51 protein-coding genes (2 of these 51 cut by a window edge) are annotated in these 57,671 nt (G+C 37.9%); 29 read left to right on the top strand and 22 right to left on the bottom strand.

The features are described from left to right. The 7 genes from AC1DDK_RS14265 to AC1DDK_RS14235 form a co-directional block, all read left to right on the top strand. Positions 1-986 carry the 3' portion of a branched-chain amino acid aminotransferase gene (locus AC1DDK_RS14265; RefSeq protein WP_477633954.1) on the top strand. It extends 79 nt beyond the left edge of the window, so 986 of the gene's 1,065 nt are visible here — the last part of the coding sequence; its start codon lies beyond the left edge, outside the window; its stop codon occupies positions 984-986. A 239-nt stretch (positions 987-1,225) separates the two neighbouring features. Continuing rightward, positions 1,226-3,343 (top strand): S9 family peptidase, encoded by a 2,118-nt coding sequence (locus AC1DDK_RS14260; protein ID WP_172661762.1) that lies wholly within the window; start codon positions 1,226-1,228, stop codon positions 3,341-3,343. Positions 3,344-3,368: 25 nt separating this feature from the next. Next, positions 3,369-4,175 (top strand): glycoside hydrolase family 16 protein, encoded by an 807-nt coding sequence (locus tag AC1DDK_RS14255; RefSeq protein ID WP_172661764.1) that lies wholly within the window; start codon positions 3,369-3,371, stop codon positions 4,173-4,175. 69 nt (positions 4,176-4,244) lie between these two features. Then, positions 4,245-5,840, top strand: coding sequence for a tetratricopeptide repeat protein (locus tag AC1DDK_RS14250; RefSeq protein WP_477612044.1), 1,596 nt, complete (start codon positions 4,245-4,247; stop codon positions 5,838-5,840). A gap of 259 nt (positions 5,841-6,099) precedes the next feature. Then, a complete protein-coding gene (locus AC1DDK_RS14245) occupies positions 6,100-8,865 on the top strand; it encodes a TonB-dependent receptor (RefSeq protein ID WP_477633953.1) in 2,766 nt (921 codons plus the stop codon). A 30-nt stretch (positions 8,866-8,895) separates the two neighbouring features. After that, positions 8,896-10,149 carry a right-handed parallel beta-helix repeat-containing protein gene (locus AC1DDK_RS14240; RefSeq protein WP_172661768.1) on the top strand — a complete coding sequence of 418 codons (1,254 nt, stop codon included), beginning with the start codon at positions 8,896-8,898 and terminating at the stop codon, positions 10,147-10,149. Between the two features lie 53 nt (positions 10,150-10,202). Then, positions 10,203-11,270 carry a phytase gene (locus AC1DDK_RS14235; RefSeq protein ID WP_216854416.1) on the top strand — a complete coding sequence of 356 codons (1,068 nt, stop codon included), beginning with the start codon at positions 10,203-10,205 and terminating at the stop codon, positions 11,268-11,270. 10 nt (positions 11,271-11,280) lie between these two features. Here the strand turns inward: AC1DDK_RS14235 and AC1DDK_RS14230 are convergent, their stop codons facing one another. After that, the gene (locus AC1DDK_RS14230; RefSeq protein WP_477633952.1) at positions 11,281-13,083 is read right to left on the bottom strand and encodes a hypothetical protein; all 1,803 of its coding nucleotides are present in this window, start codon (positions 13,081-13,083) and stop codon (positions 11,281-11,283) included. A gap of 45 nt (positions 13,084-13,128) precedes the next feature. Further along, on the bottom strand, positions 13,129-15,015 hold the full coding sequence (locus tag AC1DDK_RS14225) for an AsmA family protein (protein ID WP_337717306.1): 1,887 nt from the start codon (positions 15,013-15,015) through the stop codon (positions 13,129-13,131). 66 nt (positions 15,016-15,081) lie between these two features. Between AC1DDK_RS14225 and miaB the strand changes: the two genes are divergently transcribed. The 9 genes from miaB (at position 15,082) to AC1DDK_RS14180 (ending at position 24,269) form a co-directional block, all read left to right on the top strand. Next, on the top strand, positions 15,082-16,530 hold the full coding sequence (gene miaB, locus AC1DDK_RS14220; RefSeq protein ID WP_172661772.1) for a tRNA (N6-isopentenyl adenosine(37)-C2)-methylthiotransferase MiaB: 1,449 nt from the start codon (positions 15,082-15,084) through the stop codon (positions 16,528-16,530). A gap of 16 nt (positions 16,531-16,546) precedes the next feature. Next, on the top strand, positions 16,547-17,782 hold the full coding sequence (locus AC1DDK_RS14215) for a sigma-54 interaction domain-containing protein (RefSeq protein WP_172661775.1): 1,236 nt from the start codon (positions 16,547-16,549) through the stop codon (positions 17,780-17,782). Positions 17,783-17,784: 2 nt separating this feature from the next. Beyond that, complete coding sequence (locus tag AC1DDK_RS14210) at positions 17,785-18,282, top strand: LptE family protein (protein WP_172661776.1); 498 nt, start codon at positions 17,785-17,787, stop codon at positions 18,280-18,282. 45 nt (positions 18,283-18,327) lie between these two features. Beyond that, entirely contained in the window at positions 18,328-19,464 is a 1,137-nt protein-coding gene (locus AC1DDK_RS14205; protein ID WP_216854417.1) for a hypothetical protein, read from the top strand. Between the two features lie 14 nt (positions 19,465-19,478). Continuing rightward, complete coding sequence (gene secG, locus AC1DDK_RS14200; RefSeq protein ID WP_048907793.1) at positions 19,479-19,838, top strand: preprotein translocase subunit SecG; 360 nt, start codon at positions 19,479-19,481, stop codon at positions 19,836-19,838. 226 nt (positions 19,839-20,064) lie between these two features. Beyond that, on the top strand, positions 20,065-20,358 hold the full coding sequence (gene groES / locus AC1DDK_RS14195) for a co-chaperone GroES (protein WP_048907794.1): 294 nt from the start codon (positions 20,065-20,067) through the stop codon (positions 20,356-20,358). Positions 20,359-20,434: 76 nt separating this feature from the next. After that, a complete protein-coding gene (gene groL / locus AC1DDK_RS14190) occupies positions 20,435-22,075 on the top strand; it encodes a chaperonin GroEL (protein ID WP_048907795.1) in 1,641 nt (546 codons plus the stop codon). Positions 22,076-22,165: 90 nt separating this feature from the next. After that, entirely contained in the window at positions 22,166-22,825 is a 660-nt protein-coding gene (locus tag AC1DDK_RS14185; protein WP_246269625.1) for an MgtC/SapB family protein, read from the top strand. A gap of 16 nt (positions 22,826-22,841) precedes the next feature. Further along, on the top strand, positions 22,842-24,269 hold the full coding sequence (locus tag AC1DDK_RS14180) for an L-serine ammonia-lyase (protein ID WP_172661780.1): 1,428 nt from the start codon (positions 22,842-22,844) through the stop codon (positions 24,267-24,269). A 7-nt stretch (positions 24,270-24,276) separates the two neighbouring features. Here AC1DDK_RS14180 and AC1DDK_RS14175 read toward each other — a convergent pair whose 3' ends face one another. From AC1DDK_RS14175 to AC1DDK_RS14150, 6 genes are read right to left on the bottom strand one after another with little or no spacing between them, the layout of a single operon-like run. Continuing rightward, on the bottom strand, positions 24,277-25,623 hold the full coding sequence (locus AC1DDK_RS14175; RefSeq protein ID WP_288883779.1) for a DUF58 domain-containing protein: 1,347 nt from the start codon (positions 25,621-25,623) through the stop codon (positions 24,277-24,279). 11 nt (positions 25,624-25,634) lie between these two features. Then, entirely contained in the window at positions 25,635-26,612 is a 978-nt protein-coding gene (locus AC1DDK_RS14170) for an AAA family ATPase (protein WP_172661784.1), read from the bottom strand. A gap of 3 nt (positions 26,613-26,615) precedes the next feature. Beyond that, positions 26,616-27,797: a DUF4350 domain-containing protein gene (locus AC1DDK_RS14165; RefSeq protein ID WP_288883778.1), complete on the bottom strand. Its 1,182-nt coding sequence runs from the start codon at positions 27,795-27,797 to the stop codon at positions 26,616-26,618. Then, entirely contained in the window at positions 27,794-28,516 is a 723-nt protein-coding gene (locus AC1DDK_RS14160) for a DUF4129 domain-containing protein (protein WP_477633951.1), read from the bottom strand. The genes AC1DDK_RS14165 and AC1DDK_RS14160 overlap by 4 nt, the downstream gene beginning before the upstream one ends. A gap of 1 nt (position 28,517) precedes the next feature. After that, positions 28,518-29,408, bottom strand: a complete 891-nt coding sequence (locus AC1DDK_RS14155; protein ID WP_172661788.1) for a hypothetical protein — start codon at positions 29,406-29,408, stop codon at positions 28,518-28,520. After that, entirely contained in the window at positions 29,401-30,387 is a 987-nt protein-coding gene (locus AC1DDK_RS14150) for a stage II sporulation protein M (protein ID WP_337717302.1), read from the bottom strand. Before AC1DDK_RS14150 ends, AC1DDK_RS14155 begins: the two co-directional genes overlap by 8 nt. Positions 30,388-30,490: 103 nt before the next feature. Between AC1DDK_RS14150 and AC1DDK_RS14145 the strand changes: the two genes are divergently transcribed. Continuing rightward, positions 30,491-31,222 (top strand): RDD family protein, encoded by a 732-nt coding sequence (locus AC1DDK_RS14145; protein ID WP_288883775.1) that lies wholly within the window; start codon positions 30,491-30,493, stop codon positions 31,220-31,222. A gap of 7 nt (positions 31,223-31,229) precedes the next feature. Here AC1DDK_RS14145 and AC1DDK_RS14140 read toward each other — a convergent pair whose 3' ends face one another. The 5 genes from AC1DDK_RS14140 to AC1DDK_RS14120 all read right to left on the bottom strand — a co-directional run bounded on the left by AC1DDK_RS14140 (position 31,230) and on the right by AC1DDK_RS14120 (position 34,240). Further along, entirely contained in the window at positions 31,230-31,943 is a 714-nt protein-coding gene (locus tag AC1DDK_RS14140) for a GDSL-type esterase/lipase family protein (RefSeq protein ID WP_172661791.1), read from the bottom strand. Positions 31,944-31,990: 47 nt separating this feature from the next. Next, positions 31,991-32,326 carry a DUF2752 domain-containing protein gene (locus tag AC1DDK_RS14135; RefSeq protein WP_172661792.1) on the bottom strand — a complete coding sequence of 112 codons (336 nt, stop codon included), beginning with the start codon at positions 32,324-32,326 and terminating at the stop codon, positions 31,991-31,993. A 6-nt stretch (positions 32,327-32,332) separates the two neighbouring features. After that, positions 32,333-32,812, bottom strand: a complete 480-nt coding sequence (locus AC1DDK_RS14130; RefSeq protein WP_048907804.1) for a DUF5684 domain-containing protein — start codon at positions 32,810-32,812, stop codon at positions 32,333-32,335. A 79-nt stretch (positions 32,813-32,891) separates the two neighbouring features. Next, positions 32,892-33,587, bottom strand: coding sequence for a lipoyl(octanoyl) transferase LipB (gene lipB, locus AC1DDK_RS14125; RefSeq protein WP_172661793.1), 696 nt, complete (start codon positions 33,585-33,587; stop codon positions 32,892-32,894). 11 nt (positions 33,588-33,598) lie between these two features. Beyond that, a complete protein-coding gene (locus AC1DDK_RS14120) occupies positions 33,599-34,240 on the bottom strand; it encodes a 4'-phosphopantetheinyl transferase family protein (RefSeq protein WP_172661794.1) in 642 nt (213 codons plus the stop codon). Between the two features lie 67 nt (positions 34,241-34,307). Here AC1DDK_RS14120 and dcd point away from each other — a divergent pair, with 67 nt between their 5' ends. The 4 genes from dcd to AC1DDK_RS14100 are packed head-to-tail and all read left to right on the top strand — an operon-like array spanning position 34,308 to position 39,223. Next, the gene (gene dcd / locus AC1DDK_RS14115) at positions 34,308-34,844 is read left to right on the top strand and encodes a dCTP deaminase (RefSeq protein ID WP_048907807.1); all 537 of its coding nucleotides are present in this window, start codon (positions 34,308-34,310) and stop codon (positions 34,842-34,844) included. A 47-nt stretch (positions 34,845-34,891) separates the two neighbouring features. Then, a complete protein-coding gene (locus AC1DDK_RS14110; RefSeq protein ID WP_288883773.1) occupies positions 34,892-37,576 on the top strand; it encodes a carboxypeptidase-like regulatory domain-containing protein in 2,685 nt (894 codons plus the stop codon). A gap of 6 nt (positions 37,577-37,582) precedes the next feature. Further along, a complete protein-coding gene (locus AC1DDK_RS14105) occupies positions 37,583-38,344 on the top strand; it encodes an enoyl-CoA hydratase/isomerase family protein (protein ID WP_477633950.1) in 762 nt (253 codons plus the stop codon). A 3-nt stretch (positions 38,345-38,347) separates the two neighbouring features. After that, a complete protein-coding gene (locus AC1DDK_RS14100) occupies positions 38,348-39,223 on the top strand; it encodes an SDR family oxidoreductase (protein WP_477633949.1) in 876 nt (291 codons plus the stop codon). A 12-nt stretch (positions 39,224-39,235) separates the two neighbouring features. Here the strand turns inward: AC1DDK_RS14100 and AC1DDK_RS14095 are convergent, their stop codons facing one another. After that, positions 39,236-40,282, bottom strand: coding sequence for a 3-oxoacyl-ACP synthase III family protein (locus AC1DDK_RS14095; RefSeq protein ID WP_172661798.1), 1,047 nt, complete (start codon positions 40,280-40,282; stop codon positions 39,236-39,238). A gap of 80 nt (positions 40,283-40,362) precedes the next feature. Between AC1DDK_RS14095 and AC1DDK_RS14090 the strand changes: the two genes are divergently transcribed. Next, a complete protein-coding gene (locus tag AC1DDK_RS14090; RefSeq protein WP_048907811.1) occupies positions 40,363-40,644 on the top strand; it encodes an ATP-dependent Clp protease adaptor ClpS in 282 nt (93 codons plus the stop codon). On the opposite strand, the gene AC1DDK_RS14085 is transcribed toward AC1DDK_RS14090, so the two are convergent. Beyond that, positions 40,641-41,240 (bottom strand): thioredoxin family protein, encoded by a 600-nt coding sequence (locus tag AC1DDK_RS14085; protein ID WP_288883770.1) that lies wholly within the window; start codon positions 41,238-41,240, stop codon positions 40,641-40,643. The two genes, AC1DDK_RS14090 and AC1DDK_RS14085, sit on opposite strands and share 4 nt — an antisense overlap. A 96-nt stretch (positions 41,241-41,336) precedes the next feature. Between AC1DDK_RS14085 and AC1DDK_RS14080 the strand changes: the two genes are divergently transcribed. Genes AC1DDK_RS14080 through AC1DDK_RS14070 form a run of 3 tightly spaced genes read left to right on the top strand, consistent with a single transcriptional unit; the run spans position 41,337 to position 45,188 of the window. After that, positions 41,337-43,826 carry a TonB-dependent receptor gene (locus AC1DDK_RS14080; RefSeq protein ID WP_288883769.1) on the top strand — a complete coding sequence of 830 codons (2,490 nt, stop codon included), beginning with the start codon at positions 41,337-41,339 and terminating at the stop codon, positions 43,824-43,826. A gap of 20 nt (positions 43,827-43,846) precedes the next feature. Beyond that, a complete protein-coding gene (locus AC1DDK_RS14075; RefSeq protein ID WP_172661801.1) occupies positions 43,847-44,401 on the top strand; it encodes an NUDIX domain-containing protein in 555 nt (184 codons plus the stop codon). 40 nt (positions 44,402-44,441) lie between these two features. Continuing rightward, entirely contained in the window at positions 44,442-45,188 is a 747-nt protein-coding gene (locus tag AC1DDK_RS14070) for a lysophospholipid acyltransferase family protein (RefSeq protein ID WP_288883768.1), read from the top strand. A 13-nt stretch (positions 45,189-45,201) separates the two neighbouring features. Here AC1DDK_RS14070 and AC1DDK_RS14065 read toward each other — a convergent pair whose 3' ends face one another. Next, positions 45,202-45,951 carry a LytR/AlgR family response regulator transcription factor gene (locus tag AC1DDK_RS14065; protein ID WP_172661803.1) on the bottom strand — a complete coding sequence of 250 codons (750 nt, stop codon included), beginning with the start codon at positions 45,949-45,951 and terminating at the stop codon, positions 45,202-45,204. After that, a complete protein-coding gene (locus AC1DDK_RS14060) occupies positions 45,948-46,979 on the bottom strand; it encodes a sensor histidine kinase (RefSeq protein ID WP_172661804.1) in 1,032 nt (343 codons plus the stop codon). The genes AC1DDK_RS14065 and AC1DDK_RS14060 overlap by 4 nt, the downstream gene beginning before the upstream one ends. Before the next feature lie 229 nt (positions 46,980-47,208). Here AC1DDK_RS14060 and AC1DDK_RS14055 point away from each other — a divergent pair, with 229 nt between their 5' ends. Beyond that, on the top strand, positions 47,209-47,385 hold the full coding sequence (locus AC1DDK_RS14055) for a hypothetical protein (RefSeq protein ID WP_161662359.1): 177 nt from the start codon (positions 47,209-47,211) through the stop codon (positions 47,383-47,385). A gap of 108 nt (positions 47,386-47,493) precedes the next feature. Here AC1DDK_RS14055 and AC1DDK_RS14050 read toward each other — a convergent pair whose 3' ends face one another. Beyond that, positions 47,494-48,852 (bottom strand): M20/M25/M40 family metallo-hydrolase, encoded by a 1,359-nt coding sequence (locus AC1DDK_RS14050; protein ID WP_288883767.1) that lies wholly within the window; start codon positions 48,850-48,852, stop codon positions 47,494-47,496. Between the two features lie 168 nt (positions 48,853-49,020). Between AC1DDK_RS14050 and AC1DDK_RS14045 the strand changes: the two genes are divergently transcribed. Together AC1DDK_RS14045 and AC1DDK_RS14040 are read left to right on the top strand one after the other, a co-directional pair. Next, positions 49,021-49,398, top strand: coding sequence for a BlaI/MecI/CopY family transcriptional regulator (locus tag AC1DDK_RS14045; RefSeq protein WP_048907820.1), 378 nt, complete (start codon positions 49,021-49,023; stop codon positions 49,396-49,398). Next, positions 49,395-51,695, top strand: coding sequence for a TonB family protein (locus AC1DDK_RS14040; protein WP_337717299.1), 2,301 nt, complete (start codon positions 49,395-49,397; stop codon positions 51,693-51,695). The genes AC1DDK_RS14045 and AC1DDK_RS14040 overlap by 4 nt, the downstream gene beginning before the upstream one ends. Positions 51,696-51,772: 77 nt before the next feature. On the opposite strand, the gene AC1DDK_RS14035 is transcribed toward AC1DDK_RS14040, so the two are convergent. From AC1DDK_RS14035 to AC1DDK_RS14020, 4 genes are all read right to left on the bottom strand, one after another. Then, complete coding sequence (locus AC1DDK_RS14035; protein WP_172661807.1) at positions 51,773-52,543, bottom strand: succinate dehydrogenase/fumarate reductase iron-sulfur subunit; 771 nt, start codon at positions 52,541-52,543, stop codon at positions 51,773-51,775. 23 nt (positions 52,544-52,566) lie between these two features. Beyond that, the gene (locus AC1DDK_RS14030; RefSeq protein WP_288884288.1) at positions 52,567-54,546 is read right to left on the bottom strand and encodes a fumarate reductase/succinate dehydrogenase flavoprotein subunit; all 1,980 of its coding nucleotides are present in this window, start codon (positions 54,544-54,546) and stop codon (positions 52,567-52,569) included. A 24-nt stretch (positions 54,547-54,570) separates the two neighbouring features. Next, on the bottom strand, positions 54,571-55,251 hold the full coding sequence (locus AC1DDK_RS14025) for a succinate dehydrogenase cytochrome b subunit (RefSeq protein WP_172661809.1): 681 nt from the start codon (positions 55,249-55,251) through the stop codon (positions 54,571-54,573). 170 nt (positions 55,252-55,421) lie between these two features. Beyond that, positions 55,422-56,945, bottom strand: coding sequence for a Do family serine endopeptidase (locus AC1DDK_RS14020; protein WP_288884287.1), 1,524 nt, complete (start codon positions 56,943-56,945; stop codon positions 55,422-55,424). Positions 56,946-57,119: 174 nt separating this feature from the next. Here AC1DDK_RS14020 and dapF point away from each other — a divergent pair, with 174 nt between their 5' ends. After that, a protein-coding gene (gene dapF / locus AC1DDK_RS14015; RefSeq protein WP_288884290.1) for a diaminopimelate epimerase crosses the window boundary here: on the top strand, positions 57,120-57,671 show its 5' portion. Its footprint extends 234 nt past the window's final position; only the first 552 of its 786 coding nucleotides appear in the window; it begins with the start codon at positions 57,120-57,122; the stop codon falls past the right edge of the window.

Raw genomic sequence — 57,671 nt, 5'->3', positions numbered from 1 at the left:
TCGGAAAGGTGTTTTCCGATCACATGTTTATTGCAGAATACGAAAATGGTGAGTGGACGAACCTACAGGTATTACCTTACGGTCCGATTCTTATGAGCCCTGCAATTTCTGCCCTTCACTACGGACAGGCAATTTTTGAAGGTATGAAAGCTTATCGTTTAGCTGACGGAAAAGTCAGCGTTTTCAGAGCAGAAAAAAACTTTGAGCGTTTCAACAAATCAGCAACACGTATGGCTATGCCAAGCATTCCTGAGGATATTTTTATGCAGGGAATTGCAGCGCTGATTGAGATTGATAATAAATGGGTCCCTAATCAGGATGGTTATTCTTTATACATTCGTCCGGTGATGTTTGCTACAGATCCTTATTTAGGTGTTAAAGCATCTGACAAGTATACTTTTGCTTTATTAACTACACCAACAGGTCCGTATTACAGCAAAGCCTTAAAAGTTAAAATTGAAACTGAATATACGCGTGCAGATGAAGGTGGTGTTGGTTACGCCAAAACCGCTGGAAATTATGCTCGTTCTTTATATCCATTTGCAGAAGCTCAAAAAGAAGGCTTTGATCAGTTAATCTGGACAGATGCTGTTTCTCATGAGTTTATTGAAGAAGCAGGGACAGCTAATTTGATCTTCGTAATTGATGGCAAATTGGTAACACCTTCTGTAAGAAGCACTGTTTTAGATGGTGTAACACGTGATACAATTATCAAACTTGCAAAAAAAGCAGGCATTGAAGTTGAAGAAAGACGCGTTAGTGTAAAAGAAGTAATAGAAGGAATTGAAAACGGCAGATTTACTGATGCTTTTGCAGCGGGAACTGCAGCAACGGTAACTCCAATTGGAGAAATCGGATACCAAGGCCAGGTTTATAAGTTAACTGACCCTTCAACACGTACAGTTTCAGCAGGTATTGCTAAAACATTGAATGATATTCGTTACGGATTAGCTCCTGATGAATTCGGTTGGAACTGGATTGTATAATTGAAGATTAGTACTTGTTTAAAATTATATAGCGCCCTTTTTAAGGGCGCTTTTTTTATACCAACGCCGTCATCTCCTTTGGTTAATCAAAGGAGATGACGGCTGCTTTAGCAGAGCCTTAAAACATTCCAAATTGGGATAGGATACAACTTTAAATAGAAGATTTTTCGTAAAGTACTTATACTTTAGTAATTTCCGCGGCGCTAAGGCGCAATTCAATATCAACAGGATCTTATAGCATGAAAAAAATACTACTTATTTGTTTAGCGATGTCATTATTTATTATCAAATCAGAGGCTCAGCTCAAAAAACTTTCACAACAACAAATCTTTGGTGGCCAGCCCTCGCTTACTAAATCTATAAATATAGTCAACGGATGGAGTGATGATAACCATTACATTGAGATGGACACCAAGGATCATAACTTATATGCAGTAGATGTTAAATCGGGCCAAAGAACGCCGTATACTCCACCGCCAAAAAGTAATGTAAATCTATCTGTTAAAAACAATGATGTTTACATACAATACGGGCAGGATGAACCAAAACGCTTAACAAATGATAAAGACGAGGAGAAGAACCCTACCCTATCTCCTGATGGAAAGCATGTAGCATTTACCCGAAATAACGATCTGTATTCAGTTGATGTTGAAACAGGAAAAGAGATCAGATATACAAATGATGGAACTGATGTAATTTATAATGGTTGGTCGTCGTGGGTGTATTACGAAGAAATTCTTGGCAGATCTACCAATTACAAAGCCTTCTGGTGGTCGCCGGATAGTAAGAACATTGCATTTATGCGTTTTGACGATACCAAGGTTCCCATGTTTCCAATTAATGGATCAACCGGGCAACATGGGTATACAGAAAAAACACGCTATCCAAAAGCTGGCGACCCTAATCCGGAAGTAAAAGTAGGATTTGTCCCTGTAAACGGAGGTTCTATTGTATGGGCCGACTTTAACGAAAAAGATGATCAATACTTTGGCACTCCTTACTGGAGTTTTGATGGCAGTAATTTAATGGTACAATGGATGAACCGCGGACAGGATAACTTAAAATTTTATTCAGTAAACCCTACCAATGGTTCTAAAAAAGAAATCTACGACGAGAAACAGTCTTCTTGGGTAGATTTAGATTACGATGGGCGCATAGAATATCTTCAAGATAAAAAACACTATATCCTTAAAAGTGATAAAACAGGATGGGCACATTTTTATTTATACACGTTAGATGGGAAACTGGTAAATCCACTAACCAGCGGCAAATGGCAGGTTACTGATCTTGTTCATGTAGATGAGAAAAATAAGGTTGTTTACTTTATGGCTCGTAAAGAAGCATCTACGAGAACAGATTTTTATAGTGTAGGCTACAATGGCAAGAACTTAAAACGATTGTCATTTGGGGATTATTCTCATCAGGTAATGATGTCGCCCAATGGTTCTTATTTCATTAGCACTTATTCCAATGTTTCTACCCCTACTAAAAGAACATTATTAAACAATAAAGGGAAGATCATTAAAGAACTTGGCGACACTAAATCTGATGATTTTGCACAGTTCAACTATGGTAAAACAGAAATGATTACTATCCCTACTGATGATGGCTATAATTTACCAGCTGTAATAACCTACCCTACTGATTTTGATCAGAATAAAAAGTATCCGGTAGTGATGAGTATTTATGGCGGGCCAAATGCAGGCAACGTAAGCAATACCTGGAAAGGAATTGGCGGACAATGGTGGGCAAATGAAGGGATCGTACAGATTTCTGTAGATCACCGCGCATCAGGACAATTTGGTAAGGAAGGCGTTGCTTTAATGCACCGCAACCTGGGTAAGTGGGAAATGCAGGATTATACTACTGCTGCAAGATGGTTAAAAGCCAAATCATGGGTTGACAATAAGAAACTACTGATTACAGGTCATAGCTACGGCGGTTATATGACTTGCCTTGCCCTTACTAAAGGAGCCGACGATTTTGATTTCGGATACGCGGGAGCACCCGTTACCAGCTGGGAGCTTTACGATTCTCATTATACAGAGCGTTTTATGGATACGCCTAAAGAAAACCCTGAGGGTTACAAAGATGGTTCTGTTTTAACCTATGTAAACAATTATAAAGGATTATTGAGGATTATGCATGGTGATATGGATGACAATGTGCATATGCAGAATACGATACAACTTATAGATAAGCTTCAAAATGCGAATAAACATTTTGAGTTGATGATCTATCCGGGTGGAAGACATGGATGGGGAGGTGTAAAATCTGCTCATGATAAAGCTGAGCGTTTCCGCTTTTACTATCAAAACCTATTGAACAAGCCTGTACCAGAAGAGTTACTTAAATAGCGCTAAATATTTATCACCTTTAGTTATGAAAGCATTTAACTGTTTAATTGGAGCATTGCTAATGTCTGCCCTTTCTGGTATGGCTCAAACTAAATCTATGCCTATGGAAAAAGGCAAGACGTTGATATGGAGTGATGAATTCAACTATAAAGGCCTTCCCGATTCTACAAAATGGGACTACGAGGAAGGCTTTGTAAGAAACCGTGAGAAACAGTTCTATACACGTGCCAGATTAAAAAATTGCTATGTTAAGCGTGGCAAGCTTGTGATTAAATCACTAAAGGAAAAATATAAGGATGCCGATTATACTTCGGCAAGTATTAACACACTTGGAAAACAGCACTTTGACGGAAACATCCGTGTTGAAATAAGAGCAAAGATCCCATCGGGAAAGGGCATATGGCCTGCCCTTTGGATGATGGGATCAAATATAAAGCAGGTGGGCTGGCCTAAATGTGTAGAATTTGATATTATGGAGTTTGTAGGTCATACGCCTTCAACTATTCACGGAACCCTCCATTGGGCTGATAGTGGGTTGAAAGATCCTAATGGCCATAAAAGCAGCGGCGCCAATGTAAAGATGGATGATGTGCATAAAAAATACCATGTTTATGGTTTGGAGCGCAAGGGTGATAGTGTAAAGGTTTTTATAGACGACAAGTATTATTTCAGCATGTCGGCCCCGGCTACAGCGTACAAAGATTCGTTTACCTCTCCGCTATATCTTTTGATGAATACCGCGATTGGCGGCGAATGGGGCGGAGATATTGATGATTCTATATTTGCTCAAAAGTTCTATGTTGATTATGTGCGCGTTTACAAATTAGATTAAGATTATGCCTTAAGATGGCGCCTCTTTAATTTAACATTAGCTTAATACTGTATGTTTTACTTTTAAAGGGTGAAGAAACTTACCTTAAATAGTATAACAATAGGTTTAATTCTGTTTTGTTTTTCATTACCTGTTTTTGCGGTTTACAATCAGGCTCAGGGAAAAAATGATATAGGCACACTGATTAAGAAAGACCCCAACTCTGCGTTTATAAAAATAAAGGGGTTGTTAAATACAGCATTAAAACAGAATGACCTGATCTCTGCTGCAAAATATTATCAATATTTTGGCGAGATCTTTTATCATCAGGCAGCCTATTCGCAGGCAGTAAATTATTTTTACAAGGCAGACCGCATATTTAGAAACCATAATGATCAGGCTAACCTGGCTGAAAACCTGAATAAAATTGGGGATGCTTATTACTACAGCAGGCAATATAAAACAGCGCTGACTAAATTTCAGGAGGCCTTAAATATTTATATAAAGATAGGCAACAGGTCAGGCATGGCGGAATGTTATGGACTTATTGGTCAGACCTATGAGAAAAGCAGTAAGTACGAAAGTGCAATGAAATATCAGCAGCTGGCACTTACGGCCTATAAAAAGGAAAAGAATCAAACCGGCATTGCAAAGATCTATGAGAACCTTGGTAGTATTTATGAAGACAAACTGCATCTTGATTCGGCCCTCAAGTACTATTCATTGTCTCTAAAACTAAACAAGGCCGCGGCAAATGATCTTGCCCAAATAGAGATTGTAAACAACATTGGCGACGTTTACAGAAAAAAAGGCAGGTACCCTGAAGCAATGCGTTATACGCGCAAAGCGGAACATATGGCCTTAATCATGAATGATCAATATCAGCTTAGCAGTGCCTACAGGGACCTATCGAAAACATTTGATCTTATTAAAAAGTATGATAGCGCCTATCACTACAGTGAACTAAGCCGCAATATCTTCCTGAAGATCTATACGGCTGACAATACCAAGCAGCTGGCCCTATTACAAACCTTATTTGAAATACAACAAAAGGACGATGCAATTGTAAGGTTTGAAAATGAGAGAAAGGCAAATCAGTATATCATTGTTGCAGTGATCCTGATCATCCTCTTACTGATTTTACTGGGTATAAGTACTATTAGCCGTCAACGTTTGAAACTTCGAAACGAACAGAAGCTTAACGAGCAGAACAACATGCTTTATGAAATCCAGAAGAATGCCATTAAAGCTGAGCTGGAACTTAAAAGCAAGGAACTGACCAGCAATACGCTCCATGTAATTCAAAGCAATCAGTTTCTGGAAGAACTAAAGGAAGAGATCTCTGATATGATAAAGGATGAAAAAAGAGATCAGAAGAGACAGTTACAGCAAGTGATGCAGAAAATAAATCAAAACATTAATCATGACAGGCATTGGAAAGAATTCTCTACTTTATTTGAACAAATTCACCAGGCTTTTTTTGACAATCTGAAAAGACATAGTGATGATTTAACAGCAAATGACATCCGTTTAGTAGCCCTTATTAAGATGAATTTAAGCTCAAAAGATATGGCTGTTATTTTTGGTATTTCCCAGGATAGTTTGCGTGTTGCACGTTACCGTTTACGTAAAAAACTGAATATTCCGCAAGGAGAAAACCTGAGTTCTTTTATACAGACACTATAACAAAAATCACGATTTCCGGAGGCTTAACAAACTGTTAACATAACGCTAACTAAATGATAATGGCGATTTCGGTTACAATCAAATACTTGACAATCAATATTTTAACAAAATACTGTTCACGCTGTATCCGTTCTGTATACATCATTTGTAACGCTGTATACATTTTGTACACGCCTCAATCATTAAACTCCATCACCTGGTTTGCACATTTGCCTCACGGTTTAAAAAACACTACCACCACAAACAAATTTTCAGGAAAATGAAGTCAATTTTACAAGTTCTTTTTTGCTTATTAATTGGTGCTGCCACGGCCAGTGCAACCAGTTTAAAAGGTTACGTTTTTGATCAGAAAACAGGTGAAGCTTTAGTAGGCGCATCAGTATATCTGGAAAATACTGACAAGGCAGTATTAACGGGATTAGATGGCTCGTTTGAGATCAAACATCCACCAGCAGGAAACTTCACATTAAAAGTATCTTATGTGATGTATAAGGTTTTATCTAAACAGATTACAATACTTAAAGAGGATAATCCAACGATCAGGATTTATCTGTCTGAAACGAAAGAGAAAGAATTAAGTGAGGTAGTTATTTCGGCAAAAAATGATGGCTCGGCTGAAAAAACTGCAAGACGCATCGAGCAAAAATCTGCGCAGCTAATTAATGTCGTATCGGGCAAGGCGATGGAGATTTCTCCGGATCTGACAGTCGCAAATGTTATTCAACGTGTTTCAGGTGTATCAGTTGAAAGGAGCAATAGTGGAGACGGACAATATGCTATTCTAAGAGGAATGGACAAAAGATACAATTATACCCTGGTTAATGGGATAAAAATACCGAGCCCTGATAATAAATACCGTTACGTTCCTTTGGACATTTTCCCTTCGGAACTTTTGGACAGGCTTGAAGTATATAAAACCTTGACTCCAAACCTTGAAGGCGACGCCATAGGTGGGGTGGTAAATATGGTAATGAAAGATGCACCGCAAAAGCTACAGATCAATGCAAACCTTGCAGGCGGTTATAGTCAGCTATTTATAGATCGGGGCTTTAGTTCATTTGATGCCTCTTCAGTTCATCGTAAATCACCATATGAGCTTAACGGGAAGGATTACAAAGCCACGCAAGCAGACTTTCCAAGAGGTACTGCAGATTACAAGTCGAGCCACCCTGCTCCTAACCTAGTAGGTGGTTTATCTATAGGGCAACGTTTTCTTGACAATAAGCTTGGGTTAATTATTGCAGGAAGCTATCAGAACACCTATCGTGGTAGCAACGGCACTTTCTATCGCTCGTCGGCAGCCAATGCATCAAATAAGTTTGCAACAATCACAAGCATKAACGAACGCCAGTATTCGGAACAACAGAAACGCTATGGTTTTCATGGTAAGCTGGATTACGCATTCAACGAAAACAATAAGCTAAGTCTTTATAATGCCTACGTGGATCTGAATAACATTCAGGTTAGAGATGAAAAATCTACAGATTTCTCTACCGGCTATGAACCAGCCGCAGGAAAAGCACAGTTGGAATACGCTACACGATCGAGGGTAACGGAACAACAGATCTATAACAGCACGCTTCATGGAGATCATCAGATTATTCCGGACAAGTTGAAGATTTCGTGGTCGGCAGTCTATTCGTCTGCCAAAAATGAAGTGCCAGATAACACAACCATTACCTTAAGTGGAAAACGCGAGAATTTTATTGACACTCGCACTGTTGCAAAAACAAATGGCACAACGCATCGCTGGGAACGTAACACGGATGAAGACAAAGCCGGATATCTTGACATTAGCTATAAAGTTCCTGTTGGCCAACTCAAAGTAGAATTTTCTGCAGGAGGATTATACCGCGACAAGCAGCGCAGCAGTTTCTTTAACAATTACACTTTAACTCCGGTAAATACCGCAGCTAAATATGGGGTTGATTTTAATAATTATACTGAGATAGACTGGACAGTTCAAACACCGGGTGGAGCCGTAAACAATCCCCTTACTTATGATGCCTCGGAAAAACTTGCTGCTGGTTATGGGATGTTTAACATAAGTAAGGATGCAGTTGAGGTAGTTGGGGGGTTACGCGTTGAACACACAAACCAGGGTTACGCAATGCTGTTCCCTGCCGGAGAACTTCGCCCGAAGGGTAATCAGGTTTATACTGATTTTCTTCCATCTGTAAATGTGAAGTATAAACTGAGTGGAAAGCAGCAGTTAAGGGCATCGTACTTCCGCTCTTTAAACCGTCCCGGGTTTTATGAACTTATTCCGGGAGGTGTGGTTCAGGATGACTACAAGGAAAAAGGAGATCCAGATCTTAAGCGCGCTATTGCGGATAACTTTGATTTGCGCTACGAGCTATTTCCAAATAGTAATGATCAACTATTGGTTGGAACGTTTTATAAAGCGATTAAAAACCCGATTGAATATAGCTTTCAGGCAGACCCTATCCGCCCTCAGGACACCTATTATCTGCCAGGTAATTTCGGAACTGCAAGGAACTACGGCTTGGAAATTGACTACATAAAATTCATTAATCAGTTTGGAATAAAGGCAAACTATACCTATACCCATTCCAGAATTACAACACCAAAGGATTTATTGACAATAGACCCCGAAACCAACGATTCTAAAAAAATCACTGTGTTGCAATCGCGTCCGCTTTACGGACAGTCGGAACATATCGCCAACCTATCCCTTATCTATAAAAACACCAAAAGTGGATGGGATGCCCAGGTTGCCGGCTCCTATACAGGTCCGCGCATTAATACCGTATCACAATTCCTTGATAATGACCTTTGGCAAAAGGGCTTTATCCAGATGGATGCCTCTGCTGAGAAAAAATTCAAGAAAAACCTTAGTGTGTTCATAAAAGCGGGAAACCTGTTAAACACACCTTCGAAGTTATTTATTAAAGGTATTAATCCGGCAAATGCAGATACCGGGAATCAGTTTGATGGTAAAACATTAATCCGCAACGACTATTACGAGCAAACGTACCTGTTAGGCTTGCGCTATAAATTATAAATCAATCTTATTTATTATAAAAGAGAAAAAATGAAAGCAAAACATTTGTTTATCTATCTGGCCATTTTAACATCAGTTATTGCAGGATGCAAAAAGGCCAATATTGATGTGGATCCTGATACGGGAAACGGGACTGTTACCGGTGAGGTTTCGGGAATCTGGCTAAAAGGAAGTACACAATTTATTAAAGGCGATATCATTATTCCAGAGGGCAAATCCTTAACCATTGAAGAGGGCGTTACAATTGTAATGGATACTGTTGCAAAGCCGGAGATTATTGTAAAAGGAAATTTATATGCGCAGGGTACTGCAGATTTTCCAATAAAATTTACAGTTGCAGAGGAATTTAGAACTGAAGCAAAAAAGTTTGGAAGGCTTTGGGGAGGAATTCTTGCTGCACCAAGCTGCGAGGAGTTATTGCTTGACCATACGATAATAGAATATGCAGGTGCAACAACTTCTGATGCTTCAACTTCTGTGAAGCAACACTTGTACAAGGCAGTAGCTGGTGAAAACTTGCCAGCACTTTGGTTTTCGAATGTAAATGGCAAACTAGTAGTAACAAATAGCATTTTCAGAAATCTGCAGGAAGACTGTACTTACATAGATGGTGGTAAAGTAATTTTCGCAAACAATTCCTTTTACACTACTGGAGTTACTGGTGGCGAGGCCATCAATTTGAAATCTGGCTGTGTGGCTGATGTTGCTTACAATTTAGTTTACAGTACAAACACCAATGCATTAAAGTTATCAAACAGTGGCGACCGCACACCGCAGGCTTACATTGTTGTTTATAACAATACTATGGTAAATACAGGATGGCGACGTCCTACAGCAAAGGGAGGATCTATCTGGGTAGAGGCAACGGTACGCGTAAGTGTTTATAACAATATGTTTGCAAATACTCGTTTTGGAATTAAAAGAGATACAAAAAAACCAGAGGACGATAGGTCTGTATTCGGGAATAATTACTATTATGGATTTAATCAGGTTACTGTAGATCAGTTCCAACCAACAAAAGAGATCATTGCAGGGACAAATGATATCATCAGCAAAACAGCCGGGGATAATGATCCTATGTTCATAAATTACCCATTGAACATTCCGGTTGATAATGCAACTTTTAATACCGCATGGGATTTCCATTTAAAACCAGGCTCTCCGGCGCTTGGAAAAGGTACAACAAACTTTACCAGACATTATGCTTCGGGACTGGTTTTAAATGGGGTGACCTATAAATCACCTGACCCATCTGGCTACATTGGTGCATATGGCACAAACTAGCTTAATTAAGAAGTTACCACTTTAAAGAATAAGAAATATTAAATTAATACCTAATGAATAAATACACCCAGATATTTATATTCCCGGCGATGCTTATATCGATAAACATGGCCTGCACCCAACAAAAAACAGATACCAATGACGCGGTAAAGCCTTTATACACTACAGAACCAGTGCAATTTGACTCTGATGATCCGGCAATATGGATTAACCCGGTAGATTCTTCAAAATCATTGATCATTGGAACTGACAAAGACGAAAATGGCGGTTTATATGTGTTTGATCTGAAAGGCAAGATCATTAAGGACAAGACTATAAAAGGATTAAAACGACCTAATAACGTTGATATCGCATATGGTCTGCTGCTTGGAAGTAAAAAGACGGATATAGCAGTTACAACAGAGAGAATGACACATAAACTCCGCATCTATTCTCTACCTGATATGAAGCCCCTCGATAATGGTGGTGTTCCCGTTTATGAAGGTGAGAAAGGTGAAATGTACAGAGACCTGATGGGCATTGCAATGTACACCAGTCCTAAGGGTGAAATCTATGCCATTGCCGGTAGAAAAACAGGGCCTAAAGACGGTTCTTATTTATGGCAATATTTGCTTGAAGACGATGGTACAGGACACATCAAGGCAACCCTGAAGCGCAAATTTGGAAACTACAGCGGCAAAAAAGAAATAGAGTCGATTGCAGTAGACAACGAGATGGGCTATATCTATTACTCAGATGAGCAGTTTGGCGTTCGCAAATATTATGCTGATCCGGCTAAAGGGAATAAAGAGCTGGCCTTATTTGCCAAAGAGGGTTTTACTGAGGATAATGAGGGCATTAGTATCTATAAAACTACGGACACAACAGGTTACATCCTGGTATCAGATCAAAGTGCAAACCACTTTAAAGTCTATAGCAGAGAAGGTGTAAAAAATAAGAACGACCACCAACTCATTACAAGTATTAAGGTATCAACCAACCAGAGTGATGGCTCAGACATTTACTCGAAACCACTTAATGCCGATTTTAAGCATGGAATTTTTGTTGCGATGAGTGACAACAAAACATTTCAGTATTACAGATGGGAAGACCTGGCAGGTAAATTATTAAAAGTAAACTAAAACTGACGGATTAAAAGCTACTCTTTTCTCGGGTAGCTTTTCTTTTTTGTCTGATAAGTCTGCGTTTTTCTCTGTCAGCTTTTATTTTTTCGAATTTCGCTATTTGTTCCTTTATCTTTTTTTCCTTTTGTGGAGTTACACCGACACTGTACTTTATCCCCTGAAAAAGTGTTTTCCAGATAAAACTAAAAAAGGAAGCTGTTTTTTCCCGTTCAAATTTTATTGATGCCGCTATAAGTACACCGTCTGTTTTAGGATTATCTGAATTAATAATCATTGCATTCGCCAAAAAAGACATTAGCCCCTGTTTAACTAAATGATCACGCCCTTCTTCTTTTTTAAGCAGTGCTACAGAAAGGTCGTTAAAAGCAAATTTGACTTTACCAGTTGCAAGGGTTTCATTTGCATCGATATTAAACTCAAGTTTTTTAACGTGCCCGCTTTTCACTTCAACCATTCCTAACGGCTTGGTAATTCTATTAAGCACCCTTCCATCCATCTGGCCCAAAGTTCCTGAGTAAGAAAAAGCGCCATCATTTGCGGCAAGATTAAACTTAAAATTCACATCCAGTTTACCCTGTCCCATCATGTAGCTCGTTAATTTAGCAAACATATAGGGGTTTTTATTTTTGATTTTTTCTGAATTGGTTATGTTGGTTATGCTTCCTGAGGTTTTTTCAAAGGTGATTCTCCCCTTCTGCTTACTATCCTTATCGAATTCCGCATAGGTCAAATCTATATTACTTAAATTAAGCTGTTTAACTGTAAGCAATCCCTTAACCTTTTGCAATAGTTGATGAGGATATTTCCCTATTTTAATCTCGGTTCTTTTAGGAAGTTCATTATTATTAAAAACGGATACGGAGCCATTGTTTACATTCATCTCGGTAGCGTAAAGCTCCTGTTTACGAACATACAAAGGCAGATTAATGCCTTCTAAACTAATGTCACTCATCTGAATATCAAACCTGTCTTTTGAAAAACCTACTGTTTTTCCAAACTTCATTTCATCGTACCGTGGAACAACACTAAAACTCTTTATATTGAGCTTACCTGATGATGCTCTAAAATCTAACTGATTAAGATTGATATGATACAAACTATCGGGCGTGGCGAAAGTGTAATTATTTAAATTTATGACTACGTCTTTAAGCAAATAAAACCTACTGGTATCCCTAACTGAGTTTTTATCGATMAACMAGTTTTTTAGTGTGACATTTAGATTCTTAATGGAATCAATCTCTGGTTTGGCTAGGTTTTTATTAACGTATTTAAAGGAAATGTTTTTAAGGTCGATGGTTTTTACTTTAAGCTCCTTTACAAATTTAGAAATGTAGTCATAAGGCGATTTATCAGAAAATGGCTTTTTGAGTTCATTAAACTCTAACTGTTTATTTACCATTATAATTTCCGGATTATCAAACAATAGGAGGTCGATTTTTACCTTTTTATATCGCAGCAGATCAATAGGATGAAAGTTTTTTATAACCAGCTCTTTTAGCTGTATGTAATAGATGTTATTTGGTGCGTGTTTTAGACGAACCATCTTTTTCAGAATATTAGTATCGGGGGTAATTTTAACGTCTGACAATGAGGCTCTCCCCGTAATAAAATTTGTACCGACGTCAGAAAATTCTATGCTATACAAGCTGTCCGTGGCATTTAAAACGAGGTCTCTGACTTGTGCCTTAATTATTGGTTGAAACCTGACGCTTAGGTGTCTGGATGCCGCAACCAACAGTAAAATAAAGAAAAGCATGATCCCGGAAACCCATTTAAGCGTACTATAACTCTTTCGGACTTTTTTGATCATAGGCCTTAGTGGTTTAACCTAATATACGAATTTATTCATCAGGCGTTAGGTATCAGTCTTTTTTTTCTCGGCCTTTCTTTCGGCGCGTTTCTTCTTTCTTTCTTCTCTTTTTTCGCGCCGTTCCTGTTTTTTATCCTTTACTTTTTCCATTGCTTGTTCGGGTGTTTTCACGGGAACAATGCCTAATCCAACGGTCTCCCTCATACCTATAAAAATACCTTTCCAAAGTAAATTAAAAAACGAGGCAGCAGGTGTTCTTTCAAAAGTAACCCTGGCTGTTCTTAGTGCCGCTCCTTTGCCCGGATTTGCATCTTCAATTAAAAGACTATTTGCAAGAAAAGATAAAAATCCTTTCTTCTTACCTATTCCCCCATTTTCACCTTCTTTAAGCAATTTTATTTTAAGGTCTTTATAATAGAAATGAACAATGCCCGAAGCACCTTTCATATTGGCTTGAATATCGAAATCAGTTCCCTGCATCTGTCCGCTTTCTATTTCAACTAAGCCCATGTTCTTTGCCATTGGGTTTAAAACAAGCATGTTCATTGCTCCTACATTCCCTTTGTAGGTAAAAGAAGCATCTCTAGCTGTTAGGTTAAAATTTATAGTAACCTTAATACGGCTGGTTTTCATTACCAGTGCTGTTAAATTTGCAATAGCATGGTTGTTCTTTGCAAGTCTAACTGAGTCATTAGTTAAATTGAGAATATTCCCAGTCAGGTTCTGGAAATACACTGTTCCTCTTTTTTGAGTGATCGGATTGTACTCTGTATAGGCAACATCGATATTGGATAACTTAACGGTATCGATAATTGTTTCAATAGGTAATCTTTTAAGTGCAATATGAGGGAAGTTATGAGCCTTATCAAAATTAGGGGGAGGAGGCAATTCTCTATTCACAAAAATGCCCGCATTTGCAGGGCCTACCTTTAGGGCTCTTGCATATAAACTGCCTTCAGCACTTAGTTTATTAAAATCTACTCCTGTAAAGGTTATTTCATTAAATTTTAAATCGTACCGATCTTTACCATATTTATATTTTCTGGTAAATGCTAAGTCTGGATGAAGTGGGATCATTTGCAGACCTTTTATACGAATATTTTTATTACTAACCGAACCAGCAACTGTATCTATTTTTGTAGTATACATCCCATCTTTACCCGTAGCTCTATATCCTGTTAATTCAAAACTGATGTCTTTTGTATAATAAAAACGTGTGGTATCAGACTTAGAAAGAGAATCGATAAGCAGATCTTTAACAGTGATATTTAGATGTTTTATTGAATTTAAGGGTTTAGAAGTAGCTCCGTTAATATAATCAAAGTCGGCATCTATTATTTTAATGGCCTTTACATGGATGGATTTTAGTGTTTTAGATATCTGATCATACAAACTGCGCTTATCTGCAGCGGTATCTGTTTTTTTGACAACTTTATAATGAATCATATTAATGGAGGGTTGCTCCATAATGATGGAATTCATGTTTATCCGTTTCTTAAAGTAGGCAGTAAGTACACCAATTCTGCTTAACTGTAGACGCGCCAGTTTTATTTGGAACAAGTTAGCAGGAGCAAGCTGAAGTTCTTTTAGCTGATTAAAAACTGTAGTATCAGGCGTTAAAGTAACACTATCGAGTACTGCACTTCCGGTGATCAGATTAAGGCGAATGTCTTTAAAATTAATCCTATAAAGTTTCTGAGAACCGTTGTAAACCCCATCTTTTATTTTTTCGGTAAGTAGTGGCTTCCATTTTGCACTAAAATATAGAGCAACACCCCCTACTAGGAGGATCAAGGCTGTAAGAATACCCACAAGCCACTTTATTACTTTGTATTTTCCTGATTTATTGGACGTCATATTTGTGTAGCCTGCAATATCAAGGCCATAATGAGAAATAAGGCTGGCTATTGTCACAAAATATTCATTTAGCATTCTGCCAATTTGTCATTTGTAAATTAAATTACGTATTTTTGAAGCCCATAAAACAATTGACCATTTATGATTGATTTACAGCTTACAGATAAGACACATGATGAAGAGCGCCAGGGCGAGGCTTTAATTGTTGATGCACCTTTGGTGCGCAATGGCCGCAAACTGTATATTGAAAGTTATGGTTGCCAAATGAATTTTGCGGATAGCGAAATTGTTGCATCTATATTATTAGATCAGGGATTTGAAACTACTGGTGATTACAAGGAGGCTGATGTAGTATTTATAAATACTTGCTCTATCCGTGAAAACGCAGAACAAAGAGTACGTAACCGCCTATCGCAATTTGGTGCCGAAAAGCGCAGAAACCCTAAACTTATTGTAGGTGTTCTGGGCTGTATGGCTGAACGTTTGAAATCAAAATTTCTTGAAGAAGAGAAATTGGTTGATGTAGTTGTTGGACCGGATGCATACCGTGAATTGCCACAACTGCTAAGTGAAGTAGAAAGTGGTCATAAAGCTATAAATGTGCTATTATCCCGTGAGGAAACTTATGCAGACATTAGTCCTGTTAGGTTAAACGGGAATGGCATTACCGCATTTATTTCTATTATGCGCGGTTGTGATAACATGTGTTCTTTTTGCGTAGTTCCTTTTACAAGAGGTAGAGAGCGTAGCAGAGACCCACATTCGATTATGGCGGAAGCTCAGGACCTATTTGACCGGGGCTATAAAGAAGTTACTTTACTTGGTCAGAATGTAGATTCATACAAATGGAAGGGTAATGATGCTGATGATAGTACTGAAATTGAAGTTAACTTTGCTCAATTGCTTGAAAAAGTAGCTTTGATTAGTCCTGACTTAAGAATTCGTTTCTCTACTTCTCACCCTAAAGACATTACCGACGAAGTTTTATACACCATCGCTAAATACGATAATATATGCAACTATATACACTTGCCTATTCAATCAGGAAGTAGCAGGGTATTAGAATTAATGAACCGTACTTACACCAGAGAGTGGTACATTAACAGGATTGATGCGATCAGGAATATCATTCCTGACTGCGCAATTTCATCTGATATTATTGCAGGTTTTTGTACAGAAACAGAAGAAGAACATCAGGAAACGCTTAGCATTATGGACTATGTGAAATATGATTTCGCATTTACCTTTAGTTATTCTGAGCGACCAGGAACCCTTGCTGCACGTAAGTTTGAAGATGATATTCCGGAAGATGTTAAAAAACGCAGGTTAAGTGAGATCCTGATTAAACAACAGGAAACTTCTTTATATCGTTTACAACAATTTGTTGGAAAAACTGTTAGGATTTTAGTGGAAGGGACTTCAAAAAAATCAGATAAAGATTTCTGCGGCAGAAATGATCAGAATGCAATGGTGGTTTTCCCGGCAACAGAAGGTGTTAGCGCAGGGCAATATGTATATGTGCACATAGACCGTTGTACCTCGGCAACCTTATTAGGAACTGTTGTAGTTGAAGAGCCTGAAATTGTTTAATTAAACACAGATTACATTGGACGTACAAGACATAAAAAATCGTTTTGGGATAATTGGTGGTTCTCCGCTATTAAACCGGGCTATAGATATTGCCAGGCAGGTTGCGCCAACCGACATGTCTGTTTTAATTACGGGTGAAAGTGGTAGTGGTAAAGAGGTTTTCTCTCATATTATCCACCAGATGAGCACCCGCAAACACGGGGCCTTTATTGCTGTAAACTGCGGGGCCATTCCGGAAGGAACCATTGACTCTGAATTATTTGGCCACGAAAAAGGATCTTTTACCGGAGCCCATGAAGCCCGCAAAGGTTATTTTGAGGTAGCAAACGGAGGCACCATTTTTCTTGATGAGGTTGCAGAATTGCCTTTAGGTACTCAGGCACGTTTGTTACGTATCCTTGAAAGCGGTGAGTACCTTAGAGTCGGCTCATCCAAAGTGCAAAAAACAGATGTACGAATTATTGCAGCAACCAATGTTGATGTTTATAACCGTGTAAAATCTGGTAAATTCCGTGAAGATTTATATTATAGATTAAATACTGTTCCATTGCGCATTCCTGCCTTGCACGAACGCAAAGAAGACATTTATTTATTATTCAGAAAATTCTCTGCAGACTTTAGTGATAAATACCGCAGCCCGGGCATACAGCTTGAGCCTGAAGCAATACAGATTTTGAGCAATTACAGTTGGCCGGGAAATGTACGTCAGTTAAAAAATATTGCCGAACAGATCTGTGTTCTGGAGAAAGACCGGAATGTTACAGCAGCAGCTTTGCTGAACTACATCCCTAATGAAAGCGCCACAAATCTACCTGTAGCAATTAACGGGAATACGAAAGAAGATTATACAGAAAGAGATATCCTTTACAAGGTTCTTTTTGATATGAAAAAAGATATGATGGAATTGAAAAAGCTGGTAGCAGAAATCATTCAGAGTGGAGGAAATACTTCGCACATCATGGCAGACAACCCTCATTATATCAATCAGCTTTATCAGGAGGTGGATCAGACTTATGGCAATGAGCAAGCCACCCTTACTATTAAAAAGCCTGTTCAAAATGCTCCTGTGGATTACAACTATACCCATGAAGCAGAAGAAGTTGAGGAATCTCTATCTTTAATAGATAAGGAATCTGATCTGATCAAAAAAGCATTGAAAAAACACAAAGGAAAGCGCAAATTTGCTGCTCAGGAATTAGGCATCTCCGAACGTACGTTATATAGAAAAATTAAAGAATTGAATTTAAACTAAGGATGAAAAATCTATCTATAATCATATTACTATTCTTTTTTAGTAGCTGTACAGTAGGGCTAAAAGGAACTTCCATTCCTCCTGAAATGAAAACAATCAGCGTTAAGGTTTTTGAAAACAATGCCCCTTTAGTAGTAGCTTCCTTAAGCTCACAATTTACAGAGGAATTGAAAACACGTATCAGGAACCAAACCAACTTAAGTATTACACAGAATGATGCTCAAGGTGTTTTTTCTGGAAATATTACCGGATATAGCATCACCCCTGTAGCCATAACAGACAACAAGCAACCTACAGCAGGTGCAAACAGGCTATCGATAACGGTTAATGTAAAATACGTAAACAATCTTGATCCCAAACAAAGCTTTGAGCAATCTTTTGAGCGTTATAAAGATTTTAAACTGGCGGGAAACCTGCAAGCACAAGAACCTGCTTTAATTAAAGATGTTACTGCTCAGCTTATTGAGGATATTTTTAACAGGGCTTTTGCACAATGGTAGGTCAAAATAGAGATCAATTATTAACTTAGCATCGTGGAGCAGGATATGAATATTAAAGAACAGCTAACAAGATTAATTGCTGTACCTGAGAAAACATCTCAGGATGACACAGTTATGCTTCAAGATCTCGTTAAGCAGTATCCTTATTTTCAACCCGTTCATCTGCTGCTGGCAAAAGCCACTTTGAATACAGATGAGGGCAATGCCAATCTTGCTACTGCTGCCCTGTACACGAATGGACAGCTACTCCATAATTTTATTCATGAAACAGAACGCTTAGAGCCGGTAGGTTTCAACGTTGTCAGCTATTCACCTTCAGAATCTTTCGGTAATAACCCTGAAACCTTAGACGAATTTGTAATTGATGAAGTTCCTTCTGAATTGGAAGAACAAAAGATAAGCGATGACCAGGAAGTATTTGATGAAATTGGCGAAGTAAACATAAGTGATTATCATTACGCTGATACACCTCCGATTACTCTTGAAGAAAACAGAGAGAACCCAGAGGATGACCTTGTTTTAGAGAACATTGTAGCTACAGATTTTTTCGCCTTTCAGGAAAATTTCAAAGTTGAACCAGTAACAGAAACTTCGGAAGTTACTGAGAATCAAATTGAGGAATATAAAGAAGAAGAGCCTGTTGAAGAAGATGATACGATTGTGATCAGTAAATATGATGATGATCAGCTTCCTTACACATTTTTATGGTGGCTTGCTAAAACAAGAAAAGAGCATCAGCAAATATTTCAACCTTACGCTTCGCCCAAGCATGTTAAGCAAGAGCAGGAGCAAAAACCGGATAGAAATAAAAAAGCAAATGAGCTTCAGCAGCAATATGTGGAGAATATATTTCACATGCAGAGCCCATTTGATGAAGAAGAAAGTGAATATTCGCCAAATGAGTTTAAACAACGCTCAAAGGGAGCTGAAATTATTGAAAGCTTTATAAAGAACGAGCCTCAGATAAGTCCACCTAAACCAGAGCAAATAAATAACGAGAATAAAGCCAAAAAAAGTGCGGAGGACCATAATGACCTGGTATCTGAAACGCTGGCAAACATCTATATTGAGCAGATGCTTTATGACAAGGCCATAGAGACTTATGAAAAATTAAGTTTGATGTTTCCAGAAAAAAGCCGTTACTTTGCCGACCTTATTCAATCGATAGAAAAAAAAATTTAACAACCTAACATAATATGCTTTTCTTAATTATTTTATTAATCATCGTTTGTATTGCCTTAGCGCTATTTGTTTTGATACAAAATCCTAAAGGTGGTGGTCTGGCAACAGGCGGATCTGGCAGTAATATGTTTGGCGTTCAACGTACAGGTGACGTTTTAGAAAAAGGAACCTGGGTTTTATTAGCGCTTGTTGTAGTGCTTACTTTATCAATTACAACTATTGGTAAATCAGGCGGCTCATCAGCAACTGGAGCTGGTTCTAAAATTCAGGAACAACTTGACAAGACTCCTACTCCATCTCCAATTGGTGGCGGCAATACTGCTCCTGCTCCGGCAAATACGCCACCAGCAGCAACAGACACTACAAAAAAATAAGTTCTTATATTCTATAAGAATGCAAAAGCCCGGAAGTAATACCACTTCCGGGCTTTTTTTTACCCCTGCCACTCTGACACAAAAATAGTTTGCCTTAATCCATTAGCTGACAAGGCTGTGTAAATTTGTCAAGCTTAAGCCCCTTGGCACAAAAACTGATATGTACTTCGTGCGTAATTAAATTACTTTTACATTTATAAATCTAAAAACAAAACAATAATAAGTTATGGCTTTAAACTTTAAACCTAATGCAGATAGAGTAGTTGTTGAAGCTGCTGCTGCAGAAGAAAAAACAGCTTCTGGTATTTATATCCCTGATACCGCTAAAGAAAAACCTCAACAAGGAATAGTAGTAGCTGTAGGACCTGGTAAATATGCTGATCAAACTGGAAATCTAATCCCATTAAGTGTTAAGGTTGGTGATCAGGTTTTATACAGTAAATATGGTGGCACTGAAGTTACTATTGAAGGTACTGAGTATTTAATTATGAGAGATTCTGATATCTTAGGAACTCTTTAATCCAAGTATAATTATTGAAATGAAATTGGTTAATGCTTAATTCATTTCAGCTTAAACAAGAATCAAAAAAAATAAAATGGCAAAACAAGTAAAATATAATGTAGAAGCCCGCGACTCTCTGAAAAGAGGTGTTGACATTTTGGCTAATGCTGTAAAAGTAACTTTAGGCCCAAAAGGTCGTAACGTAATCATTGACAAAAAATTTGGCTCACCTGCTATCACTAAAGATGGTGTTACAGTAGCTAAAGAAATTGAATTGAAAGACCCAATTGAAAATATGGGTGCTCAAATGGTTAAAGAAGTAGCTTCTAAAACTGCTGATATTGCGGGTGACGGAACGACAACTGCAACTGTGTTAGCTCAGGCAATTGTAACTGCAGGTATTAAAAACGTAGCTGCTGGTGCAAATCCAATGGACTTAAAACGTGGTATCGATAAAGCAGTTACTGCAATTGTTGAGAACTTAAAAGCTCAATCGCAAACTGTAGGTGAAGACAACAACAAAATCAAACAAGTTGCGTCTATCTCTGCTAACAATGACGAAGTAATTGGTGCATTGATCGCTGAGGCTATGGGCAAAGTTGGTAAAGATGGCGTTATTACTGTTGAAGAAGCAAAAGGTACTGAAACTGAAGTAAAAACAGTTGAAGGTATGCAATTTGACCGTGGTTACTTATCTCCATATTTTGTAACTAATGCTGACAAAATGGAAGCGGAATTAGAAAACCCTTACATTTTGATCTACGACAAAAAAATCAGCAACATGAAAGAATTGTTGCCTGTATTAGAAAAACAAGTTCAAACTGGTAAACCGCTATTGATCATCGCTGAAGATTTAGACGGTGAAGCTTTAGCTACTTTAGTAGTTAACAAAATCCGTGGATCTCTGAAAGTTGTTGCTGTTAAAGCCCCAGGTTTTGGCGACAGAAGAAAAGCAATGTTAGAAGACATCGCTATTTTAACTGGCGGTACTGTTATCTCTGAAGAAAGAGGTTATAAATTAGAGAATGCTGACCTTACTTATTTGGGTACTGCTGAGAAAGTTGTTGTTGACAAAGACAACACTACAATCATCAATGGTGCTGGTCAGTCTGAAGACATCAAAGCTCGTGTTAACCAGATCAAAGCTCAAATTGAGACTACTACATCTGATTATGACAAAGAGAAATTACAAGAGCGTTTGGCTAAATTAGCTGGCGGTGTTGCAGTTCTTTACGTAGGTGCAGCTTCTGAAGTTGAAATGAAAGAGAAAAAAGACCGTGTTGATGATGCTTTACATGCAACCCGCGCAGCGGTTGAAGAAGGTATCGTGGCTGGCGGTGGTGTTGCTTTCATCCGTGCTATCGAGGCGTTAGAAGGCATGAAAGGTTCAAATGATGACGAAACTACTGGTATCCAGATCATTCGTCGTGCCATTGAAGAGCCTTTACGTCAGATTTGCCAGAATGCTGGTATCGAAGGTTCTATCGTTGTACAAAAAGTTAAAGAAGGTAAAGCTGACTTCGGTTACAATGCCCGTACTGATGTATATGAGAACCTAATTGCAGCTGGTGTTATCGATCCAACTAAAGTTGGTCGTGTAGCATTAGAAAATGCAGCTTCTATTGCGGCTATGTTATTAACAACTGAGGTTGTTTTAGCTGATGATCCGGAAGAAGCTCCTGCAGGTGGTGCTATGCCTCCTATGGGTGGTGGTGGTATGGGTGGAATGATGTAATCATTATTTGCCTACACATATAAAAAAAGACCCGCTGTTATCAGCGGGTCTTTTTGTTTTAAATCTTTGTTATATTTAGGTAGTTAAAACATGATGGAGAATTTTTTAGAGAACGGTCATTTCCTTACGCTTAGTGAAGTGAACAAATTTTTACTGGCAACACTACTATGTGGTTTAATTGGTGCGGAGCGAGAGTTCAGAAGCAAACAGGCTGGACTAAAAACCATGATCATGATTGGTCTTGGTTCTACATTATTCACCATTCTGTCTATAAAAATTGGTTTAAGTAGCCATGATCGTATTGCCTCCAATATTGTTACTGGCATAGGCTTTTTGGGTGCAGGTGTTATTTTTAAAGAAGACAATCAGGTTAAAGGCTTAACTACAGCTTGTGTAATATGGATTGTAGCCGCAATTGGAATGGCTATTGGTTCTGGATATTATGAACAGGCAATAGGTGTAACACTGGTTGTTCTATTGGCCTTACTTACTTTTCCCTTTTTAGAAGATATGGTAGAACGCCGCTTTACTAAAAGAGTTTACAGAATCGTAAAAAGATTTGAAAATGAAAGTCTGGAGAAATATGAAGAAGACATCAAGACCTCTAAATTAAAGCTTACCCGGGGCAAGCAGGAACTCGCTAATGGCATCATCAGTGGAACATGGATAGCCATAGGGAGCCCCAAAAACCACAAAAGATTTGTAGACCGTATGCTTCAGGATAGAAATATCATAGCATTTGATTTTTAAGTTTTAGCTTTGCATTATGCAAAGAGAACAGATCTCAGTATTTGATATTTTTAAGATAGGAATTGGACCTTCAAGTTCACACACCCTTGGTCCGTGGCGAGCAGCACAGCAATTCACAGCTTCGTTAAAACAGCAAAATTTATTAGGTGAGGTTGAGCAAATAAAGATTTTGCTTTACGGATCCTTAGCAAAAACTGGTAAAGGACATGGAACTGATGTTGCCATATTATTGGGACTGGCAGGTGCAGATCCAGTAACATTTGATGTAAACTCGATTGAGTGTACTATTGAATCTATCAAAAAAGAGCAGTCACTAATTCTGGCAGGAGAAAAACCAATTGAATTCAACTATGATGAGGATCTGATATTTCTCCTTTTTGAAAGCCTTCCATTTCACCCAAATGCGGTTACTTTTCAAGCGTTTCTAAAAACGGAAAAAGCAATATCCGAGACCTATTACTCTATTGGCGGTGGTTTTGTAGTTAAAGAAGGAGAGGATGGTAAAGAAAGAGAGCAGGTTGATTTACCTTTCCCTATTGAAAAAGCTGGAGATCTGTTACACTGGTGCCTTACTACAGGACTTAAAGTTTCTGAGGTAGTAATGGAAAATGAACTGGCCTGGCGGACAGAAGCTGCAACAAAAACAGGAATTTTGCAGCACTTCAATGTAATGAAGGATTGCATTTACAGAGGGTGTCATACCTCAGGTTTTTTGCCGGGAGGGCTAAACGTGGCCAGAAGGGCCGCAGCGCTTAATAAAAAGCTGATGGGCAATAGTGTGTACACTAACTATGAAAGTTGGATAATGGCCATTAGAGCAGGCGGAAATGGATTTAATTACACGCTTGACTGGGTGAGCTGTTTTGCCCTGGCTGTTAATGAAGAAAATGCTTCATTTGGCAGGGTGGTAACGGCCCCAACCAATGGCGCGGCTGGAGTTATACCAGCGGTATTACAATACTTTATAACATTTTGTGATGGATTTGATGAAGAAAAAATTACACAGTTCATTGCCTGTGCGTCTGAAGTAGGCAGTATCTTCAAAAAGGGAGCTACAATATCTGCTGCTATGGGCGGATGCCAGGCCGAAATCGGAGTGTCTTCAGCAATGGCAGCAGCTGCGCTCACTGAGTGTTTAGGAGGCTCTCAGAGACAGGTTTTAATGGCTGCTGAAATAGCCATGGAGCATCACTTAGGCCTTACCTGTGACCCTATTGGTGGTTTAGTTCAAATACCTTGTATAGAAAGGAATACTATGGGCGCTATTAAAGCAATTACAGCAAGTCARCTTGCATTGCAAAGTAACCCGGACAAAGCCAAGGTAAGTTTAGACGCCGTAGTTAATACGATGTGGGAAACTGCTTTAGATATGAATTCGAAATATAAAGAGACATCTGATGGCGGTTTGGCTACCAATATTCCAATAAGTTTGCCTGAGTGCTAAAGTCTTATTAGATTTTCTGTTGGGCTTTAATAGAAAGATATCTGTTGATTACATTTATGGTCAGTTTTTCTGGTGGGGTAAGAATGCTTAAGATTCCATGTTTGGCAAGTTCCTTTACGACTAGCTTTTTCTCATAAGCAAATTTGCTGGCAATGGTTTTAATGTAAATCCCTTCTACGTCTTTTACTTCCTGTTCGGTAAGAGATTTCAGTTCGGTGTTTTCAAAAAACACAATAAGCAGCAAATGGAATTTAGCAATACGCTTTAAAAATGGCAGCTGTCTGTTTAATGCCGACATGCTTTCGAAATTTGTAAAGAAAACTAACAAACTACGCTGCTTTAAAACGCTTCGGATGCTTGTATAAAGGGCCTCCATGTTGGTTTCGAGATATCTTGTTTTTTCTTTATACAAAACGCTCATAATCTTACCAAGCTGAGCAGGTTTTCTATCTGCTGGCACAATACTTCCGGTCTTTTCAGCTATGGTTATTAAGCCCGCTTTATCTTCCTTTAACAAAGCCACGTTAGAAAGAATTAAACTTGCATTAATTGCATAATCCAATAAGCTCAATCCCTCAAAAGGCATTTTCATGATTCTCGATTTATCAATCACACAATAGACATGTTGAGCTTTTTCATCTGTAAAGGAATTCACCATCAACTCTCCTTTCCGGGCTGTCGCTTTCCAGTTAACAGTTCTATAATCATCGCCCTGCACATAACTCTTTACCTGATCAAACTCCAGGCTATGACCTATTCTTCTTATTTTTTTAATCCCAATTTCATTCAGTCTGTTTGATATCGCCATTAATTCGTATCTTCTTAATTGCAAAAAGGAAGGATAAACTGGCACTGTTGTTTCTTGTCCAAAGTTAAACCTCCTTACTATTAAGCTTAGCGGCGAACTAACATACAACCGAACCAATCCAAATACATATTCGCCCCTTTTGGTAGGCCTTAAAGTATAATTAATTGTTTTGTGTTCACGGGGTTTTAAATTACTGGTAAACCAGATGTCTCTCTTCTGAAATTGTAAAGGAATTTCATCAATAATACCAACTTTAGTTGCAAAAGGATAAAAGCTCTCGATATAAATATTGATTTCATTTTCATCGCCGTTACTTAATCTTTCGGGAAGATCCCGTCTTAAAAAGAAGCTCCTATCCTGTCGATAAAGCATGAGCATATCAATAATAACCAATGCTATCAGCGTCCAAAAAGCAATAAATGGGATATCCCCAAGCCATGGCAAAAAGAAAGAAAACAGGAACAAAGTAGCACAAAGCCCAATTCCTGCAAACAGCCTTTTACCTAAAAACAGGTCTTTATAATATGTCTTAAAAAAGTTCTTCAACAGCTTTGGTATTACCTTGGAATTTCTAATTTTTGAATAATTTGACCAACTATATCAGCAGGAGTAAGTCCTTCCATTTCCTTATCTGGTGTTAGCATAATTCTGTGTGCAAGAACAGGTACCGCCACTTTTATGATATCCTCTGGCGTAACAAAATCACGACCCTGCATTGCTGCAATGGCTTTAGCGCTATTGATCATTGCTAAAGATGCCCGGGGTGAAGCGCCCAGGTAAAGTGATTTATTATTCCTTGTTTCATGAGTTATCCTTGCTGCATATTCTATTAGTTTAGGTTCAACATGCAAGGCCTTAATTATTGCCCTGCATTTCTTAATCTTATCGATACTTAGAACCGCTTTAACTGCATTTATCTCTACCTCAAGCTTTTGCTGATGTTGATTTTGAAGGATAATTATCTCTTCTTCCAGTGTAGGGTATTTAACTTCGATCTTAAATAAGAATCTATCTAGCTGGGCTTCGGGCAATCTATAAGTCCCTTCCTGTTCTATTGGATTTTGGGTAGCCAGCACCATAAAAGGCTCATCCATTTGATAGGTATGTCCATCTACAGTTATTTGTCGTTCTTCCATCACTTCAAACAAAGCTGACTGAGTTTTTGCAGGAGCGCGATTAATTTCATCAACCAATATGATATGTCCAAATATAGGCCCTTTTCTATATTCAAACGACGAAGATCTGGGGTCAAATACAGATGTCCCCAATACATCGGAAGGCATTAAATCAGGAGTGAACTGAATTCGTGAAAATGAAGCATCAATGCTTTTGGCAACAAGTTTAGCACTTAATGTTTTAGCCACACCAGGGACACCTTCGAGCAAAATATGGCCATCGGCAAGTAGGGCTGCAATTAGAAAATCTATTGTTTCCTTTTGCCCAATAATAATACTGCTCAGTGTTTGTCTTATCTGATCAACAGCCTGATTAAGTTCAGTTAAGTCGGTTCTTTCATTAAAAATTTCCGGTTCCATAGTTTATTGAGCTTGTTTATAAAATCTTTCAATTAGTTTATTAAGGTTGATCAGTGAGTTATCATCAACAAACTGATTGTTATTTATCACATTTACAATGCTAAACAGTTGGCTAATCGTTTCTTGGGGCACTCCTGATCTGATATTTAAAGCTTCTTCCAATTCTTTATTCAGTGATGTTGTTTTAAGGTTATAGGTACTTCGAATATGCTCAAGAAAATAGCTTACCTTTTTTCTTGCAATATCTCCATTGTCCCGTTGCTGATAGTATACTTTTCCAACAACCTTAACAAAATCTAAGGATGAGTTTTTTAAGGGTTCTATTACAGGAATTATCCGCTGTCTGCGCTTCATTTCAAACAAAACAAAGATGATCAATCCTACCAATGCAATATAGTATGCCCATCGCAGTGATTCATTTCTAAAAATCACTCTTAAAACGGCTGAATCATCGATATTACCTCGTGTATTGTGTTCGTCCCACATTAAACTTGCAGAGCTGGGAAGGTATGATAGGGCCTTTGCTGCATAATCCGCGCCTAAAGGATTTATCAGGCTGTAATTGGTAAATAGTTGAGGATTTGGTAAAATGTATATATTTCCTTTACCAAAACTGTATTTAATAAAGTTTGGCTTCCCATTAGCATTTTTACCCAATACCGTTACCCTGGAAGTATCGATTTTACTAAAATACTGTTCGGCAATTTGCTTTCCGAAGGCATAATTGTATTTCGTTTTCAACTTTGGATTGGTGAAATTAATTCCGGTAGATTTTTCTGTCGAATAGTTATACGACGATCCTATATCAAACTTAAGTGTATCACTTAAAATTTTACCAAAATCAAAGGCGGCAAAAAAAGCATTGTTTCCCTCATTTACAAAGCTGATAAGTTCTTTAAAATCCAGCTTATCAAGTTCCATAGAATGAGAAATAAAAAGGTAGTTGGTATTATTAAACTTTTTATCCTTTAAAATATTATATATTGGATCTCGGATTATTCTCACATCTCTTTTGGGAAATAAATCATGTATTTCATGAAACAGAATGTACGTGCCATAGGGGATCTTATCTTCTTTTAAATAGCTGGGGGTCCAGTTTGTTGGCTTGGGTTTATAATACTGGGCAACCAGATAACCAACCAAAAGCACGGCACTCACAATAAGATATCTTCTTAATCCCTTCATGAGCTATGTAAATTAAACCGTTCAAAAGTGTCTTTAATGGCATTGAAATTCTCTTTGTCAATAAAAAACTCGCCGTACCAAACATATTCAAATTGATGAGTAAGCTTGCTGAATTCTTTCTTCTTATCGGAATCATTAATCTCGCTGATATACGTTTGATTTGTTTTTTCAGGGAGCCAGTGAATCAGGTCTTTATCGCTCAGTTTTTTAAGTGTCCGCAAATACAAAAGTCTGACAGCCAATCTATAATTAGCATTCACTATAGCCTTTTCTATCTCCTCATTAAAATTAATTTCATGGATGTTATCATCAGACTCATTATAGGGCACCTCCACTATTTGAGACTTACGGGAAAATATTTTCAGATCTGCACCAATTATTTTTAAGACAATGAAAACTACCAATCCAACCAGTGCAATAATTGCTAAGTATTTTATTAAACCACCAGACACCTTGTTACTTAGTGCTTGGCCTATCAAGCGCCAAAACCATCGMCAAAACCTGTCCCAAAAGCTAAGATTTGGCGCAGGGACATCATCATAAATGAAGTCTGTTTCTTTACTATGTGCTTCCAGTTTACTTTTATCGAACCCACGCAGATCAACCTTAGTCGTATCCAGTCTGACGACTGTTTTTTGTGCAACAGAATCCTGCTTTTCTACATTAGCCTGAACCTGTAGCATTCCAAAAAAAAGAAAAATGAAGAGCAGTAAACGCATGCTAATAATCCTCAGGGGTAGAATTTAAATTCGTTTCGGACTTTCCAAGTTGATTTATCCTTTCCAATAATCCGGTATTATCCAAACGTTCTACCAGATTAAAATAACAGAGTGTAACACCTATAACAGGCAAGATCATAAACACCTGACATACATATTGAATAACTGTAGAAATAACAATGATAAAAGTACTCATACCACCGGATGCTTTGGTAAATGCAGAAACCATAGTAAGTATTATAGCTGGCATAGAGGCCATAGACATGCATGCATAGGTAATTATCCATATAACAAATATTGCTCCTGCGGTTACCCACCATTGATCTTTTAAGAGTTTGAAAGATCTGCTAAATGAATATTCAAAGCTTCCATTCTCTACCACCATTATGGAATAAAAAAGAGACATCGCCGGAAACACATAAAAAAACGGCAAGCCACAGAATAGAAGGCAAATAATAAGAAAAATACACACAGCAATACTACTCCCAAATACCCTAAGGAAATAATATTTGAAATATGACCAAACTTCTTCCACAGTTGGCGCCTGGTTTCCTTTTTGAACGTATAATGCAATAAAGCTTAAGGTTGAAACAGTTATTGCAGTATAATTGAGTAATGAAAATATGATCACAACGAAATAATTGAATGAGAACAACTGACCAAACCTGTTGAAAGGGTTGGCGTTTGCCTGATTGCCACCGTAGCCGAAATTAATCTTTTGTAAGCCAACCTGATACATTATTGCCGCTAACATTCCGGCAAGTACAAAGAAGCCGCATAAATAAATATAGGTTTTCATTAATGGCTTAAAGTTCTGTTTTATGAACTGGAACATATCATTAATGATCTCACCAAACTCTCTGAGCTTTCTAAATTCTAATTTATCAGACATTGTTTATATTTTGAGTGCGTTTAATAAGTTGGGCAGGATACAATACTACATACCAAACCATAAATAAAAATGAGCCTCCAAGAATGGAAACACTTAACCAAATCGGCATATCGGTATGCCTGGTAACAAAACTTTCAAATATTGCTGCCACCACAATTATAGGTAATATTCCCAAAGCTATTTTAGTTCCGTCTTTTGCACTTTTTATAAATGCCTGAAGGCGTGTATATGTTTTAGGAAACAATAAGCCATGCCCTAAAACCAAACCTGCACCACCGGCAATTATGATGGCAGATATTTCCAAAGTCCCATGAATCCATATTACCAATATAGATTCCAGTCCCAAACCTTTACTAAAGAAATAATATTCGAATGAGCCAAGCATTATTCCATTTCTTAAGATAAAGAATACAGGCCCAATCGAGAAGAATATTCCACTTACAAACATCAATAAAGACACATAGATATTGTTGGCAGCAATCATAAAAAACATGCTGAACTCACCTTGCTTTTTATAAACGCCAAATGGATCTCCCTTAGCAATGTTCTCATTGGTCATATTTACATACCCATCTCCAAGTATTAACCTTAAGAAAGAATCATCATATTTTGCAGACAGAATTCCTATTAAGCTTGAGATTACAAAAAATATTAGTGCATACAGCAACTGCCTGCGATAGGTATAAAAAAGGATAGGTAACTCAAATTTCCAGAATTCAATGAACGTATTGGTGTCCTCTTTTTTATTCTTATAAATAGATTGATGCAGCAATGCAGCAATTCCGTTTAAATATTCTGTTGTTTTTGATTTTGGATAAAATGTTTTGGCGTAAGCCAGATCATTGGTAATGTCAACAAACCTATCAGCCAGCTCATCTGGTGTGGCTGCACTCATTTGTTCATAGGATTTCCATTTACTGGAATTCTGCTTAACAAACAACGATTCTCTCATAGGTTTTGTGAGGGCTCTAATTTTCATGTAAAATAGCATAAAAAAGATTTTTACAAGAAAAATTCACTATCATTATTTTAATTCTCCTGAACATTTCTTTGTTTTAAATTTTATCTAAGTTTGAGTTTATATGGAAACAATACAGGTAAACACAAGTCAGCATGTGGCTATAGACTATCCGGTTGCAGGATTGGGAGAACGGGTGGCTGCAAGGTTGATTGATTTGGGCGCTTTTATCGTCGTAGCAATTCTGCTTATGGTATTAACTGCACTTACAGGCTCTGCACAGTCAAAAATCCTTGTCATTTCCATATGGTCAATTTATGGTGCTTGCTTTGTTTTTTATGACCTTATTTCTGAGATCTTTATGAACGGACAAAGTATCGGCAAAAAGTTACTAAAGATAAAAGTGATTAGCTTAAACGGAGGCCAGGCAAGTTTAGGTCAGTATTTTATCCGCTGGTTGTTTAGACTCGTAGATTTTACACTAACCGCTCAGGTAGGCGGATTAATTTGTGTGGCTATAACAGAAAACAAGCAAAGAATTGGCGATATAGTAGCCGGCACCACACTCATAAAAACAGTTGCCCGTACTGGCTTTAACCACATTGCTTTTCATCCGGTAGAAGAAGAATATACCCCCGTTTTTGCCTATGCTGATCAGCTTACAGATAGAGATGCAGAGCTAATCCATGAAGTTATCAGTACTTTTTACAGAACAAATAATGCTGATTTAATTTATGCAATGTCAGCAAGAATCTCAACACATCTTGCCATTAAAGTGCCAGTGGGAATGAACGAATTAGAATTCTTAAAAACGGTAATTAAAGACTACAGACATATTACTTCAAAGAGAGATTAGGTAATAATTATTTCAAATTCGTCAATACTAACGGAGCAACATTCGCAACCCATCCGGCATACATCTTTCCTGAGGGATGCAGGCCATCTCCGGCAACCAAGGTTTTGTCTGACAGTGCTAATCTGGAAAATGGTGTAATGTTGGAATAATTCAAACCCGCGGCCAATGTCTCTTCTTTGTTTATTACATTAAAAGCATCTATTTCCTTAGCAATGACTTGTGGATCACGTCCGCTTTGCTGGCCATGCGGTGTAGCTCCCCAATCGGGAATTGATATCACAAAAACATGCGATTTTTTGTCTTTTGTGAAATTAATAGCGATTTGCAGGAGCTCTTTAAATTCCTTACGGTAAACATCTTTTGATTCACCTCTATATTGATTATTTACACCTATTAGTAAAGTAACAATATCAAATTTATGCTCAGGTACCCCAGAGTCTTTGATTCCAGATTTCAATTCGCTGGTTGTCCATCCCGTCCTCGCAACTATGATCGGGGAGTTTATTATAAGGCCCTTTTTTGTAAGGTCATTTGCAAGCTGGTTTGGGAAATTCTCATAACGTTCTACTGACTCTCCTATGGTATAGGAATCGCCAAGCGCAAGATAATTTAACGGGTTCACAACCGTGTTTGTAGTGCTATCATTAACCATCGACTTTACCTCTCCTTTCTTACAGGCTAATATCAGTAATAATGATAGAATTACCATCGAATATCTCATATTCGACATTTACGGAATAACAAGAGATACGGATTTGAGAAATTTTACTAGTGCGGATGAGGTATCCACATTTTATAAACGTAACTGACTAATATAATTGACCCCGTAATAAGATATAGTGTTTTAATGAGCTTATCACTTCTTTTGCCGAACCAGTAGTTTGCCGATAACCCTACAATAAAAGTAATGAGAAGAGGAACCGTTGGTGGATACATATCAAAACTCTTTTCCCAATCCCCTTTTAGGAGAAATATTAGTGAGCGTTGAAATCCACATCCCGGACAGTCGATTTTAAAGAGATACTTAAACGGACATGGCAGCAAAAAAATATCCGCCTTGTCTAAGAAAGAAGACCAGGCGGATAAGATATATGTTATAAACACTAACAATTAAATTCCAGGGGTGGTAGGTGGTTTGTTAAATGGATCGTTGAACGGATTATTATTACCAAAAGGGTTGTTTGGATTATTAAAACCATTTTGTGCTTCTGCAGCAGATGGGCCTAAATACTTAGCATCACCAAAGCCTAATATAGGATAGAACACAATTGGCAAAATAATAAGTCCGACGGTAAAGCCTTCTGTTTTTCCGAAACTTTTACTTAGCAGATTCATTAGCCAAACACTAAATACAATATTTACACATGGTATTAATAACCAAAGTATCCATATTGTCGGTTTACCAACAATTTCGATAAGGACAATTAAATTGTAAATTGGTATTATAGCCGCCCATCCTGGTTTTCCGGCTTTAACGAAGGTTTTCCATAATCCGGCATAGACAATAACTAGCACGATTAAACAAAAGAAAACGGTTCCGGCGCCCAATCCGGCGGCGGCTGCTGAAGAGTACTCTGAATTGTAGTCCATAGGTTTTTGAGTTTTAATTTATATAAAGATAATCTTTATGTCAAAAAATCAAAATTTCAAATCCCTTTTTCAAGATGAATCAGATCAGCTGCATGCCAAACAGACTGGCAATATGATTTTTCAGCTTACCTTTAACCTCTTCCATATCTAGCGGATAGCCTAATTCACGTTGTATCGAGGTTACATCCTTATCGTCTATCCCACAAGGAACAATATTTTTAAAGTAGTTAAGATCTGTATTTACATTGAACGCAAAGCCATGCATGGTTACCCACCTGCTGCACCTCACACCCAATGCACATATTTTACGTGCTCTCTCATTATCAGCGTCCAGCCATACTCCTGTATAGCCTGGATACCGACCAGATATAATCCCGTAATCATTCAAGGTTAAAATAACCGCTTCTTCAAGTGTTCTTAAATAAAGGTGGATATCAGTAAAAAAATTATCCAGATCAAGAATTGGATAACCCACTATTTGCCCTGGCCCATGATATGTTATATCACCACCACGGTTAATTTTATAATATTTTGCCTCTTTTTCTAATAAACCTTGTTCATTAAGCAACAAGTTTTCCGGGTGACCACTTTTCCCTAAGGTATATACATGAGGATGCTCACAAAACACCAAAAAATTAGGGGTCTCCAGATTTGTGTTATTTGTTCGGTTTTGTGTTTTCAAAGCCACGCTTTGATTGAACAAAACTTCCTGTTTATCCCAGGCATCCTGATAATCAACAAGACACCAGTCTATAAATTCAACTTTCTTATTCATTTTATGAAAAGTTAAGCTACCACGTAACCTAACATATAGCCATCGTTAGTTTTAAAATAGTGCACAGTAAGCTCCAAAGCTCCTTCAGGAAGATCAACAAGAGCCTTAAGACTTCCTTCATCTTTAAGCTTAAAGGGCTTGATATGAATGTCTCGTTTAAACTCCAGTCCCTTTCTCCCATTCCATTTATAGATAGCTTCTTTTGCACACCAGCACACATATAATCCATTAGTGTTATCACCAATTTGTTTTTGAGCAAGTTCCGAGTCAGACAGAAACTTATTCCTTATGCTCTTTATTTTGTGTTTAATAAGTTCAATATCAACCCCCACCTTCTTCTTCTTACCAACAATTACCGACGCGTAATCGTAAGAATGACTTAAAGAAATATGGTATCCGAGGTTAGGAAGATATGGCTTACCGTGCTCATCCATGCGGCAGTCGATATATTCTGAAGTATTAAGCATTGTTCTTAATAGCACCCTTGTGCTTAGCCAATGAAGCAACCGCTTTCCATTATTTAACGATGAAATCACATCAAGCTCATGCTGCTTCAGTTGTAAACCCGAAATCAGCTGCTCTTCAGTTTCTTCGATTTTCCATACAGCAAGTATGGTATCCTCGTCAATATTTTTATTAAAAACTACAGGCATCTCTATTTTAGAAAACTATGCAAAAGTATCTTAAATTAATCATAATTTCGTCCAAATACTAGATAAAATGATACTGTCCGACAAACGAATACTGGAAGAAATAGATAAGGGAACCATTATAATAGAGCCTTTTAACCCCGAATGCCTTGGCACAAACTCATACGATGTTCATTTGGGCAAGTATCTGGCTACTTACAAAGACAGGGTTCTTGATGCAAAAGCACACAATAAAATAGATCATTTCGAAATTCCAAAAGAAGGATATGTGCTACATCCAGGCACACTGTATCTAGGTGTTACTTTAGAATATACAGAAACCCATGCCCATATTCCCTTTCTTGAAGGAAAATCAAGCACCGGTAGATTGGGAATAGATATCCATGCAACCGCGGGTAAAGGTGATGTTGGTTTTTGCAATACATGGACATTAGAAATTTCATGCGCACAACCTGTAAGAATATATGCCGGAATGCCAATTGGCCAATTAATTTACTTTATGGTTCAAGGCGATATTCAAACAATGTATAACACCAAAACTAACGCTAAATACAACAACAAAACCACAAAACCTGTAGAAAGCATGATGTGGAAGAATAAGTTCTAAAGTTAATATTTCGTATATTGAGGCTTTATTTGTTAAGGTTCTTATTTATGAAACGTAAGCTAATTCTGCCTTTGTTACTATGCTTTGGGATACTTATAACTTTTGCTTACAAAGCGGATGACGATCCGTTTAGTGCATTGATAAAGAAACTGGAGGCATATATTGAAAAGTATCCTCAGGAAAAAGTGCACTTGCATCTTGATAAACCCTTTTATGCCATCGGCGATGACATTTGGTTTAAGGCTTACGTTGTAAATGCTCAAACAGGAAAACCATCAACAATCAGCAATGCACTATATGTTGAATTGATCAGCGAAAAAGATTCCGTTAAAAAGCAGATTAAGTTGCCTGTGATTTCGGGATTTACCTGGGGCGACTTTAAACTTCCTGATTCTTTTACGGAAGGGAACTATCGAATAAGGGCATATACCCAATGGATGAAGAATGCGGGAACAGAATTCTTTTTCGATAAAACCATAAAAATTGGCAATTCATGGGCTAATAATGTTTACACAAACACCAGCTATGCTTTTAGCAAGCAAAATACCGCAGAAAAAGTAGATGCCAACATCAGGTTTACAGATAAAAAAGGTGTTCCATATGCACAAAGTGATGTCTCATACGAGGTTCAGTTAAACTTCAGAAGCCTGGCAAAAGGAAAAGCAGTAACCAATGATCAGGGAGAGGTAAACATCAGTTTTTTAAATACTCAGCCATCTTTGTACAAATCCGGAAAAATTATAGCTACGCTGACTCTTCCAGATAAGAAAAAGATGATCAAAGAAATTCCCGTTAAAGCAACATCAAATGCAATAGATGTCCAGTTCTTCCCCGAAAGCGGAAACCTAGTAGAAAGCCTACCTAATAAAATTGGAATCAAAGCCGTAAATGCTTCTGGATTGGGCGAAGATGTAAAAGGATCAATAATAGATAACGATGGTCAGGAAGTTACTCAATTTAGCACACAACACTTAGGAATAGGTAGTTTTATACTCAATCCACAGCCTGGAAAAACTTATGCTGCTAAAGTAAAATATAAAGACGGGTCTGAAAGCACTATAAATCTACCCCGAGTATTACCAAGTGGTTATATCATTACGGTAAACAGCAATACGGAAAATGTTGTTGCTAAAGTTTTATTGAGTCCCGATCTAATAGGAAATGGTGAGTTAAAACTAGTTGCACAAAACAATGGAAATGTTTATTTCATATCCAAAGCCGCTTCTCAAAAACAAATTATAACCACCTCAATTCCTAAAAAAGATTTACCATCAGGCATAATTCAGCTCACCTTATTCTCTGCTCGGAACACTCCCGTTGCAGAGCGCCTTGTTTTTGTAAATAATGTTAAGGACAAGATAACAACAAAGGTTTCAACCGCTAAAGAAAGCTACGCAAGGAAGGAAAAAGTTAACGTAAATCTTCAGGCAGATTTTGCGGAAAAGCCTGCGCAGGCAAGTTTTTCTATAGCTGTTACCAATACTACATCAGTAAAGCCTGACGAAGAAAATGAAAGCAACATTTTTACGACCCTGCTGCTTACTTCAGATCTTATTGGTTACATAGAAAAACCTAACTACTACTTTTTACATGATGATCAAAAAACACAACAGGATTTAGATAACCTAATGATAACCCAGGGATGGAGAAGAATATTATGGAAAAATATAATTAATAATGCAGGTCCAAATATTCGCTATGAACCAGAAAAATCATTAAAAATCAGCGGAGTAGTTACAAGTTATGGCGGCAAACCTTTACCAAACTCCAAGGTATCACTTTTCTCCTCCTCTGGAGGATTGTTCGCAATTGATACATTATCTGATGCACAAGGACGTTTCAATTTCGACAACCTGATCTTTAATGACAGTACTAAATTCATTGTACAGGCAAGAACCGCAAAAAACAAAAAGAGTGTAGATATAGTTCTTGATGTTGTATCAGGACAGATAGTTACTAAAAATAAAAATACCGGCGACATAGAGGTGAATGTTAATGAGGCCTTATCAGGATATCTGAAACAAAGTGAAAACTATTTTGACGATYTAACTAAACGCGGAATACTGGAACGTACAATTTTGTTAAAAGAGGTGAATATTGTAGAGAAAAAAAATCCAGCTAAAAATTCCTCAAATCTAAATGGTGCCGGTAACGCCGATGCTATTATAACGACAGACCAGCTTCAATACTGCACTACATTGTCGCAGTGTTTACAGGGTCGTGTTGCTGGCTTGATTATTAGAAATGGAACTCCATATTTAATGAGAAACAACGGCACACCAATGTCAATAGTTTTAGATGGTATGCAAATGGAAGGCGATTTTCTGGATAATATTAACCCAATGGATATTGAGACGATTGAAGTATTAAAATCTGCTGGCAACACTGCAATTTATGGTAGTCGTGGAGGTGGCGGTGTATTAGTCATTACCACTAAACGCGGAGGCGGCTATTCCAGCGCATCTACGTTTACACCAGGCATCATTCCTTTCTCGCCCAAAGGATATTATACACCAAGAGAATTCTATTCACCAAAATACGATGCTCCTGATAACAGACCAGATTACAGGACCACCATTTACTGGAATCCTAATATTGTCACAAATGAAAGTGGAAAAGCAGCCTTCAACTATTTCAATTCAGATGAACCCGGAACCTACAGAATCGTTATAGAGGGCATGGATATGCTTGGAAATTTAGCACGTACAGTTTACACCTATGAAGTAAAATAAATATAAATGAATACAATTAGAGTCACCATAAAAGATCACTTAAGCATTATCACGCTCGATAGAGGTAAATCTAACGCACTTAACCGTGAAATGATTACTGAATTAAATGACATACTCATAAACATAGCGGGTGATCCCAATATTGCTGGTGTAATTATCACCGGCAAAGAACATTTTTTCTCTGCCGGGTTAGACCTTATAGAATTATACAACTATTCAGAAGAAGAAGCTGAATSATTCTGGCATCTGTTTCTGAATTTTACAGCAACTATAACTGCATTTAAAAAACCACTAATTGCTGCCATAAACGGGCACAGCCCTGCCGGCGGATGCGTTATAGCCCTGGCTTGCGATTATAGAATAATGGCCGAAGGCAAATACATTATCGGGCTAAATGAAGTTCCGGTAGGCATAATTGTACCTAACAGCATTTTTAAGCTGTACTCATTCTGGATTGGACAGGCTAATGCTACCAGAAGTCTTTTAGAAGGGAAACTATTTACCCCTGGAGAGGCATTGCAGGTTGGTCTGGCCGACGAGATTGTAAATCCAGCCAGTATCCTCACAGCTGCCKAGAGAAAGATCAGAAAATACATGGCTATGGAGCGTAATACCTGGGAACAGAGTAAGCTCAACATCAGAAAAGATTTAATTACAGCAACCAGTGCAGATCAAAGTGAAGCATTGCAAGTAATGCTAAAACAGTGGTGGGCCCCCGCAACCCGTAGCATTTTAAAAACAATTATAGATAACCTGCAAAAGAAATAAGCCATGTTCAATCAGCCAATGTTAAGAGATGATGCCTTAAAAGGAAAAACAATTGTAGTTACGGGTGGTGGTACCGGTTTAGGGAAAGCCATGGGAACCTATTTTCTGAAATTAGGAGCAAACCTGGTGATCACAAGCCGTAAGCTTGATGTGCTTCAGCAAAYAGCTTTAGAAATGGAGAAAGAAACTGGCGGAAAAGTCCTCGCGCTAGCTTGCGACGTCAGGGAATATGAACAGGTTGAGCATGTGTTGGTCGAGACATTAAAAACCTTTGGGAAAGTTGATGCACTGCTTAACAATGCCGCTGGTAATTTCATTTCACCAACTGAACGCTTGTCAGCTAATGCTTTTTCTTCGATAATAGATATTGTTTTAAAGGGCTCTGTAAACTGTACCCTTGCTTTTGGCAAACATTGGATAAAAGAAAAACAAACCGCAAGTGTTTTAAACATTGTTACCACCTATGCTTTTACAGGCTCTGCATACGTAGTGCCTTCTGCGTGCGCTAAAGGCGGTGTGCTGGCCATGACACGCTCTTTAGCTGTTGAATGGGGCAAGTATGGTATCCGAACAAATGCCATTGCCCCTGGCCCCTTTCCTACTAAAGKTGCATGGGAACGGTTATTGCCCGGCGATCTGGCAGAGAAGTTCGATTTCAAGAACAGGGTTCCTTTGAAACGCGTAGGCGAACATCAGGAACTCGCTAATTTAGCGGCATTTCTAATCAGTGACTTCGCAGGCTACATTAACGGAGAAGTAATTACCATTGATGGCGGCGAGTGGTTACAAGGGGCTGGTCAGTTTAATGGTCTCGAAGCCATTCCGAATGAGATGTGGGATGCCTTTGAACAAATGACAAGATCAGCAAAGGGAAGCTAGCGCCTATTAAGCTTACCACCTGATTAAAGCACTTGCCCAGGTAAAACCAGAACCAAAAGCCGCAAGACAAACAAGATCTCCATCTTTAATCTTACCCTCTTCCCATGCCTCACAGAGTGCAATGGGAACTGAGGCTGCTGTGGTATTTCCGTATTTCTGAATATTATTAAATACCTTGTCGTCACTTAAGCCCAGTAATTGCTGTACATATTGGCTTATTCTTAGGTTAGCTTGGTGAGGAACCAACATATCAATATCTTTCTCTGTAAGATTGTTGGCGTTTAAAGCTTCTTTTATTACTTCCGGGAATTTTACCACTGCTTTTTTAAATACAGCAGGCCCATCCATATAAGGCAATGCGGCACCACTTTCCAACTGTTCTGCGGTCATGAATAACCCCCCAAGTTCCTGATCAGGATATCCGGGCTTATCCTTAAGCCATTTATTTGCCGAAGCGCCAGGATAATACATTGCCAAAATCTCTGCATCAGCACCATCGCTATGTAAATGTGTGCTTAATATACCCTGGTTCTCTTTCTGGGTAGGTTGTAAAACAACTGCCCCTGCCCCGTCCCCAAATATAACAGAAACATTTCTGCTCCTTGTTTCAAAATCCATCGCAAACGAATGTTTCTCACTACCCACAACAAGTATGTTCTTATACATGCCTGTTTTTATAAACTGATCTGCTACAGATAGTGCATAAACAAATCCTGAACATTGATTTCGGATATCAAGGGCACCTATTTCTTTCATTTTCATTTCGCGCTGCAGCAGAACCCCGCAACCGGGAAAATAATAATCAGGACTAAGTGTGGCAAAAATGATGAAGTCAACATCCTGTGCAGTAATGCCAGCACGTTCGATAGCAATTTTGGCAGCCTCAACACCCATCGTTGTAGTTGTTTCTTCAAGTCTATCCGCAAAACGACGTTCTTTTATTCCGGTACGCTCCTGTATCCATTCATCGTTTGTATCCATAAAACGAGATAAATCGTCATTAGAATAAACATTTTTGGGCACATAGTAGCCAATACCGGCAATCTTTGAACGCTGCATTATATTTGAGTTTAGTACAAATTTTAAGCAAAAATAACTTTAACTGCAACATTATTTTGAAATAAGCTTATTTTTGTAATATGTCAACAGAAACCAAAGAGGAAACATTTACATTAGAAGAGATCCTTACCTCATTAAAAACAGTTCACCGCTTAATATTATGGAACGATGATGTAAATACTTTTGATCATGTAATTCATTGCATGATGAAATATCTGGACTATTCTGAAACCCAGGCAGAAAAAATTGCATGGGAAGTCCATAACAAAGGTAAATGCGCTGTTTTGGAAGGTTCTTTTACTGAAATGGAAGTTTACCGTAAAATTCTTCAGCAGGAAGGGTTAACAGTATCTGTAGATTAGGTTAAATCCTTAAATATTTTCGTTAATTCTTGTTGTGTAGTTTGGGTTTTATCCTTTGCGTACCAGCCATGAAGTTTTTCGGCAATTTCCATCATATCACTGCTGTCTCTTTTCCAACCGGCCAGTAACTCCTGCAGAATGTCAGGTCTTGGGCCCCATTTCTTAACGACATCCCCTTTTTCATCTAGAATTAATAATACTGGAATGGCCCTGCCACCTTTGGTTAGATGCGCATCAATCAATGGCAAATTTTTATCCCTCAAAACAAACCTGAGTTCAAATCTATCAGGAAAGCTCGTTGCTATTTTATCAAAAACAGGCACAATCTGCGCTGCATCCCCACACCATCCTTCGGAAATTACCAGAAACCGATATTTATTTTTTACGTTGTTAAGCACATTCAGGAATTCCTCATTTAATTTCACCGTTTTATCAACCCTGCTCATTCGTTGCACATTCATTTTAGTGTAATGCAACATTGCATCAGAATCATCAGGACCTGTGGTTTTATGTTGTAATAAAAGCTCATCAATCAGAATTCTATACTGCTGATAGGTCATCCCGTCGTTAGAAAAAATATTAGTGTAGTTGATCATATTTGCTGTAATAAAATAGTTACTCCTGTATTATTAAACTTTCCCTCCGTTTCTTTGTCCCTCCTTAAAGAAACCTAATAAAAAAGAAAGATCCGAATGAAGAATTCTACGTGCAAAGTTCTGTTTTTAGCTATTGCCTTTTGTATTACAACTGTAAAACTTAATGCCCAAACCACTGGAGAGGGTCAAATTACAGCCAAAGTTGTTGATGCGCAAAGTAATGAAACTGTACCATTTGCTACAGCCACTATCCTTAACAGAAAAACAAAAGCAATTATTAAAGGTGCACAAACTGATGTAAATGGTAATTTACTTATCAGTAGTCTACCTAAAGGCGTATTTACCTTCAAAATAAGTTATGTTGGTTACCAAACAATGGTTAGAGATTCCATTTCTATTTCCGATGCTCAGAAAGTAATTAATCTCGGCACAATCAAAATGAAGCCAGCCAAAGGAACTGTACTAAATGAGGTGGCTATCACTGCTCAAAAAAGCGCCATTCAACTTGGAATAGATAAAAAAGTTTTCGCTGTTGATCAAAGTTTAGTTAGCGAGGGAGGATCTGCTTCAGATTTACTTCAAAACGTACCCTCTGTTCAATCTGATATTGATGGTAATGTAAGCCTTAGAGGTTCAACCGGAGTAAAGGTTCTGATAGATGGCAAACCATCACTTATAGCCGGTGGAAACGTGGCTCAAATACTGCAATCTATACCTGCAAGCTCCATTGAAAGCGTTGAGCTCATTACCAATCCATCCGCAAAATATGATGCAGAGGGCCAATCAGGAATTATCAATATCGTATTAAAAAAGAATAAGAAATTAGGTTTCAATGGCTCCGCAGCATTCAGTGCAGGCAACCGAGATAATTATAACGCAAGCACAAACTTGAGTTTTCAAAACAAAAAGATAAACCTTTACGGAAATTATGGTTATCGTTATGGCAACCGTATTGGTGGCGGATATAGCAATATCACCTATCTGGACAGCCCCTTCCCTACAATTTTTGCCAATCAAAACACCGATTCAAAATCACAGGATAAAGGCCACAACATAAAAGCCGGTATCGACTATAGTATTACAGACAAAAGTGTAATCAGTTTTTCGGGAGGCTTCAATTCACGAGATAACGACAGGAACGAATTTCTGAATATCGATAAGCTTGATGGTGGTAAAAATCCTCTGGAATTGAGCAATAGAAACAATACAAACAAAGGATTTGGGAGTAGTTATGATCTTAACTTGGACTTTAACCAGAAATTTAAAAAACCAAGAGAAGAACTAACCTTTAATCTAAGTTTCTCTGAAGGCACAAACGACAACGATCAGATCTACAGCACAAACATCTATAATATTGATGGGGATGCAGCCAGCTCACTGCCGAACATCCAGCGAAATGATGGAACGGGCTTTAACAGAAGTTACAATGTTCAAACGGATTATACCTTACCAATTGGTAAAGCTGGGAAAATTGAAGCAGGTTACAGAAGTCAAATTCGTTTAGCAGAAAACACAGCATTTTCTGATCAGTTAAACAACCTTACCGGAGAATACGAAGTAAATTTCGCCCTAACCAATGAGTTTAATAGTAAGGACCAGGTTCATGCCCTTTACTTTAATTATCAAAATCAGGTTAAGAATTTTGGTTATCAGGTGGGTGTAAGAGCAGAAGATGCCACATTAGATACTCGTTTAGGGATGTATAAGTTGAATCAGTTAGAATATATTCCTGGAAAAGTAGCCTATACAAGATTGTATCCAAGCGTATATTTAACCCAAAAATTTAAAGGTGAGCAACAAGTACAGCTTAGTTATAGCAGAAGAGTTAACAGGCCAAGAGGATGGGATACCAACCCATTTCTTGACGTATCTGACCCGCTTAATTACCGTCAGGGTAACCCCAATCTGAAACCGGAGGATGTACATGCTTTTGAACTAAGCTATAGTAAGTTCTGGCCTAAAGTAACATTCACTTCCAGTGCATATATACGCCAAACCAATGATGTTATACAGAGGGTAAGAACAGAACCTGATGAAAATGGAATCACAATTGTAACTCCGCAAAACTTAACAAAACAACTATCAAGCGGACTTGAATTAATCGGACGGGTTGATGTTGCTAAAGCCTGGAACTTTACAACTAACGTAAACTTATATCAAAGCAAAATTAATGGAGTACCTGCTTTCGGAATTGTGGAAAACTCTGGTTTTAGCTGGAATGCCAACTTAACCAATAACTTCGTTTTACCTTACAATGTATCTCTTCAGATTAGGGGGGATTATCGTGCACCAGAAGTAATGGCCCAGGGTAAAAGAAATGCAATGTACGGCGTAGATGCAGGTGCTAAGTATGATTTCAAAGACAAAAAGTCTTCACTTAGCCTAAATATAAGGGACGTGTTTAGTACACGAAGATGGAGTATGACCACCAATGGAGTCACCTCAACAATCGATTTTAGAAGATTTATGCAGGGAACCATGGCCAATTTAACTTACTCTTATCGCTTTGGCAACAACGATTTTAAGTTCAAAAAAACTAAAAAACAAGACCAACAGGATTCCAGACCTGACGAAGAATCATTTTAGTTAATTTGTATATTGCGAACATGGAAAGTACAAACCCTTGGAAGACCATCGAGAGCAATAAAATATATGAGAACAATTGGATCAGTTTAACTGAGCATCAGGTTATCAATCCTTCAGGTGGCAAAGGCATTTATGGCGAAGTACATTTCAAAAATATCGCCATAGGAATTTTGCCACTTGATGAAGATTTAAACACATGGCTTGTTGGACAATACAGATACCCGATAAAAGCCTACAGCTGGGAGATACCTGAAGGTGGGGGAGCTCTTTTGGCAAATCCGCTGGATGGCGCCAAACGTGAACTTATTGAAGAGACCGGCCTGATGGCGACAGAATGGATCGAAATTCAACGGATGCACCTGTCTAACTCGGTAAGCGATGAACTCGCAATTATTTATGTCGCTAAAGGCCTAACTCCTGGTGTTTCCTCACCTGAGGAGACAGAGCAGCTTGTAGTTAAAAAGCTGCCTTTTAATGATGCCTACCAAATGGTTATAAATGGAGAAATTACCGATAGCATGAGCGTGGCAGCTATCTTGAAAACTAAAATTCTATTACAGGAAGGTCATTTATAACCAAAATACAGTAATTTTGTTCAGCTTTACCGTATAAACTATGAATAAGTTTTTTGGCTATATTTTTAGCCCCATCTTTTATCTGTTTTTCTTTTTAACACTGGTTATATTCCAACCCATTCAATGGGTCTCTTATCGTTTGTTTGGATATAAAGCCCATAAAACTTCGGTAGATGCACTTAATTTCTTTCTCACTTATTGTGACATTTTCTTAGGCTCTTCAATAACATTTAAAAACGACCAGAATCTGCCGCTCAACAGGCCTATCATCTTTGTTGCCAACCATCAAAGTATGTATGATATTCCGGGCTTAATATGGTTCCTCAGAAAGTACCATGTTAAATTCATTTCTAAAATTGAATTAACAAAAGGCATCCCCTCTATTTCGTTTAACCTGAAATATGGAGGCGGTGCAAACATAGATCGCAAAGACAGTAAGCAAGCTATTTCTGAAATTATAAAACTGGGCAGAAGGATGAAGGAAAACACATGGTCTACTATGATCTTCCCTGAGGGTACACGCGCAAAAGACGGCAAGCTAAAAAGTTTTCAGGTAGGTGGTATTGCAACCCTGTTAAAAGTTGTACCAAATGCATTGATAGTTCCTGTGGCAATAGAAAACTCATGGAAGCTGGTTCGCTACGGCAGTTTTCCTTTAAGCTTCGGCGAACGTTTACGATGGACAGTTTTAAATCCAATAGAACCCGAAGGCAGAAACCCCGAAGTAGTTACTCTTGAAGCTGAGAATGCAATAAGAACAAAACTAAATCAAATAGCTGTGTTATAAGCCGCCATTCCATTTATATATTCTTGTTATCTATGTGTTTAAAAAACTCATCACGATAGGTATCTCCAATGGGAATAATCTTCCCAAAAATAGAAATACGACTTCTTTCTATACTCTCTATTTTATCAAGCGAAATGATATAAGATTTGTGAACCCTTACAAACTGGCCCTTTGGCAAAGTCTCATCCATTTTTTTCATATTCTGCAGTGTAATAATACGCTCTGCCTTTGTATAAATAGATATGTAATCTTTTAAACCTTCTATATAAAGAATATCATCAAGTTGAATCTTCTGGATTTTATGCTCTGTTTTAACAAAAATAAAGTCCTGTATTGGATTCGACGCCACTGGCGAAGGAGCTGTCGCTACAAAGGATTGAGGCACAGCAGCTGGTTCTGCAATCTTCATTTGATTATGCACCTTTTCCACAGCTTTATAAAAACGATCAAATGCAATCGGCTTTAACAAATAATCAGACACATTTAGATCATAGCTTTCAAGCGCATACTGAGAATAAGCTGTTGTTAAAATGTAATTAGCCTTTCCATTCGCTATTTTAAGGAACTGTATACCTGTTAACTCTGGCATCTGGATATCTAGAAACACCAAATCAATGCCCCCAGCCTGAACAAGCTGCAAAGCCTCTATAGCATTTTCAGTCCGCTTAACTAATTCAAGAAACGGAACTTTAGAAACATAGTCCTCAATAATATCAAGTGCTAACGGCTCATCATCAACCGCAATACATTTTAACTTTGTCATATATCAAGCATTAACTCACTGGTGTAATGGGTAGCCGAATTTACAATATTTAATTTATACCTATCCGGATAAAGTAATTGCAATCTCCGTTCAACATTGTTTAGGCCTACGCCACCCATCTCATCCTTATTATATTTATTCTTTTTATTGGTTATACTAAAATGCAATATCTTTTGATTGGCAATAATATTGATCTTAATCGGATTTTTAGGATCATTAGCTACCCCATGCTTAAAAGCATTCTCAACAAATGATATTAATATTAAAGGCACGATCTGTTGATTATCAATTTCTCCATTCATTGTAAATTCAACAGCTGCACCATCTTTAAATCTCAATTTCTGCAGTTCTATAAAACTTTGCACATATTCAATTTCTTTACTTAAAGAAACCCAGCTGTCATTACTTTCATAGATCATATAGCGCATAATTTCTGAAAGCTTTAGTATTGCATCAGCAGTTTTATCAGATTTCTGATAAGCCAGGGAATAAATGTTATTCAAAGAATTGAACAGAAAGTGAGGGTTCAATTGTGACTTTAAAAATTGCAATTCCATTTCCTTCTTTTCACTTTCCAAATTACGCTGCGTATGTTCATTACCAAACCAGTCTATTGCTAATTTAAGCAGCGAACTAACAACTATAAAAAAGCCCGAAATAAACAATGCACTAATTGCATAGGTAGAAATAGGTGTATACTCGGCAACGCCATTACTGTTAAGGTGCTGCAAAATAGTCTCGGCATGCAAAGTAGCTATAACCGTTTTGATGAAACTCATCATCAACATTAGTAAAATGATGGATATGATGTAAAGGCCATACCTCTTGTTCTCTTTTACCAATAAGGGAATTAACAGTGTATAGTTAATATAAAAGATAGAAATATTGATCAATCCCGAAAAKCCAAAGTTTATGGCCAGCTTATATAAAGACACCGGTTCTTTGCTGTAAATAACCAATACAGTCACAAACAGAACAATAAAGAGCCAAAAGAGAAGATGTATAATAATGGAGTTTCTACTTTTCATTAAACGATGACTAAACAAAATTTCATAGGTCCAAAATAAATTAATTAGCGTGCTTAAGCAGTTCGCTTTCGACGAACTGGCATTTTTTTTCTACCAACTCGCAAAATAATACAACTAATCACAAAACTATTCATTTTAACCGTTTATCTAGGATAATATGTACTTCGTCTAAAAGATTTTAGCAGCATTTTTTTATTTATTCTATTTGTTTCATCAAAACAAAACGATTATGAAAAAGTTAGCAAACGTATCGCCATTTTTACTTTTACTGGTTCCTGTTTTCATCATGATGATTTTAACATTTGCCACAAGTATATCAAATAGCCATAATGAAGACGTTGCTTTGAAATCTTCATCAGCCAACAAAACTGAAATGGTAAAAGTAAGCAACCCTTTCTCTAAATAAGAGAACGGTACTATATATAGGTGTACTAAACCTTGTTTAGTACACCACAAAAAATAAGTTTAGTTTTAGTTAATAGTAAGAGATGGCGGTTTAGGTCCGCCATTTTCTTTATCTGCCCGGTCTGGGTGTAATAATCAGACTTTCATGTCCATCGGCATCTGTAGACTGTACTCCAAAAAAATAGTTATCCTTTGAATAAGCAATAGTTGCAGAGGTATCATTTACAAAAATCTTCTTTTCCCAAACTGGCGAGGTAGTTTCGCGCACCAACACATAATAGCCTGACGGAAGTTTTCCTTTAGGAGCATTCCATTTGAGCGTTGTTTTATTGGTAAGTGCTGATGTCAGCATGATTACGTCTTCAGGCTCCCCGGCTGATGAAGCAAGATTTGAAAGTACTGCCAAATTCATTCTGGCTATTTTCTGCAGATAGCCATAGTCAACATATTCCGGTAAATCACCATATTTAAATCCACCTTCAGTCCTAATATCCTGATGCTGCCTATTAAAATCTTCATTCATTTCAGTTATTCTTACAGCAGTAAATCCTTGCAAAGAAAAGGGTGTATGATCTCCCCCTCTTAAAAACCTGTCCCTTCTGTAAACCAATTTCACAGTCAGATTATCTACATACCGCTCTCCAACCTCTTTAATATATCTCGAGGCCTGTCTTGCCATACCATCATTTTCTGCTCCTATAGATTGGCGCATAGTTGCCTCTTCTTTGGTTTCTGCAGCAGGAACACCTTCACTAAACACCCTCACCATTGTGTTATTTTTAATGTCAGTTTCCATTCCATAAGAATTACCTATCATATCATTATTCATTACCAGGTGAACATTCCAGCCTTCTTCCTTTGCTCGCTTTGCGAGGTTTGCAGCCCCGTAAAGCCCCTGTTCCTCGCCAACCATTGCTACAAACATTATTGTGCTGCGAAAATGACCTTTACTCATTACCCTGGCCATCTCCAATACACCAGCTACACCTGAAGCGTCATCATTTGCACCCGGAGCAAAATCTTTAACATTCATTACATCCGTGACTCTTGAATCATAATGTCCGCACACCAATAAAATCCTCTTGTCACTCGGATCTGTTCCAGGCAACACAGCAACCACATTTTTGAGCACTGAAGGGGTAATTATTCTCTTCCCATCTGCTTTCTGAGTAAATGCATCATAAGAAACTTGTAACCGGCCTCCTCCCAGTTTGCCATATTTTTCAAACTCTGATTTTATCCATGTTCTTGCAGCTCCTATCCCTGTTTTTTTACTGGAAGTATCACTTAGCGTATGTCTGGTATTAAAGGACACTAGCTTTCTTACCAGATTTTCCAAATTAGTTGCAGATACGTCATCAACCATTTTACTGATCGTAGCATCTTTTACAATCACTTGCTGTGCATTTACCGCAGCCGAATTAAGAAAAAAGAGTAAGGTAAACCAGAGCAATCTGTTTATTATCATAACAAAGGGTGTAAATATTCTGAGGAAGATACGATTCAAAAATAAATCTTCAATAAATATTTTGAAAACTAAATAATTAGTTTTAAGTTTATACTAAGTTTTTAGTTATACAAATATTGCGCAGTATACATATAGCTAAAATCACACTAAACACTAAACTAATAATTCATGGAAATTAAAGATTTAACAAAAGCAGAAGAACAGATTATGCAAATTTTATGGCAGATAGAGAAAGGGTTCGTTAAAGACGTAATGGATTTCCTGCCAGAGCCTAAACCGGCTTACAATACTGTTTCTACAATCATCCGCATTCTGGAGGTAAAAGGATTTATTGATCACGAAGCCTTTGGCAAAGCCCATAAGTATTTCCCTTTAATTAGCAAGGAGGAATACAAACGTCATGCTACAGAAAAACTGTTGGGCAACTACTTTGAAAATTCAGTGGAAAGCATGTTCTCTTTCTTTGTTAAAGAAGAGAAACTTGATCTGAGTGATGTTGATGAAATTCTTAAAATGATTAACAAAATTAAAAACAGACCAAGATGACCTGGGCACATTACATCCTTCAAGTCAATATTTACCTAGTTGTATTTTATGGCTTTTATAAGTTATTGTTAGACAAGGAAACTTATTTTCTATTGAATAGAATTTATCTGGTTGCTGCCGGAATATTATCTCTTGCAATACCCTTTTTAAGATTTGAATGGTTTACAACACAGCCGGCTACTCAACCGGTATATACCGGGGTTGTTCAAATCAATGATTTTATCACTCAAATGGCAGTCGTAAAAGACGATGCCAACAGCTTTAATCTAGGCAATACGCTGGTGTTTATTTACCTTGCCGGTATTTTATTCTTTGTTGGCAGATTTATCTTTCAGCTCATTTCTGTACAGATTTTACTAAAAAGAAAAAAAAGCGGATCAGCATTCTCCTTTTTTAAGAAAAAAGTTATTGACCAAAACCTACCGCAAATTCAAACCATTCAAAAACACGAGGAAATTCACATCCGACAATGGCACACACTTGACGTACTCTTTTTCGAAGTGGTGGGAATAATCACGTGGTTTAATCCTGTAATCTATTTTTATAAGACAACGGTTAAACACATCCATGAATATCTGGCTGACGAAGAAGCCGCAAGCTATCAGGGAGATAAAGAACAATATGCATTATTACTATTAAGCAGTGCATTTGGAATTCCTGCAAATACACTAACGAATAGTTTTTTTAATAAATCATTGATTAAAAAAAGAATCTATATGTTACATAAACCAAGATCCAGAAAAACTGCAATGCTAAAATACGGGATGTTTGTTCCTCTATTTGCAGTTACCCTGATTATGTCTTCGGCAACAATCAGAAACAATGAGAAAATAAAAAAAATAGCTGAGGAAATTCCTTTCGAAGAACCTTTAAACATTGTTAAACAAGCTATCAAAACAACCATTGTTGCTCCTCTTACATCAAATACTACAGGTATTGATTCATCGTGGACAGAATTTTATAAATACTTAAAAAGATCAATAAGGTATCCTGGAAATGCTTACAATTCGAATATTCAGGGAGCGAGTCAAATAAAGTTTACCGTTAAAAATGGAGTAATTGAGGGGGTAAGTGTTGCTACGAAAGCTTTAGGTGGAGGATGTGATGCAGAGGTAATGAGAGCTATATTAACCTATCCGGACTTTAAAGCAAATAATGACGGAAAGTACAGCCTTCCCTTTTCATTCACATTGATGGGTGACGAAAACACTACTACTACTTCCAATGAAACAAAACCTACACCTATTAGCGGTTATACCCAATTAAGTGAAATCGTTATAAGAGGTTATAAACCGAAAACAACTGATAAAAACGAAACCTTGAATGAAGTCGTTATTAGGTCTGGCGAAGGAAACATCAATGTGCAAAGCGAGCCAGTGTATGATTTTGTATCACTAGAAACACAACCTAGTTTTCCTGGAGGAATGAACCTATTTTACGAATACTTAAAGAAAAGCGTTAGGTACCCAAAAGAAGCTTTTGAAAATAAAATAGAAGGTAAAGTGTTTCTAAGTTTTGTTGTTGAAACAGATGGTTCATTAACAGATATCATGGTAGATAGAAAACTTGGTAGCGGCACTGATGAAGAAGCAGTAAGGGTATTAAAGGAAAGTCCAAAATGGATTCCGGGAGTTCAGGATGGCAAAAAAGTACGGGTAAAATATAACATTCCTATAAGTTTTGCACTAAACAGAACTACTGCCGATTTGCAAGGAAAAACACCAGGAATACAAATCAATGACGCTAGGCTATCAACTATTAATAGTCCTACACAACCTTTGTACGTACTCGATGGGGAAAAACAGAAGGATTTTAAATTAGCAAATCTAAATCAGGATGACATTGCCTCCATAGAAGTATTAAAAGATGAAGCCGCAACTACATTATACGGAAAAGATGCACAATATGGAGTCGTAAAAATTACTACTAAAGCTAAACAAGCACCTGATTTAAAGAAGAAAGAAGCCAAAGAGAAAGTTTATGACTTTGTCTCAACAACTACTCAGCCTTCATTTCCAGGCGGTATGGAGAAGTTCTACGACTACTTAAAGAAAACAGTTAAATACCCAAAAGAAGCACAGGAGAAAAACATTCAGGGAAAAGTTTTTATTTCTATGATCGTTGAAAAAGACGGCTCTTTAACCAATATTCATATAGACAGAAAACTTGGTGGAGGCACGGATGAGGAAGCAGTAAGGGTTATGAAAGCAAGTCCAAAGTGGACCCCTGGAACTCAGGGAGGTCAAAAAGTAAGAGTAAAATACAACATACCGATTTCATTTACGCTCTCTAAATAACGCTCAAATAACACAAAACCCCAGCTAAAATAGCCGGGGTTTTGTGTGTAATACCCTTGTCTCGTTAGATAAATCTATTAAATAGATTCCTCAGATACAAATTTTGCTGAATAAAAATCTCTATTCATACGTGCGATATTCTCTAATGATATTCCTTTAGGGCACTCTGCTTCGCATGCACCGGTATTGGTACAGTTACCAAAACCTTCAGCATCCATCTGAGCAACCATACTTTGAACCCTGCGATAACGTTCTGGCTGTCCCTGAGGCAATTGCGCCAACTGTGATATTTTTGCAGATACAAATAGCATTGCGGAAGCATTTTTACAAGTAGCAACACAAGCACCACAACCGATACAAGCTGCAGCCTCAAAAGCTGAATCTGCCTGAACTTTAGGAATAGGAAGATTGTTCGCATCCTGAGCATTGCCCGTATTTACTGATATAAAGCCTCCAGAAGCAATGATTCTGTCGAATGCAGTACGATCTACCATCAAATCTTTTATCACTGGAAAAGCCTTTGCACGCCATGGCTCAACAACAATGGTATCACCATCTTTAAATGAGCGCATGTGCAGCTGGCAGGTAGTGATACCTTCTTTTGGTCCGTGCGGTCTTCCGTTGATGAACATAGAACATGCCCCACAAATTCCTTCCCTGCAGTCATGATCAAAAACAACCGGTTCTTCACCTTTAGCAACCAGGTCTTCGTTCAGTACGTCGAACATTTCTAAGAAAGACATATCAGGAGATACTTCTGATATCTTGTAATCTACCAAACTGCCTTTGGCTTTGTTATTCTTTTGACGCCAGATCTTAAGCGTTAAATTCATATTTCCTGTACTCATAATATTGAGATTTTAGTACTTAGCTATTTATAACTTCTTTGTGCAACTTTGATATTTTCAAACTTCAATTCTTCTTTATGAAGTTCAAAAGTTACATCACCTTTATATTCCCATGCAGCAACATAAGCATAGTTTTCATCATCACGTAATGCCTCTCCCTCTTCAGTTTGATACTCTTCTCTGAAGTGACCACCACATGATTCATTTCTATTCAATGCATCCATACACATCAACTCACCTAGTTCAATAAAGTCGGCCACACGACCAGCTTTTTCAAGCTCTGGGTTCATTTCATCTGCACTGCCAGGTACACGTAAATCGCTCCAAAACTCTTTACGAAGTTGCTGAATTTCAGCGATACCTTCTTTCAGACCTTTTTCATTACGCGCCATACCACATTTCTCCCACATGATCTTTCCTAATTTTTTATGGAAATGATCTACAGATTTGGTTCCTTTAATAGACAAGAACTTGTCAAGAATCGCCTTGGCACTTGCCTCAGCTTCTACAAATGCCGGGTGATCTTGTGGAATTGGTTTAGTAGCCAGTTCTTTTGAAAGATAAGCACCAATAGTATATGGGATAACAAAATATCCATCAGCCAAACCTTGCATTAAAGCCGAAGCTCCTAAACGGTTCGCTCCGTGATCTGAGAAGTTAGCCTCACCTAAAGCATATAAGCCCGGTACAGTAGTCATTAAGTTGTAATCTACCCATAAGCCACCCATTGTATAGTGAACAGCAGGATAAATACGCATTGGCAATTCATAAGGATCTTCTCCGGTGATTTGCGCGTACATATCAAACAGGTTACCATATTTTTCTTTGATTACCTCACGACCTAATTTCATACAGGTTTCTTTATCCGGATTGTGGATATTGTGCTTACTAGCCTCAATTCGGCCGTAACGCTCTGTATTTGCTTTAAAGTCAAGATAAACGGCAAGCTTAGAATTACCCACTCCGTAACCGGCATCACAACGCTCTTTAGCTGCACGAGATGCAACATCACGAGGAACAAGGTTACCGAAAGCAGGGTATCTGCGCTCTAAATAATAATCTCTTTCATCTTCAGGAATTTCTGAAGCCTTACGAGGATCGTCTTTTTTCTTAGGAACCCAAATACGTCCATCGTTACGTAACGACTCAGACATCAGGGTCAGTTTAGACTGATGATCTCCCGAAACCGGGATACAAGTAGGGTGAATTTGAGTGTAACATGGGTTACCAAAGAAAGCTCCCTTTTTGTGCGCTTTCCAGGCTGCAGTTACGTTACTGCCCATTGCATTTGTAGACAAGTAGAATACGTTTCCGTAACCACCACTACACAATAATACAGCATGGCCTGAATGACGCTCAAGCTCACCGGTAAGTAAGTTACGCGCTATAATCCCTCTTGCTTTGCCTTCCACTACAACAACTTCGAGCATTTCATGACGGGTAAACATTTCAACTTTACCCATACCTACCTGACGCTCTAAAGCGCTATATGCTCCTAAAAGCAATTGCTGACCGGTTTGTCCGGCAGCATAAAATGTTCTTTGAACTTGTGTACCACCAAAAGAACGGTTGTCTAATAAACCACCATATTCTCTTGCCAACGGCACACCTTGTGCCACACACTGATCTATAATATTAGCACTTACCTCAGCCAAACGGTGTACGTTAGCCTCTCTGGCACGGTAATCACCACCTTTTATCGTATCATAAAACAAGCGATAAGTACTATCACCATCATTCTGATAATTTTTTGCCGCATTGATACCACCTTGAGCTGCAATAGAGTGCGCTCTTCTTGGTGAATCCTGAAAACAAAAACACTTAACCTTATAACCCATTTCTGCAAGGGTTGCTGCCGCAGAGGCGCCAGCAAGTCCGGAACCTACTACAATTATTTCGATGCTTCTTTTATTGGCCGGATTAACCAATGGCATAGAAGAACGTAATTTAGTCCATTTATCGGTTAATTCTCCTTCGGGTATATGAGCATTTAATTCTGCCATGTTATTTAAACTTAAGATCAAAAATTAATTAATATAGCCCAGATACATCACAATGGGCATCAATGCAAAAATCAAAGGGATAATGATTGAAAACCAAAAACCGAATCCTTTGATGAGCGGAGTATATTTCTTGTGGTTCCAGCCCAATGTCTGAAATGCAGAAGAAAAACCATGTAATAGGTGATAAGCTAATGAAACCATTGCCAGTACATAAAGTAACACCAACCACGGATTTTTAAACGTTTCTACCATTACAGCAAATAGGTCGTGGTTTCCGTTCGCATCTACTGTAGGAATTCCTGTAAAACGAGACATTACCCAGAATTTAGAAATATGAACAATCAGGAATATCAACAATAATGTTCCCAATAAACCCATAGAGCGGGAGTACCATTTACTATTAGCGGCACCATTGTTCACTGCATACCTTTCAGGTCTTGCAGCACGGTTTTGAAAAACAAGCCTAAATCCTTGAACAATGTGAGCAAGCAAGCCTGCAAACAACACAACTTCCATTGCGCGGATTATCCAGTTGGTGCCCATAAAATGTGCGCCCATATTAAAGGTTAAGCCACCGTCATTAACAATAATCAGTGAATTGATGAAACAATGCACGACAAGGAATGAGATAAGGAACAGGCCGGTGATACCCATTATTAATTTTTTTCCTATAGATGAGGAAAAAGCGTTTCCGAAACTAGCCATTAGAATTATATTTTAGTTCTGTTGTGCAAAAGTATTTAATAAAAGAATTAATATGTTAATTTCAGATACAAATCGACTATTTAGAAACATTCTAATATTACAATATTATGATAAATAAAAAACGGAGAACAACTTTCGTTATCCCCCGTTCCAATTATAGAAAAATGAGCTTAGAAACTGAATGTGTAATTCCCATTCGGTCCAACACCTGAAATGGTAGTCATTCCATTTTTTGATGATGGCAATGCGTCTTCTACATCTTTAATACTGTTCACGGGTTTACCGTTTACTGTTGTAATTAACATTCCTTTAGGAATATCTATAGAATCAAACACCTTACCTTCTTGTATGTCAGTAACAACCACTCCGTTTTTAACGCCATACTTAGCTTTTAGCGCCGCTGGGGCTGGGGCAAAAGAAGCACCAAGTTTCCCAATGCTGGCTCCGGTAGCTTTTCCTGTCGAAGCAGTTTTAGTTGAAACGCCACCTGTATTATCTCCTTTCAAAGTAATGGTAGCATTTTTCTCTGAACCATCTCTTAGATAGGTAAGCTGAACTTTATCACCAGGACTTAAACGTCCAATTTTTTCTTGCAAATCTGGTGAATCATAAATTACAGCACCTTCAACCTTTTTAATGATGTCTCCTTTTTGCAAACCTGCAGCTGCTGCTCCGCTACTAGGCACTACATCAGTAACATAAAGTCCGGTATTTTCCTTAATCTGGAATTTCTCAGCCTGATCCGCATCTAATGGAGCAAACATTACACCTATATAGCCACGCTTAACTGTACCAAATTTTCTGAAATCATCAAGAATCTTTTTAGCCAAATTGATTGGAATAGCAAAGCCGTAACCCACGTTTGTACCAGTTTGTGATGCTATAGCTGCATTAATACCAATTAACTCACCATTTGCATTTACCAACGCACCCCCGCTGTTTCCAGGATTAATAGCCGCATCTGTCTGAATGAAAGATTCAATACTGCTGTTTGTACGTGTAGGCAATTTACCTGTTCTTTGGTATTCATCATACTCTTGCTGAGTTGGCTGATCCTGAGTTCTGGCCAAAATACCTATGCTACGTGCTTTTGCACTTACAATACCGGCTGTAACAGTTGTTTGTAAATCAAGCGGGAAACCTACAGCCAATACCCACTCACCAATCTGAACATTATCAGAATTTCCCATTTTTACAACTGGCAAATCAGTTGCATCTACTTTTATAAGGGCCAAATCTGTATTTGGATCTTTACCGATCACTTTAGCACTCACCTTGCGTCTGTCAGACAACACCACCTCAATTTTATCAGCATTTTCTACCACGTGATTATTGGTAACGATATAACCGTCTGGAGTCAATATTACTCCAGAGCCGGAGGCTGCTCTTGGTGCACGTTGCATTCTTCTGCCCCCTCCACCAAAAAACTCATCGAACATATCCATTGGAGATGACTCGCCACTACCGCCTGAATATGAGGTTCTGATATGCACTACCGCAGGCGAAACTGCAGCCGCCGCTTCAACAAAATCAACCGCCCCAGCCGAAGAGATCTTAGAATTACTTGCAAAAAGTACTTTTTGCTGATCCTGAAACGATAATTGAGCAGTTTTTGGTTCTAACAATTTGTAGCCACCAATTGCAGCTGCACCACCTATAAATGCAGCCAACACTATTAATCCTATTCTTTTCATTTATATATTATTTATTTTATTTCCTTTTGTAAACTCATACAAGTCTCATATTTGCTTACAATTGCTTTTCTTTTCATTGATTTAGTCAAATTTAATACCATATCAACGATATTTGCATCTGAAATAAGTCACGAATACTGTTAAAAAATGTTAAATGAACACCACGCATTAAAGATGAACATTCACTTCTTCAAATACCAGGGAGCTGGCAACGATTTTATTCTGATTGATAATCGCGATCTTTCCTTTAAATATACGGATAATAATGCTGTTTTACAACTCTGTAACAGGCGTTTTGGCATTGGTGCAGACGGTTTAATGCTTTTACAAAACCATGCAGATTACGATTTTGAAATGCTTTATTTTAATTCAGATGGTAACCTGGGCAGTATGTGTGGAAACGGGGGAAGATGTATAGTAGCGTTTGCCAAACACCTGGGTGTAATTGATCAAGAGACTGATTTTTTGGCAGTTGACGGGCCGCATTATGCCAAGATTTCAGAAGAAGGCAATTGGGTAGACCTCCAGATGATCGACATCGACACCATTAATAAAGATGGCGACGCGTATGTTCTAAATACAGGATCGCCTCATTATGTAGCAGAAATGCAAAACTTAAAGGATTACGATGTTTATCAAAACGGCAAGGCGATAAGAAACAACGAAACTTATAAAAAAGAAGGAATCAATGTAAACTTCGTAGAAGATAAAGGCGATTACCTGTTT

This window comes from Pedobacter sp. 05T44 (genome assembly GCF_056395985.1).
Note: the sequence above shows the minus strand (reverse complement) of the source record. Positions and strands in the feature narration are given on the sequence as shown.

What these genes read in the sequence shown, in the direction of transcription:
- AC1DDK_RS14070 (WP_288883768.1), top strand. Translation starts at nt 44,442, where the DNA reads ATGAATAAGTTTTTTGGCTATATTTTTAGCCCCATCTTTTATCTGTTT.
- AC1DDK_RS14205 (WP_216854417.1), top strand. Translation starts at nt 18,328, where the DNA reads ATGAATATTAAAGAACAGCTAACAAGATTAATTGCTGTACCTGAGAAA.
- AC1DDK_RS14155 (WP_172661788.1), bottom strand. Translation starts at nt 29,408, where the DNA reads ATGTCTGATAAATTAGAATTTAGAAAGCTCAGAGAGTTTGGTGAGATC.
- AC1DDK_RS14150 (WP_337717302.1), bottom strand. Translation starts at nt 30,387, where the DNA reads ATGAAAATTAGAGCCCTCACAAAACCTATGAGAGAATCGTTGTTTGTT.
- AC1DDK_RS14055 (WP_161662359.1), top strand. Translation starts at nt 47,209, where the DNA reads ATGAAAAAGTTAGCAAACGTATCGCCATTTTTACTTTTACTGGTTCCT.
- AC1DDK_RS14235 (WP_216854416.1), top strand. Translation starts at nt 10,203, where the DNA reads ATGAATAAATACACCCAGATATTTATATTCCCGGCGATGCTTATATCG.
- AC1DDK_RS14130 (WP_048907804.1), bottom strand. Translation starts at nt 32,812, where the DNA reads ATGGACTACAATTCAGAGTACTCTTCAGCAGCCGCCGCCGGATTGGGC.
- AC1DDK_RS14075 (WP_172661801.1), top strand. Translation starts at nt 43,847, where the DNA reads ATGGAAAGTACAAACCCTTGGAAGACCATCGAGAGCAATAAAATATAT.
- AC1DDK_RS14035 (WP_172661807.1), bottom strand. Translation starts at nt 52,543, where the DNA reads ATGAGTACAGGAAATATGAATTTAACGCTTAAGATCTGGCGTCAAAAG.
- AC1DDK_RS14065 (WP_172661803.1), bottom strand. Translation starts at nt 45,951, where the DNA reads ATGACAAAGTTAAAATGTATTGCGGTTGATGATGAGCCGTTAGCACTT.
- AC1DDK_RS14255 (WP_172661764.1), top strand. Translation starts at nt 3,369, where the DNA reads ATGAAAGCATTTAACTGTTTAATTGGAGCATTGCTAATGTCTGCCCTT.
- AC1DDK_RS14260 (WP_172661762.1), top strand. Translation starts at nt 1,226, where the DNA reads ATGAAAAAAATACTACTTATTTGTTTAGCGATGTCATTATTTATTATC.
- AC1DDK_RS14145 (WP_288883775.1), top strand. Translation starts at nt 30,491, where the DNA reads ATGGAAACAATACAGGTAAACACAAGTCAGCATGTGGCTATAGACTAT.
- AC1DDK_RS14120 (WP_172661794.1), bottom strand. Translation starts at nt 34,240, where the DNA reads ATGCCTGTAGTTTTTAATAAAAATATTGACGAGGATACCATACTTGCT.
- AC1DDK_RS14020 (WP_288884287.1), bottom strand. Translation starts at nt 56,945, where the DNA reads ATGAAAAGAATAGGATTAATAGTGTTGGCTGCATTTATAGGTGGTGCA.
- groL (WP_048907795.1), top strand. Translation starts at nt 20,435, where the DNA reads ATGGCAAAACAAGTAAAATATAATGTAGAAGCCCGCGACTCTCTGAAA.
- AC1DDK_RS14040 (WP_337717299.1), top strand. Translation starts at nt 49,395, where the DNA reads ATGACCTGGGCACATTACATCCTTCAAGTCAATATTTACCTAGTTGTA.
- AC1DDK_RS14025 (WP_172661809.1), bottom strand. Translation starts at nt 55,251, where the DNA reads ATGGCTAGTTTCGGAAACGCTTTTTCCTCATCTATAGGAAAAAAATTA.
- AC1DDK_RS14140 (WP_172661791.1), bottom strand. Translation starts at nt 31,943, where the DNA reads ATGAGATATTCGATGGTAATTCTATCATTATTACTGATATTAGCCTGT.
- AC1DDK_RS14210 (WP_172661776.1), top strand. Translation starts at nt 17,785, where the DNA reads ATGAAAAATCTATCTATAATCATATTACTATTCTTTTTTAGTAGCTGT.
- AC1DDK_RS14090 (WP_048907811.1), top strand. Translation starts at nt 40,363, where the DNA reads ATGTCAACAGAAACCAAAGAGGAAACATTTACATTAGAAGAGATCCTT.
- AC1DDK_RS14030 (WP_288884288.1), bottom strand. Translation starts at nt 54,546, where the DNA reads ATGGCAGAATTAAATGCTCATATACCCGAAGGAGAATTAACCGATAAA.
- AC1DDK_RS14085 (WP_288883770.1), bottom strand. Translation starts at nt 41,240, where the DNA reads ATGATCAACTACACTAATATTTTTTCTAACGACGGGATGACCTATCAG.
- AC1DDK_RS14240 (WP_172661768.1), top strand. Translation starts at nt 8,896, where the DNA reads ATGAAAGCAAAACATTTGTTTATCTATCTGGCCATTTTAACATCAGTT.
- AC1DDK_RS14185 (WP_246269625.1), top strand. Translation starts at nt 22,166, where the DNA reads ATGATGGAGAATTTTTTAGAGAACGGTCATTTCCTTACGCTTAGTGAA.
- secG (WP_048907793.1), top strand. Translation starts at nt 19,479, where the DNA reads ATGCTTTTCTTAATTATTTTATTAATCATCGTTTGTATTGCCTTAGCG.
- lipB (WP_172661793.1), bottom strand. Translation starts at nt 33,587, where the DNA reads ATGAATAAGAAAGTTGAATTTATAGACTGGTGTCTTGTTGATTATCAG.
- AC1DDK_RS14170 (WP_172661784.1), bottom strand. Translation starts at nt 26,612, where the DNA reads ATGGAACCGGAAATTTTTAATGAAAGAACCGACTTAACTGAACTTAAT.
- miaB (WP_172661772.1), top strand. Translation starts at nt 15,082, where the DNA reads ATGATTGATTTACAGCTTACAGATAAGACACATGATGAAGAGCGCCAG.
- AC1DDK_RS14045 (WP_048907820.1), top strand. Translation starts at nt 49,021, where the DNA reads ATGGAAATTAAAGATTTAACAAAAGCAGAAGAACAGATTATGCAAATT.
- AC1DDK_RS14165 (WP_288883778.1), bottom strand. Translation starts at nt 27,797, where the DNA reads ATGAAGGGATTAAGAAGATATCTTATTGTGAGTGCCGTGCTTTTGGTT.
- AC1DDK_RS14080 (WP_288883769.1), top strand. Translation starts at nt 41,337, where the DNA reads ATGAAGAATTCTACGTGCAAAGTTCTGTTTTTAGCTATTGCCTTTTGT.
- AC1DDK_RS14050 (WP_288883767.1), bottom strand. Translation starts at nt 48,852, where the DNA reads ATGATAATAAACAGATTGCTCTGGTTTACCTTACTCTTTTTTCTTAAT.
- groES (WP_048907794.1), top strand. Translation starts at nt 20,065, where the DNA reads ATGGCTTTAAACTTTAAACCTAATGCAGATAGAGTAGTTGTTGAAGCT.
- AC1DDK_RS14225 (WP_337717306.1), bottom strand. Translation starts at nt 15,015, where the DNA reads ATGCTAAATGAATATTTTGTGACAATAGCCAGCCTTATTTCTCATTAT.
- dcd (WP_048907807.1), top strand. Translation starts at nt 34,308, where the DNA reads ATGATACTGTCCGACAAACGAATACTGGAAGAAATAGATAAGGGAACC.
- AC1DDK_RS14095 (WP_172661798.1), bottom strand. Translation starts at nt 40,282, where the DNA reads ATGCAGCGTTCAAAGATTGCCGGTATTGGCTACTATGTGCCCAAAAAT.